Genomic DNA, 57671 nt, shown 5'->3' on the forward strand with positions numbered 1-57671 from the left:
GCAATCCTGCCGCTCGAGCGGGGATTGGGCGGACGGCACGAAGGCCGTGGCACAAGGGGAGTCACCGCGCAAGCCGGTTTCGAATTGAATTGGACTTGGTGACCGCCAACCACCTAACCGTCCGGGGGAGAGGCTTGCCAAGATCTTGCTGCGAACGTGCCCTTCGGGACACGAGTGACTACCCGAAGAGTCACTGAAGCGCGCCTGCCGGCTGGGACGGGGTACGGCCGTGCCGTCGTGGCCGCTCGGACCGGCTGCGGGTGGCCGGCCCGATGCGTGTCCGCAGGACCGACTGCCGCTGGAATCCTTGGCGACGGCCCGGTGAAGACAGCGAAGACAGCGGGCCGGGAAGGACGCCGGACGCGTACGGCAACCGGGCTGCCGAGGCGCTGAACGGCACCTTCGGGGCCGGGCCGATAGGGATGCGGGGACCCCCGACCGGCTTCGGCCGGGTCGGGCGGATGATCCGCGGTGACTCATCGGGTAATCACCGTGTCCGAAAGGGCACGTTCCCAGCAGGATCTTGGCAAGCCTTCGCCCCGGGCGGTTAGGTGGGCGGCAGTCACCCAGTCCAATTCAATTCGAAGCCGGTTGCGCGGTGGCTCCCCTTGTGCCAGGGCCGTCGTGCCTTTCACGCAATCCCCCGCTCCCGGAGCAGGATTGCGCAGCGGACCGGTGGAGAATTTCCGTACCGGACCCCACGGACCCGACGAACTCAATGGAGAACCACCGTGTCGACAGCTGATCTCTCCCCGGATCTTGCCGAATGGCAGTGGCCCGCCGCGGGTCCGGACACCGGTGACCCGCATTGCCGGGTGGTGATCGTCGGAGGTGGGCTCGCCGGCCTCGAAGTGGCCCGGAATCTGGCCGCTCTCGGTGTCGAGGACGTCCTGGTCGTCGAAGCCGGGCCCGCCCGGGATCTGCTGCACATCAACTCCGCGAACGATCCCGACCAAGCGCTGCGCACGTTCCTCGATCCCGCCGGGGATCCGCACTTCCACCGTCCTTGGACCCCGGAATCGGCCCCGCACTACGCCGTCAACTCCGGCCTGCGCAAGCGGCTCGGCGGACGCTCGCTGTACTGGTACGGCGCGTCGCTGCCGGTCGAGGACTGGGCGCTGGCCGACTGGCCGGAGTCGGTCGCGGCGGACCTGCGCGACTCGTGGCAGGGCGGCCGGCCGCTCTACGAACAGGTCGCGGTGGACCTCGGAGTGGACCCGAACCGGCTCGACCGGCAGCAGACGGTGCTGAAGCTCGGCGGATTCCACCTCGTCCGCACCCCGCAGGCCGAAACCCGGTTCGGCGAGGACGGCCGCTGGTACGCCTACTCGCCGCTGGACCACTGGCGGGACCCGGTGACGGGCGCCGCGTTGGACAGCCCGCGCGGCATCCGGTTCCTGTGCGACACCGAAGTCCTCTCGGTCGACATCGAGGACGGGCGGGCCCGCGGCGTCCTGGTCCGGGAAGCCGGCCCGAACGGCGAGGCCCGCCGGATCTGCGCGGACTCGGTGGTCCTGGCCGCCGGAACCATCGAGAGCAGCCGGCTGGCCATCCAGGCGCTGTCCGCGGCCGACCCCGGCCGCCCGCCCCGGCTGGACGGGCTCACCGATCACATCGTCCAGGGCTTCTTCCTGCGGGTCCGCGACACCGGCGACGACGGGGCATCGCACGGCCTGTCGTCCCCCGGCCTGTCGTCCCCCGGCCTGTCGGACGTCGCACCCGGTTCGTACGTGACCGCGTGCGACGACGCCGTCCGGTCGAACCTGTTCGTCACGGTCGAGCAGCCCGAACCCGGCGTCCTTCTTTTCGACGTGCGGCTCACCGGGGAGCAATTGCCCGGGACGCAGAGCCACGTGACGTGCCGGGCGGTCGGCGACTACCCCTGGCGTACGACCGTCACGGCGGAACTGGCCCCGGCCGACCGGGACGTCGTCGCCCGCCAGCGCCAGGTACTGGACACGGTGTGGGCCCAGCTGGTCGCCGAGTTCGGCCTGACCGCCACGCCCCTGGATTTCGACGACTTCGACCACCCGGTGCGCACGAACGCGTTCGTGCTGCCGGAGTCGATCGGCGCGCAGGCGTCCGAAGGGCCCTTCACCTGGTCGAGCCTGCTGGGGACCGAGGACCACGAGGGCTGCACGCTGCCGCTGGGCGACGTACTCGACGACCGCCACGCCTTCGCCGACGTCCCGGGCCTCTACGCCTGCGGGCCGGCGACCTTTCCCCGGATGGGCGCCGCCAACCCCTCCCTCACCACCCTGTCACTGGCGCGGCGACTGGCCCATGTCCTGGCCGCCGCTGATGGCGCGCAGCCGGGCCGAGGGACGTCGGAGGCCGACGCGTGATGTTCGCGGACAAGCGGGTCCTGGTCACCGGGGCGTCGAAGGACATCGGCCGGGGTATCGCGCTCGACCTGGTCAAGCGCGGGGCAACCGTCGTCGGCACGTACAACACCGGCGTGGCCGACGCTGAGGAACTCCTCGCCCTCGGCGTCGCGGAGATGGTCCACCTCGACCTCCGCGACCGCGGGGGATCAGCGGCCACGCTCTCCCGGCTGGCCGCCACCGGTCCCTTCCACGGGCTCGTGAACAACGCCGCGGTCATCGAGTTCACGTCCTGGGAGTCCAGTCTGGACTCCTGGGACACGGTGATGGACGTCAACCTGCGCGGCCCACTGGCCACCACGATCGCGTTCGCCCCCGCGATGCCGCCCGGCAGTTCCGTCGTCAACATCTCCAGCACGGCGGGGGCCGTCGGCTCGTTCGATTCACTCGCCTACGCGGCGAGCAAGGCCGCGCTCACCAACCTGACGAAGAGCCTGGCCAACGTGCTCGGCCCGGCCGGGATCCGGGTCAACACCGTCTCGCCCTGCATCATCGACGCCGACGCACCCGCGGCATCAGCCGCGTTGACCCCGTTGGGGCGCAACGGGTTCCCGGAGGACATCGCCTCGGTCGTGGCCTTCCTGCTCACCGACGACGCCCGCTTCGTCACGGGCACGGAAATCACCGTGGACGGTGGGTACACGGCCGCGGACGCCCTCGCGAAGCCCGCGTACGACGCGGGCTGACCGTCTTCGGCCCGGCGGCGCGGACCAACCCGCGCCGCCGGCGCCCCGGGCCCACGTTTGTCATTCCCCTGCGCGCGCTCCCGCCTCCGCCACAGAGCCGTGCGGCTGAACCTCGAGGCGTGCCAAGTCCGCCCCGATCGCGAGCAACCCCCCTCGATTACTGGGCAGTTGGGGTGCCGCAGTTCTCCGCTCACCAACTGCCGCAGCGGCGTGTCGAGGGCCCGGAGACAGCCCCCTCTGCCAGCATGGATCAGCGACGTGGGAAAGATCCACAAGGGGCGATCGGTGTGATGCCATGCGCTCGGAACGCAGGCAGGGGCCCTGCGAAGGGAACGCGGCCCGCCCGCGGGCGAGTCGTGATGCCGGTCCTGCCGGTGCCGCGGTCCCTCGGCGGCACCTGAGCCGGACCGCCTGCCGGGTGCCGGAAAGAGCAGCGCCGAGCACCCGGAGTCGACGTGTTGTAAAACCGTCCGCAGCGAGAAGACTCCCATTCCGACTGCCGTGCGACTCGTGCGGCTGCTGTGAGGAGAGTCCCCCGGTGAGACGTTTGTTTCAATTCAAACCAGCAGGTACTATCGTCCCGCCCAGACGGGAAGTTTGAATTTAAACAAGCTAGGGATGTGCGACCAAGGGCGAGTTGGCCCATGCAATTGCTCCGGCAAGCTCTGGTCTCTCTCTTGCCGGTCTCCTGGCGTCGGGCGGTTGCGCCTGCGCCTCCCTGAGCGCGGAACTGCGGCGAGCACGCCATTCGGCAAGGAAACCTGTCATGTCACTGGAAGAAATAACGGTAGCGATCCATGGCGGCGACCCGCTGTCCCGAGCGGGCCTCATCGGCTACCTGGAGCAGCAGAGAACGGCTGTCCTGACGAAGACCGACCTCGGGCAGGAGGACGAGCCCGAGGACGTGGCTGTTGTCCTCGCGGACCACATCGACGCCTCGGCCGTGGCCTGCCTGCACGATCTGGTCACCCGGCGCACGCCACGCGTCGTCCTGGTGATCGGCGAACTCAACGACGCACAGACGGAGTTGGTCATCGACGCCGGCGTGCACAGCATCGTCTGGCGGCACCAGGCCACCGAGGAACGGTTGGTGAAGGCGATTCAAGCGGCCTGCCGGGACGAGGGCGAGATTCCCGGCGACCTGTTGCGCCGGCTGCTGGACCAACTGGGCCGAATGCGCCGTGGTGTCACCGCGCCGTCGATCCCCAGCGGCCAGCCCACCCAGCGCGAGCGCAACGTTCTGAAGCTGGTGGCCGAAGGACTGGACACCAAGGAGATCGCGGGGCAACTCCACTACTCGGAGCGCACCGTGAAAGGCATCCTGCACAACCTGATGGCGCGATTCGAGTTAAGGAACCGGGCCCACGCGGTCGCCTTCGCCATTCGCGAGGGGCACATTTGACCCGAAGTTCGCGACCGGGCAGGCGGTCCCCGGCGTTTGCGTACCGACGGTTTCCGTAATGGGAACGACGGGGATAACGCGAATAAACCCGGACCGGACAATGAACACCGAGGGGCACTGTGAGAGGCACGAGTTGGCCGGACGAGCGTGAGCTGGCCACGTGGAAGGCCCTTCTGGCGGTCAGCACGATCCTCGACCACCGGATCGACCAGCAACTCAGGCACGACGGAGGACTCTCCCGCCAGCAGTACGACGTGCTCAGCCGACTCGCCGACTCCACCGACGGCGAACTGCGCATGGCCGTCCTGGCCGACGTCGCCCACACCTCGAAGAGCGGCCTCACCTACCAGGTCACCCAACTGGAGAAGGCCGGCCTGGTCCACCGCTGCACAGCGGTCGACGACGACCGCGGCGTCGTGGCCCGCATCACCGAAGCCGGCCTCGCAAAGCTGCGAGCCGTCGCCCCCGGCCACGCCGACCTCGTCCGCCACCTCCTCCTCGACAGCCTGACCGACGCGGAATTCGACGGCCTCCACACCGGCCTCGACATCCTGGCCCGCCGCCTGGGCGCCCCCGCCCTCTGACCGCGCGCGGCGCTACCGGCTCAGCACTCGATGACGTTCACCGCGAGGCCGCCGCGGGCGGTTTCCTTGTATTTGACCTTCATGTCGGCGCCGGTCTCCTTCATGGTCTTGATGACCTTGTCGAGGGAGACGTGGTGGCGGCCGTCGCCGCGCATGGCCATGCGGGCGGCGGTGACGGCTTTGACCGCGGCCATGCCGTTGCGCTCGATGCAGGGGATCTGGACCAGGCCGCCGACGGGGTCGCAGGTGAGGCCGAGGTTGTGTTCCATGCCGATCTCGGCCGCGTTCTCGACCTGGGCGGGGGTGCCGCCGAGGACTTCGGCGAGGCCGGCGGCGGCCATGGAGCAGGCCGAGCCGACCTCGCCCTGGCAGCCCACCTCGGCGCCGGAGATGGAGGCGTTCTCCTTGAAGAGCATGCCGATGGCGCCCGCCGCCAGCAGGAAGCGGACCACCGCCTCGTCCTGCTCGGCGGCCGAGGGGCCGGCCACGAAGGTCAGGTAGTAGTGCAGGACCGCCGGGATGATGCCGGCCGCGCCGTTCGTCGGGGCCGTGACCACCCGGCCGCCCGCCGCGTTCTCCTCGTTCACCGCCATCGCGTACAGCGTCACCCACTCCATGGCGTGCGCCGCCGGATCACCGGACGCCCGGAGCTGCCGGGCGGACTGCGCGGCCCGCCGCCGCACCTTCAGCCCGCCCGGCAGGATGCCCTCCCGGGACATGCCGCGCTCCACGCACGCCCGCATCACCTGCCAGATCTCCAGCAGCCCGGCCCGGATCTCCGCCTCCGACCGCCACGCCTTCTCGTTCTCCAGCATCAGCGCGGAGATCGACAGCCCCGTCTCCCCGGCCAGCCGCAGCAGCTCGTCCCCGGTCCGGAACGGGTGCCGCAGCACCGTGTCGTCCAGCTTGATCCGGTCCGCGCCCACCGCGTCCTCGTCCACCACGAAGCCGCCGCCCACCGAGTAGTACGTCTTGCGCAGCAGCACCGTGCCGTCGTCGCCGCACGCCTCCAGCGTCATGCCGTTCGCGTGGTACGGCAGGGACCTGCGGCGGTGCAGCACGATCCCGGTCGCCGGGTCGAACGGGATCTCGTGCGCGCCCAGCAGGCTCAGGCGGCCCGCCGCGGTGATCCGGGCCACTTCCTCGTCCGCCGTGTCCACGTCCACCGTGCGGGGGGAGTGGCCGGCCAGGCCCAGCAGTACGGCTTTCGGGGTGCCGTGGCCGTGGCCGGTCGCGCCCAGCGAGCCGAACAGTTCGGCTTTCACCGTGGTGGTGTGGGCGAGCAGGCCCTCGTTCTTCAGGCGGTGGGCGAAGATCGAGGCTGCCCGCATGGGGCCGACCGTGTGTGAGCTGCTGGGGCCTATTCCGATCGAGAACAGGTCGAAGACCGAGATGGCCACGGGGTACTCCGTAGGGGCTGGGCTGGTGGAGGTGCGGTGCCTTTTGGGCTGTGCGGTTGTGCGTGTGCGGTTGTTGGGCGGCTGCGGGCCGGTGGGCGGGTTGTGCCCACCCGTCCCGCTGGGGGCACCCCTGGACGAAGTCTGGGGGAGGGACGATTGCCCACAACCTGGGTACGACATCGGCACGCCCTCCTCCTGCCCGGGGAGTTGCCGTACGGCGACGGCGCCCTGAAGAGCGGCTCCTACTCGTACAAGGGGTACTTCGCGGCCAGCTTGGAGACGCGGGGGCGGAGGAGGGTGGGGTCGAAGGAGGGCTTGAGGGTGGCGGCGATGATGTCGGCGACCTCGGCGAAGTCCGTGGGGGTGAAGCCGCGGGTGGCGAGGGCGGGGGTGCCGATACGCAGACCCGAAGTGGTCATGGGGGGACGGGGGTCGTTGGGGACTGCGTTGCGGTTGACGGTGATGCCGACCTCGTGGAGGCGGTCCTCGGCCTGGCGGCCGTCGAGGGAGGAGGCGCGCAGGTCGACCAGGACCAGGTGGACGTCGGTGCCGCCCGAGAGGACGGAGACGCCGATCTCCGAGAGGTCGGCCGCGCCCAGCCGGTCGGCCAGGATGGCGGCGCCCTCCAGCGTACGGGCCTGCCGCTCGCGGAACTCGTCGGTCGCCGCGGCCTTGAACGCCACCGCCTTCGCCGCGATCACGTGCTCCAGCGGGCCGCCCTGCTGACCGGGGAAGACCGCGGAGTCGATCTTCTTGGCGTACTCCTGGCGGGAGAGGATCACCCCGCCGCGCGGGCCGCCGAGCGTCTTGTGGGTGGTGGTGGTCACCACATCGGCGTACGGGACGGGCGAGGGGTGCAGCCCGGCCGCGACCAGCCCGGCGAAGTGCGCCATGTCGACCATCAGGTACGCGCCGACCTCGTCGGCGATCCGGCGGAACTCCGGGAAGTCGAGCTGCCGGGGGTACGCCGACCAGCCCGCGATGATCAGCTTCGGCCGGTGCTCGTGGGCCAGCTTCTCCACCTCGGCCATGTCCACCCGGCCGGTGTGCTCGTCCACGTGGTAGGCGGCGACGTCGTACAGCTTGCCGGAGAAGTTGATCCGCATCCCGTGGGTCAGGTGCCCGCCGTGCGCCAGGTCCAGGCCCAGGATGGTGTCGCCCGGCTTGAGCAGGGCGAACATCGCGGCGGCGTTGGCCTGGGCACCGGAGTGCGGCTGCACATTGGCGGCCTCGGCCCCGAACAGCGCCTTCACCCGGTCGATGGCCAGCTGCTCGACCACGTCGACGTGCTCGCAGCCGCCGTAGTAGCGGCGCCCGGGGTAGCCCTCGGCGTACTTGTTGGTGAGCACCGAGCCCTGGGCCTCGAGGACGGCCGGCGGAGCGAAGTTCTCCGAGGCGATCATCTCCAGGGTGGACTGCTGGCGGTGCAGCTCGGCGTCGATCGCGGCGGCGACGTCCGGGTCGAACTCGTGCAGCGACTGATTCATCAGCGACATGATCGTTCCCGTCCGTTCACTCGGCGATGAACGCGTCGTACTCGGCCGCGGACAGCAGCTCCGCGTCGCCGTCGGCCACCCGCACCCGGAACAGCCAGCCGCCCTCGAAGGGCGCCGAGTTCACCAGCGACGGGTCGTCCACCACGTCCTGGTTGACCTCGGTGACCTCGCCCGACACCGGCGAGTACAGCTCGCTGACCGACTTGGTGGACTCCAGCTCGCCGCACGCCTCACCCGCGGTGACGGCCGCGCCGACCTCGGGAAGCTGGACGAAGACGACGTCACCGAGCGCGTCGGCGGCGTGCGAGGTGATGCCCACGGTGGCGACCCCGGCCTCGGGGGCGGACAGCCACTCGTGTTCCTTGCTGTAGCGCAGCGTCTCAGGGTTGATGCTCATGACGGAATTCTCCCGGATGGAGCGGGGCACCCGCGCAAAGGCGGCGGCCGTATGGACGTAAAGCGGGAAAAATCAGAAGGACGGCCTGGTCAGCGGCTGGTCTCACGACCGGCCCGACGGAAGGCCCGGCAGCCGGCCCGACCGGAGCCCCGAAGGACCCGAGGCGACCGGCCCGAAGGACTCAGCGGGCCCGCGTGTAGAACGGCAGCGCCACCACCCGGTGCGGCTCCAGCGAGCCGCGGATGTCCACCGCGACCCCCGCCGTGCCGGGCTCGGCGTGCGACGCGTCCACGTACGCCATCGCGATCGGCACCCCCAGGGTGGGGGAGGGGGCGCCCGAGGTGACCTCGCCGATCGCCGTGCCCGAGCCGTCGGTGACCCGGAAGCCGGCCCGCGGCACCCGGCGCCCCTCGGCGATCAGCCCGACCAGTCGGCGCGGCGGAGTGGCGGCCGCCTTCTCCGCGGCGATCGCCAGCGCGTCACGGCCCACGAAGTCACCCGGCTTGTCGAACTTCACCACCCGGCCGAGCCCCGCGTCGAAGGGCGTGACCTCGGCGGTCAGCTCGTGCCCGTACAGCGGCATGCCCGCCTCCAGGCGCAGCGTGTCCCGGCAGGACAGCCCGCACGGCACGAGCCCGGACGACTCACCCGCCTCGGTGAGCGCCTGCCACAGCGGCTCGGCGTGCTCCGGTGCCACGAACAGCTCGAAGCCGTCCTCGCCGGTGTAGCCGGTACGGGCGATCAGCGCGGGCACCCCGGCGACCGTGCCGGGCAGGCCCGCGTAGTACTTCAGGCCGACCAGGTCGGCGTCGGTGAGCGAGGCGAGGATCGCCGGGGCCTGCGGGCCCTGGACGGCCAGCAGCGCGTACGCGTCCCGGTCGTCGCGTACGGCGGCGTCGAAGCCCTGCGCCCGCTCGGTGAGCGCGTCCAGCACGGTCTGCGCGTTGGACGCGTTGGCCACCACCAGGTACTCCCGCTCGGCCAGCCGGTAGACGATCAGGTCGTCCAGGATGCCGCCGTCGGGGGCGCAGATCATGGTGTAACGGGCGCGGCCCACGGCGAGCGCGGACAGGTGGCCGACCAGGGCGTGGTCGAGCGCCTCGCCGGCCTGCGGGCCGGTCAGGGTGATCTCGCCCATGTGCGACAGGTCGAACAGCCCGGCCCGGGTGCGGACGGCCTGGTGCTCCTCGCGCTCACTGGTGTAGCGCAGCGGCATGTCCCAGCCCGCGAAGTCGGTCATGGTGGCGCCCAGGGCGCGGTGCAGCGCGTCCAGAGCGGTACGGCGCGGCTCACTCGTGGACGGAGACGGGCTCGGGGACTGGCTCATCGGCGATCGGCTCCCAGCAGGACGGGTTCACGGAGATACGGATGCAAGGCCGGTAGGACACGGCCTCCCCATCTGTCATCGGAACCTGAGAGGTTCACCGTGACCCCTGGGGGGCACGGCTTGCACCTTGGGTGAGAGGAGCCGGAGCCCCTCCGCTTTCCAGATCTGCCTCGTCCGCGCGGTATCGGTGCCTGAGAGATTCAAGGGAGGACTTGCTCCTTCGGCGCCCGTCCCCGCCTGGGGACGGAACTCTCCCGCGCGGCCTCCAACGGCCGTTATGTGGGTTGTGCCGCCCATCATTGCATGGCCGGGCACGTCACCCGCGCCCGGCCGCCGTCAACCGCTACAGTTTGTCCGCACATGGCGGACAAGGGTGGACGTGACTCCGCTCCCCCAGCACAAGGTGGGGGGCTTCCAACCAAATGGCTGCGGTCCAGCCCGAACCGGCCCTTTGCGGGCGACGAAAAGGTACCACGATGGAGAATCCGGCACCGTACATGCCTTACATATGGCCGGCCAACGAGCTGGAAGAGGTGCTCAGCGCGAGCGTGGGCAATCCCTCGGCCACCCCCCGGCTGCTGGAGGTGCTCGGCCGGTCCGAGGTGTGGGTGCCGCTGCCCAACGGCGGCACGCCGGACGCGACCGACCTCGATCTGCCCACCGTGGAGCTCGGCGGCGCGCCGTACGTGCCGGTGTTCAGCTCCGAGCAGCAGTTCCGGCAGGCCGCCGAGGGCATGTCGTGCACGGTCGCGCCGGTGACGGAGTTCGCCCGCGGCCTGCCGCCCATGGTGGGGATCGCGGTGAACCCGGGCGGGGCGGTCGGGGTGCCGCTGCCGCCGGCCGCGGTGGCCGAGCTGTGCCGTCCGGTACGTGGCCGGGACATGCCCTCCGGCGCCCGGGTGCGGCTGTGGCAGCCGGACCACGCGGACGAGCCGGTGGACTTCCTGGCCGCCGCCGCGGCCGAGTTCGCCGTGACTCCGGTGGTGCTCAGCGCCCGCCGCGCGCTGGCCGCGGTGGAGGAGGAACCGCCCGCGCTGTTCGTCGGGGTGGAGCTGGACCGCTGGCAGGATGAGGACCGGGCCGCCGCCATGGACGCCCTCGGCCGGGCCCTGGGCGCGGTGCCGCTGCCCTGGCAGGTGCACCTGATCCTGCTCGACGTCGCCCAGGACCCGGTGGGGGACTGGATGCTGGAGGCCGTGCGGCCGTTCTACGGCCGGGACTGAGCCGGGCCTGAGCCGGAACCGGGCCGCCCGCGCGCGGCGGCCCGGCGCCGGACCGCGGACCGTACCGCCGCAGGTCCGGGAGGGGTCCGGGCGCCGCCGGCGTATACGGGTTGTATAGGGCTCATTTAGACGCGACGGCTTGAGTCGATCAGCGTTCCGTCGGGAACACTCGACCTGATTTGATGGCCGACGAGAAACGACGAGACACGACAAGACGACCCGACGAGGGGAAGGGGCGGTCCCACGTGATCGCGGGCGCGCAAGGCGGCGCGGCGGCCGGGCATGTGGAGCAGATGCTGCTCCAGGTGGCACCCGGCCGCTTCGACGCGTACGAGAACCTGCTCGCGTCACTGGCCGGGGGACAGGTGTGGATGCTGCTGTGGCACGGCGCCCCGGGCTCGCCGGACGCGCAGTACGGCAGCATGGAGGTCGACGGCCACGGATACGCGCCCTGCTTCACCTCGCCGCGGGAGCTGGCCGCCAGCGGCTGGACCCGGGAGCACGAGGTGGTCTCCGGCCGGGACGTCGCGCTGACCCTCTACCCGGATCGGTGCGGCCTGTGGCTGAATCCGCACGCGGCCGGCGGCGGGGTCGGCATCCCGTGGCTGGATCTGCGGCGTATCGCGGTCGGCCTGGACCTGCTGCCGGCCGGACCGCTGCGGATCGCCGAACCGACCCTGCAGATCCCGCAGTTCTACGCGCTGCTGGCGCAGGCTGCCGGGCGCACTCCGGCGGTACGGTCGCTGCGCCGCGCCTGGGTGCAGCCGGCGCTGGGCGAGCCGTATCTGGCGGTCGGCGTCGAGGTGTACGACGGGACGCCGCGGGCGGTGGAGTCGGTGCGGCGGATGATGCAGCAGGCCGTCGGGGGCGTCCCGGACGGTGTCGCGGTCTCCACGGTGGCGATGGCCGATCCGTACGACCCGGTGGCGATGTGGATGCGGGCCGCGGGGCCGCCGTTCTTCGACCGTGAGGCGTACGGCGGCGGGCCGGCGTGGGGGCCGGCGCGCGGCTACTGACCGGCTGCTCACTCGCTGCCGACCTGCTGCCGGCTGCGTGACTCCGGCCGGGCCGGGGGCACCTCCCGTGCCGAAGGCCATGGGGGAAGGCCGATCCGGGCACCACGGTCCGTCAATCGCCGTGCCGCTTGTGTTCCTTGTGCTCCTTGTGTTCCTTGCGCTTCGGGCCGTTCCCCGAAGGTCCATCGGGTGCCGCCTCCAGGGCCGCGGCCATCAGGCCGAGCGGCGGGCTGCCCAGCCCGAGCAGCGCGGCGTGGAAGCGCGGCAGCGAGAAGTCCCGGCCCCAGGCCTTGCGGGCCTTCTTCCGCAGCCGCATGATCTCCAGCTTGCCCCAGGTGTAGCGGCCGTAGCCGGCGTCGAAGGTGCCCCGGCGGGTCTCGGAGGCGGCCGCGGAGGGGGCCAGGTGGGCGTCGCGGACGAACAGCGCGGTGGCCTCGGCGGGCGAGAGCGTCCCGGAGTGCAGCCCGATGGCCACCGTGAGCCGGGTGACCCGGACCAGCGCCTCCAGGGCCACGCCGACCGCGAAGCGCGGGTCGCGGGCCCGGAAGCCCTCCTCCAGGCAGACCTCCTCGACGTAGTGCGCCCAGCCCTCGGTGAAGGCCAGGCTGTGCAGGGAGCGGCGCACCGTGCCCGGCACCCGGCGCAGCGCCCTGCCGTGCGCGAAGTGGCCGGGGGCAACTTCGTGGACGGTGATCGACGGCAGGCTGGTGCGGGAGAAGACGCTGAGCCACTCCTCGCGCTCCTCGGCCGGCCAGTCCGGCTCGGGCGGGGTCACGTGGTACCAGGACGGCGCCTCGCGCTCGCCGGGGGCGGCCCAGGTCATCATCGCCATCGCCCAGCGGCGGGAGGCCGGGGCCGGGCCGACCAGGCACTCCCCGTCCAGGTAGGGCGCCAGCGCGTGGTCGCGGGCGAAGTCGATGACCTCGTCGGTGAGCCGGGCGGCCTCGCTGATCACGTGGTCGGCGTCCGGGTGGTCGGCCAGCAGCGCCGGGACCAGCTCGTCCACGCCGCGGTGCGGGTCCAGCGCCCGGCAGGACTCGGTGAGCAGCTCGGTCAGCCGCTCCCGCTCCCGCTCGGCGGCCCGGGCCAGCGCGTCCAGGTCCACCGGCAGCCCCTCGGCGGCGCCCATCATCGCGGCCAGGGCCGGGCCGCCCAGCCGCGGGTCGGGGTCGCCGTGCCGCGCGGCGCGCTCCAGGTGCGCCACCAGCCGGGCGTGGGCGCGCAGGGCCGCGGCCTCCTCGGGGCCGTCCGACGGGTCCAGGCCGACCGCCAGGCCGCGGGCCGCGCCCAGCAGCGCCTCGGCGACCGGCGCGCTCACCTGATCCAGTGATGCCAGTGATCCGCTGATGGCGTCCGGCCACTGCGAAAGGTGCGCCCGGCGGGCCTTCCTGCGCTCCTTGCGGCGGGCGTACTCCCGGTCGTAGCAGGCGAGTTCGAGGTTGGACAGGTGCGGGTACGGGTCGCGGCGGTGCAGCTCCAGCGCGCCGTACTGGACCCTCAGGGACTCCTCGAAGACCGCCAGGTGGGCCTCCTCGCGCGGGTCCTCCAGCGGGCCGCCGCGGCCGGCCGCGGCGAGGGCGAGCAGGCCCGCCCGCACCCCGTCGGGGGACAGGTCCTGCACCCGCCCGTCGTACTCGTGCAGGCCCGCCATTTCCCGGGAAACCGGCATCATCAGGTCGCATACCGCGCGCAGGCGATCGTTCACCACCAGACCGTACCCCGCTGGGCGTCGCCTAGGCCGTCAGGCCCAGTGGGGGTCCCCCGGACCGCCCGGCGCAGGAGGTACGCGTCGGTAACGGACGAAGAATCACCACATCACAGTTGCGCATCCCTTCCCTGCCAGGTCTGGCGGGTGATCGCCAACCCGCACAAGAATCCACCGGCAGAGGGCACGTGTCGTAACCCGTACCCTGTGCACGGTCGGCAGAAACGCACACCTTCCGACACAACTGCACGTCCAGCAAGGCCAGTTACACCCTGCAGTTCAACCACGTTGGTACCACCCGCAGCATCGAGCAGTACCGCACGACTGATTGAATGAAGCCGCTACAGCGGCGGGCGCGCGCCGGTAACCCGCCGGCGAGAGGGGTCAGCTTCACCATGACCGCACCGATAGAGACCACCCCTGGGCAGGCCGGGGCTCAGCCCGAGGCCATCCTTGAAGGGGCGGGCCGGAAGACGATCGAAGGGCGGTCCCTCGGTCGTATCGCCTGGACGCGCTTCAAGCGCGACAAGGTGGCGATGGCCGGCGGGGTCGTGGTCATCCTGCTCATCCTGATGGCGATCCTCGCCAAGCCGACCGAGGCGATCTTCAACCTCGATCCCAACGCCTTCCACCAGGATCTGCTCGACCCCTCCACCACCGTTCCCAAGGGCGGTTTCGGCGGGATGAGTCTGGCGCACCCGTTGGGCGTCGACCCGCAGTTCGGCCGCGACCTGCTGGCCCGCATCATCGAGGGCTCCTGGGTGTCGATGGTGGTGGCGACCGGGGCGACCCTGCTGTCGGTGGTCATCGGCGCCGTGCTCGGGGTGATCGCCGGCTACTACGGCGGCTGGGTGGACAGCGTGATCAGCCGGGCCATGGACACCTTCCTGGCGTTCCCGCTGCTGCTGTTCTCCATCTCCATCTCCGCCTCGCTGCAGGACGGCGCGTTCGGCCTCAACGGCCTGAAGCTGCGGATTGCCGTCCTCATCTTCGTCATCGGTTTCTTCAACTGGCCCTACATGGGCCGGATCGTGCGCGGCCAGACGCTCAGCCTGCGGGAGCGGGAGTTCGTCGAGGCCGCCCGCAGCATGGGGGCCCGCGGGCCGTACATCCTGTTCAAGGAACTGATGCCGAACCTGGTCGCGCCGATCCTCGTCTACTCGACGCTGCTGATCCCGACCAACATCCTCTTCGAGGCGGCGCTGAGCTTCCTCGGCGTCGGTATCGCGCCTCCCCAGGCATCGTGGGGCGGCATGCTCAATTCGGCCGTCGACGTGTTCTACGCGGACCCGGAGTTCATGATCGTCCCCGGTTTGGCGATCTTCATCACGGTGCTCGCGTTCAACTTGCTGGGCGACGGACTGCGGGACGCACTGGACCCGCGCAGCAAGTGAGCGACGACGGCACCGGCCTCGTCGACACCATGGACCACCGAGAACGATCTGACTGGCCTGGCCCGGACGTCCCGCGGCAGGCACCGAGAACACCGATCTGGAGGCTTTCCTCGGCATGAACAGCAGAAAAGCGACAGCGGCGCTGGCGCTTGCCACGGCACTGGCCCTGGGAGCATCCGCGTGCAGCAGCAGTAGCAATTCCAAGAGCAGCGACAACGGCGGCAAGAAGAGCGGCGGCTCGTCCGCCGCGGCCGCCAAGGACGCCGCTCTCACCGGCATCGTGAACGCCTCCAGCACCAAGGGCGGCACGGTGACCATGGAGAACTCCGACGTGCCGGACTCCCTGGACCCGGGCAACACGTACTACGGCTGGGTGCAGAACTTCTCGCGCCTCTACGCGCGTACTCTGCTCACCTTCAAGCCGGCCGCCGGCAAGGACGGCCTCACGGTCGTTCCCGACCTGGCCACCGGTCTCGGCCAGGCCAGCGCCGACGCCAAGACCTGGACGTACCACATCCGTCCGGGCCTGAAGTACGACGACGGCACGCCGATCACCACCAAGGACATCAAGTACGCGATCGAGCGCAGCAACTTCGCGCCCGAGGCCCTGTCCAACGGCCCGACGTACTTCAAGGCGTACCTGCAGGGCGGTGACAAGTACCAGGGTCCGTACAAGGACAAGAACCCGAACGGGATCGCGTCCATCGCCACCCCGGACGACACCACCATCGTCTTCCACCTGGCGAAGCCCTTCGCGGACTTCGACTACCTGGCGACCTTCTCGCAGACGGCCCCCGTCCCGCAGGCCAAGGACACCGGCGCCGACTACGTCAAGCACATCGTCTCCTCTGGCCCGTACAAGTTCGCCTCCTACGAGGACGGCGTCGGCGCGGACCTGGTGCGCAACCCGCAGTGGCAGCAGTCGAGCGACCCGGTCCGCAAGGCCCTGCCGAACGAGATCAAGATCAAGTTCAAGGTCAACGCGAACACGATCGACAACAACCTGATCGCCGGCAACGACACCGTCGACTCCGGCGGCACGGGTGTGCAGTCCAACACCCAGGCCAAGGTGATCGGTCCCAAGTACGCGAAGAACACCGACGACTCGTACGCCGGCGCCACTTCGTACCTGGCGATCAACCAGAACGTCGCGCCGTTCAACAACATCGACTGCCGCAAGGCCATCGAGTACGCGATCGACAAGACCTCGGTGCAGACCGCGATCGGCGGCCCGGTCAAGGGTGACGTGGCCACCACGCTGCTCCCGCCGACCGTCAGCGGCTACACGAAGTTCGACGAGTACCCGAGCGCGGGCGGCAAGGGCGACGTGGCCAAGGCCAAGGCGTCGCTGACCGCGTGCGGCAAGGCGGGTGGCTTCACCACCAACCTGACCGCCCGTAACGACCGTCCCGCCGAGATGGCCGAGGCGACCGCGATCCAGAACTCGCTCAAGCAGGTCGGCATCACGGTCAACATCAAGAGCTACCCGTCGGGCAAGTACTTCTCGAACTTCGCGGGTGTGCCCTCCTACGTGCACCAGCACCAGCTCGGCCTGATGCTGACCGCGTGGGGCGCCGACTGGCCGACCGGCTACGGCTTCCTGGACCAGATCGTCGACGGCAGCGCCATCAAGCCCTCCGGCGGCAACAACATCCAGGAGCTGAACGACCCGGCCATCAACAAGGCCCTGTCGGACGCCATCGCGAACACCGACGCCACCGCCCGTACCCAGGCGTGGGGTCAGATCGACAAGATGGTCCTGGACACCGCCACCGTGGTGCCGCTGATCTACCGCAAGAACCTGCTGTACCGCCCGGACTCGGCGACCAACGTCACCGTTACCCAGGCGTACCTGGGCATGTACGACTACCTGCTGCTCAGCTCCTCCAAGTAAGCAGAGCACGCACCGAACGAACCCGAACACCGGAAGGCAGGTGAAGGCTTCGGGGTCCGCCGGACCGGACGACATCCGGTCCGGCGGCCCCGGCGCCGACCCGCTGTGACTGCGTACATCATCCGACGCGTGATCGCCGCGATATTCCTGGTGCTGGTCGTCAGCGCGGTCACCTTCTTGATCTTCTTCTGGGTGCCCAAGCTGGGCGGGCAGACCACCACTCAGCTCGCCACCCAGTACGTCGGCAAGGACGCCAACCCGGAGTCCATCGCCGCGGTCAAGAAGAACCTGGGCCTGGACCTGCCCCTGTACGAGCAGTACTGGCACTTCATCAAGGCCATCGTCGCGGGCGCGCACTACAAGTTCGGCCCCGACGCCGCCTACTGCCACCGCCCCTGCTTCGGCTACTCCTTCAAGAACCACATCGAGGTGTGGCCCGAGATCAAGCGGCGCATCCCGATCACCTTCTCGCTGGCCATCGGTGCCGCGGTGATCTGGGTCGTCTCCGGAGTGGCCATCGGCGTGCTGTCCGCCCTCAAGCGCGGCTCCATCATCGACCGGCTGTCCATGGGCGTGGCCCTGGCGGGCGTGTCGCTGCCGATCTTCTTCACCGGTCTGGTGCTGCTGGGACTGTTCTCCTACAAGTGGGTCATCTGGAAGAACGTCCAATACGTCAGCTTCACCTCGAACCCAGCCCAATGGGCCTGGAACCTGGTCCTGCCATGGGTCAGCCTGGCCTTCCTCTATTCGGCGCTCTACGCCCGGCTCACCAGAGCGGGGATGCTGGAGACCATGGGCGAGGACTACATCCGCACCGCCCGTGCCAAGGGCCTGCCCGAGCGGGTGGTGGTCGGCAAGCACGGCCTGCGGGCCGCGCTCTCCCCGATCGTGACCATCTTCGGCATGGACTTCGGCCTGCTGATCGGCGGCGCGGTGCTCACCGAGAGTGTCTTCTCCTTCAAGGGCGTCGGCGCCTACGCCGTGGACGGCATCGTCGGCAACGACCTGCCGATCGTCATGGGCGTGACCATGGTCGCCGCCACCTTCATCGTCATCTGCAACCTCCTGGTGGACCTCCTGTACGCCGCCATCGACCCCCGAGTGAGGTACTCGTGAGCACCGAAGGCAGCGGCGAGCAGAAGGTGTCCACCGCCAAGAAGGAGGACGCGCCGGCCGCGGTCGGCGAACCGGTGGCGGCGTCCGCGCCGCCCGCCGGCGACGCCTTCCTGTCGGTCCGGGACCTGCGTATCCACTTCGACACCGACGACGGCCTGGTCAAGTCCGTCGACGGGATCAGCTTCGACCTGGCGCGCGGCCGCACCCTCGGCATCGTCGGCGAGTCCGGCTCCGGCAAGTCCGTCACGTCGCTGGGCATCATGGGCCTGCACCGCACCAAGCGGGCCCGGATCACCGGCGAGGTCTGGCTGGACGGCGAGGAGCTGGTCGGCGCCGGCCCGGACCACGTCCGCCGGCTGCGCGGCCGCAAGATGGCGATGATCTTCCAGGACCCGCTGTCGGCGATGCACCCCTACTACACGGTGGGCGCGCAGATCGTCGAGGCGTACCGGGTGCACAACAAGGTCTCCAAGAAGGTCGCCACCGAGCGGGCCGTGGAGATGCTGGACCGGGTGGGCATCCCCGAGCCGCGCAAGCGGTTCAAGGACTACCCGCACCAGTTCTCCGGCGGCATGCGGCAGCGCGCGATGATCGCCATGTCGCTGGTCAACAACCCCGAACTGCTCATCGCGGACGAGCCGACCACCGCGCTCGACGTGACCGTGCAGGCGCAGATCCTGGACCTGATCCGGGACCTGCAGAAGGAGTTCGGCTCCGCGGTCGTCATGATCACCCACGACCTGGGCGTGGTCGCCGAGGTCGCCGACGACCTGCTGGTGATGTACGCCGGCCGGGCCGTGGAGCGCGGCACCGCCGCCGAGGTGTTCACCCAGCCGCGGCACCCGTACACCTGGGGTCTGCTCGGCTCGATGCCGCGACTGGACCGGGAGCGCAGCGACCGGCTCAACCCGGTCAAGGGCGCCCCGCCCAGCCTGATCAACGTGCCGTCCGGCTGCGCCTTCCACCCGCGCTGTCCGTACGCCGCACTGACAGGCGGATCCTCCGAGTCGGTCGTCCCCGAGCTGGCCGAGGTGGGCGCCGGTCATCTGGCCGCCTGCCACCTGTCGGTGGACGATCGCGCCCGGATCTGGGCCGAAGAGATAGAGCCGAAGCTGTGAGCGATGTTGTGAAGGGCCAGGAAAGCGCCGTGTCGAAGACCCCGGCGAAGACCCCGCTGGAGAAGAACGCCGCGCCCGAGCAGCCGCAGGGCACCGCGCAGCCGAAGGACGACGCGCAGCCGAAGGACGACGCGCAGCCGAAGGACGACGCGCAGCCGAAGGACGACGCGCAGCCCAAGGCGCCGGAGCCCACCGCCGCGGCCGCCGCCGAGCGCAAGCCGTCGGGGGAGCCGCTGCTGAGGGTGACCGGGCTGGTCAAGCACTTCCCGATCACCAAGGGCCTGCTGCGCCGCCAGGTCGGCGCCGTGCAGGCGGTGGACGGGCTGGACTTCGAGATCAACGCGGGCGAGACGCTCGGTGTCGTCGGCGAGTCCGGCTGCGGCAAGTCGACCATGGGCCGGCTGATCACCCGCCTGCTGGAGCCGACCGGCGGAAAGATCGAGTTCGAGGGCCGGGACATCACGCACCTGTCCGTCGGCGCGATGCGGCCGCTGCGCCGCGACGTGCAGATGATCTTCCAGGACCCGTACTCCTCGCTCAACCCCCGGCACACCATAGGCACCATCGTCGGGGCGCCCTTCCGGCTGCAGAAGGTGGCCACCGAGGGCGGGGTGAAGAAGGAGGTCCAGCAGCTCCTGGAGCTGGTGGGCCTGAGCCCGGAGCACTACAACCGCTACCCGCACGAGTTCTCCGGCGGGCAGCGGCAGCGCATCGGCATCGCCCGGGCGCTGGCGCTCAAGCCCAAGCTGGTGGTGGCCGACGAGCCGGTCTCCGCGCTCGACGTGTCCATCCAGGCGCAGGTGGTCAACCTGCTGGACGACCTCCAGAAGGAACTGGGCCTCACCTACGTGATCATCGCCCACGACCTGTCGGTCATCCGGCACGTATCGGACCGGATCGCGGTGATGTACCTGGGCAAGATCGTGGAGCTGGCCGACCGCGAGTCGCTCTACTCCGCGCCCTACCACCCGTACACCACGGCGCTGCTGTCCGCGGTGCCGGTGCCGGACCCCAAGCGCCGCCAGCAGCGGGTGACCACCGCGACCGAGAGCGACGGGGACGCCCCCGCCGCCAAGAGCGAGGGTTCCCCGGCGAGTGCCGGTGGCCGCATCCTGCTCACGGGTGACGTGCCCTCGCCGATCGCGCCGCCCAAGGGCTGCCGCTTCCACACCCGGTGCTGGAAGGCGACGGAGATCTGCAAGACCATCGAGCCGCCGCTGGCCACGCTGTCCACCGGCCACAAGGTGGCCTGCCACCACCCGGAGAACGCGCCCGACCAGGCGCCGGGCAAGTAGCGGGCGTAGCGGGCGGCTTGGCGCAGGAACGACGAAGGGGCGGCACCGGATCTTCCGGTGCCGCCCCTTTTCGTACGGCTGCGTCTGCCGCTTGGTTATGCGGATTTGTCATGATTTGTCGTGCGGCTACATCTGGCCGGCGGCGCGGGCGCGCTCCACGGCCGGGCCGATGGCCTTGGCGACCGCGGTGATGTCGTCGGCGGTGGTGGTGTGGCCGAGGGTGAACCGCAGGGTGGCGCGGGCCAGTTCGGGCGGCTGGCCCATGGCGAGCAGCACATGGCTGGGCTGGGCCACGCCCGCGGTGCAGGCCGAACCGGTGGAGCAGGCGATGCCCTGTGCGTCGAGCAGGAGCAGGAGCGCGTCGCCGTCGCAACTGGGGAAGCTGAAGTGCGCGTTGGCCGGCAGCCGGCCCTCGGGGGAGGGGTCGCCGTTGAGCACCACGTCGGGCACGGCCGCCCGTACCGCGCGGACCAGCTCGTCGCGCAGCGCGGCCACCTCGCGGGCGAACTCGGACCGGCGCTTGGCGGCGAGCGCGGCCGCGGTCGCGAAGGAGGCGATGGCCGGCACGTCCAGCGTCCCGGACCGGCTGCGCTCCTGGAGGCCGCCGTGCAGCAGCGGTACGGGGGTGTCCTCGCGGCGCAGCAGCAGCGCGCCGACGCCGTACGGGCCGCCGACCTTGTGCGCGGTCACCGTCATGGCGTCCAGCCCGCTGGCGGCGAAGTCCACCTTCGCCTGGCCGAACGCCTGCACCGCGTCGGAGTGCATCGGCACCCCGAACTCCGATGCGACCTCGACCAGTTCGCGGATCGGCAGAATCGTTCCGACCTCGTTGTTCGCCCACATCGCGGTGATCAGGGCGACGTCCTCGGGACAGCGTTCCAGCGCGGCGCGCAGGGTCTCGGGCAGCACCCTGCCGTACGGGTCCACCGGGAGCCACTCCACGACCGCGCCCTCGTGGTCGGCCAGCCAGTACACCGCGTCGAGCACGGCGTGGTGCTCCACCGGGCTGGCCAGCACCCGCACCCGGCGCGGGTCGGCCCCCCGCCGGGCCCAGAACAGGCCCTTGACCGCCAGGTTGTCGGACTCGGTGCCGCCGCCGGTGAACACGATTTCGCTGGGCCGCGCGCCGAGCGCGGCGGCGAGCGATTCTCTGGCCTCCTCGACGGTACGGCGGGCCTGCCGGCCGGCGGCGTGCAGCGACGAGGCGTTCCCTGTCACCGTGAGGTGTGCGGTCATAGCCCGCACCGCCTCCGGGATCATGGGCGTGGTGGCGGCGTGATCGAGGTAGACCATGGTTCTCCGATTCTACGGTCGCCCCCGCCCGGCCGGAGCGGGCCCGGTCGGTGGACCCGTCGCCGGGCCCTGCCGCGGGGCGCTCGACGGGTGCTAGCGCGGCGCCCGGGCGAGCTGCCGTGCCTGGGCCACCAGTCGGTCCGCGCTGTCCCAGATCTCGGTGTCCTCCTCCAGCAGTCCCCCGGCGAGGTTCCGGGTGCGGATGGCCACTCGCAGCGGGCCGGGTGCCGGACGGGACCGTACGTGCACGGTCAGCTCCAGGGTCGGCGTCCAGCCCTTCAGGCCCAGGTCCAGGGCGGTGGGCGGCAGCGCGTCCGCCGCCAGCAGCAGCGAGATCGCGTCGTGGTCGCGCCCGTCGGCCAGCCCCAGCCGGCCGCGCATCTCGCCGGCCCCCGACGGCGAGCCCAGCGCCCAGCCCGCGGTCGCCGGGTCCAGCCGCAGGTCCAGCCGGTCGAGCAGCGCGGTCGAGCCCGGTATCACGCCCGACTCGGGCCCCCCGTGCACGTCCAGGCACTCCTCCCAGGCCGGCATGTCCGGCGGCCGGGCGGCGGTACGGACCTCCGTGGGCATCGCGTCGAGGTCCGCGTACCCCGCGATCACCCGCAGCCGCTCGACCTCCCGCCCCTCCTCGTCCCGCTGGAACAGCGACGCCTGCCCGCTCGACATCGACCGCCCGGTCCGTACGGTCTGTGTCCTGATCACCGCGGGCCCTGGCGCGGACGCCGTCAAATAATGCGCCGTGATCGTGATCGGGTCCGGATGCGGCAGCGCCTCCCGCAGTGCCCGCCCCAGCACCGCCAGCAAATACCCGCCGTTGATCGCCGACACGATCACCCACCCGGGCGACAACTCGATGTCGTACGTCCCCGGCTCCCCCGCCCGGCCCACCGCCTTTGTGTCCCGGTCGAACTCACTGTCCCCGATGGCCGCGCGGGCCGCTGCGTACGTCATGGCTCAAACGCTACCCATCAGTAGTAACCCCTTCTCCAACGTCCACCTCCCCCAACACTAAGCGCCCGCTCACTTCTTCCCCCACCCTTTCTCCCATCGTGCTCCCCCTCTCCGAGGGTTCTTTCGAGGAAGAAAGGTGCAGGTGGGACAGGTGGGCCGAAAGGGGCTGGCGTTGTGACGCGTGGTGGAAAGCGAACCGCATGGGCGGGGGGAACCCCGGAGGAGGGGGCCGTTGGGGGGCGGGGCGCGCCCCCCGAGTCCGCCGCGACGGCGGGACACGGGATGTGGGCTGTTCGGCGGTGCCAAGCTCACCGCATGGGGCCGGGGGAACCCCGGGGGAGGGGGCTGTCAGGGGGCGACGCTCAGCCCCCTTGACTCCGCCGCCGCGGCGGGACGCGGGACGGCGGGGTGCGGCGGTGCCGAACCGGCCGTACGGGGCAGGGGAAACCCCCGGAGGGGGGAGCCGGGAGGAAGAGGGGAAGCCGCTGAGGTCCAAGCCGGGAGGGCGGGAAGCAGAGGGGAAAGGGCGCCCTTCGTACGTAGGGGAAAGGGTTCCCTTCGTACGCAGCACTCTCCCGTACTCTGGACGCGTGAACGACTTCCCTGAGCCCCGGCGGAGCCGAAAGCTGCGCGTGCTGGCAGCCATGAGCGGCGGCGTGGATTCCGCGGTGGCGGCCGCCCGGGCCGCGGAGGCCGGGCACGACGTCACCGGAGTGCACCTGGCCCTCTCGGCGAACCCGCAGAGCTTCCGCACGGGCGCCCGCGGCTGCTGCACGGTCGAGGACTCCCGCGACGCGCGCCGCGCCGCCGACGTCATAGGCATCCCCTTCTACGTGTGGGACCTGGCCGACCGCTTCCGGCAGGACGTCGTCGAGGACTTCGTCGCGGAGTACGCGGCCGGCCGCACCCCCAACCCCTGCCTGCGCTGCAACGAGAAGATCAAGTTCGCCGCGCTCCTGGACAAGGCCCTGGCCCTCGGCTTCGACGCGGTGTGCACCGGCCACTACGCCCGCATCCTCACCCGCGCCGACGGCAGCCGCGAACTGCACCGCTCCGCCGACATGGCCAAGGACCAGTCGTACGTCCTCGGCGTCCTGGACGAGCGCCAGCTCGCCCACGCGATGTTCCCGCTCGGCGACACCGACACCACCAAGGCCGACATCCGCGCCGAGGCCGAGCGCCGCGGCCTGGCGGTGGCGGCCAAGCCCGACAGCCACGACATCTGCTTCATCGCCGACGGCGACACCCAGGGCTTCCTCGCCAAGCGGCTCGGCCAGGCCGAAGGCGCGATCGTGGACGAGACCGGCGCCCGCGTGGGCACCCACACGGGCGCGTACGGCTTCACCATCGGTCAGCGCAAGGGCCTGCGGATCGGCACCCCCGCCCCCGACGGCAAGCCGCGGTACGTCCTGGACATCTCCCCGGTCGACAACACCGTCACGGTCGGCCCCGCCCAGGCCCTGGACGTCACCGAGCTCACCGCGATCCGCCCGCGCTGGTGCGGCGCCGAGCCGGCCGGCCCGGCCACGTACACCGCCCAGACCCGGGCGCACGGCGACGACGTCCCCGTCACCGCCGAACTGCGCGACGGCGAGCTGCGGGTGACGTTCACCGCGCCGGTGCGCGGCATCGCCCCCGGCCAGGCCGTGGTCCTCTACGACGGCACCCGCGTGGTCGGCTCGGCCACCATCGCCGGCACCGACCGCACCGGCCGGCCGGTGACCGTATGAACATCGGCGTGTTCCTGTCCGCCGCGGACCTGGGCGAGCAGTACACCGTCCCCGCCAAGGAGTTCGGCCGGCTGCTCGGCGAGGGCGGCCACACCCTGGTGTGGGGCGGCTCGGACTCCGGGCTGATGCGCATCCTGGCCGACGCGGTGCACGAGAGCGGCGGCCGGCTGGTCGGCGTGTCCGTGTCCTTCCTGCACGCCCTGGCCCGCGAGGACGCCCACGAGATGGTCGTCACCGACGATCTGGCCACCCGCAAGGCCGAGTTGCTGCGCCGTTCCGACGCCCTGGTGATCATGGTGGGCGGCACCGGCACGCTGGACGAGGCCACCGAGATCCTGGAACTGAAGAAGCACGGCCTGCACGCCAAACCCGTGGTGCTGCTCAACACGGCCGGCTTCTACGACGGGCTGGAGCTCCAGTTCCGCCGGATGGAGGCCGAGGGCTTCCTGCCGCTGCCGCTCGCCGACCTGGTGCATTTCGCCACGGACGGCCGCGCGGCCCTGGAGTACCTTCAGGAACGGGTGCGATCCGCGGGCACGCGGTGACCCTTTCGTGCACGACGGCCCGCCGGACAGGCGCGGGCCGATCCGACGTCATGTGATCCACGGTCAGGAGCGGGTGTGAGCGTCCATCTGATCACCGGGGCCGGTTCGGGCATCGGCGCCGCCGTCGCCCGCCGGCTGCTGGCCCGCGGCGACGAGCTGTGGCTGCTGGCCCGCGACGCCGGGCGGGCCCAGCAGCTCGCCGAGCAGTTCCCCGGCGCGTACACCCTGGTCGGGGACCTGGCCGAACCCGCCCGGCTGTCCTGGGCGCTCAGCCACCAGGCGCCGCCGGACCGGCTGGACTCGCTGCTCCACGTGGCCGGCGTGGTCGAACTCGGCCCGGTCGGCGACCTCACCCCCAAGATCTGGAACGAGACCCTGGCCGTCAACCTCGTCGGACCCGCCGAACTCACCCGCCTGCTGCTGCCCCAACTGCGCCTGTCCCGCGGCCACGTGGTCCTCGTCAACTCCGGCGCCGGCCTCTTCGCCCACGCCGAATGGTCCGCCTACGCCGCCAGCAAGCACGGCCTCAAAGCCCTCGCCGACTCCCTCCGCGCCGAGGAACGCCCCAACGGCGTACGCGTCACCTCCGTCTACCCCGGCCGCACCGCCACCCCCATGCAGGAAAAGGTCCACCGCCAAGAGGGCAAGTCCTACGACGCCGACCGCTGGATCGACCCCGAATCCGTGGCCACCGCCGTCCTGACCGCCCTCGACCTCCCCCGCGACGCCGAACTGACCGACCTAACGGTCCGCCCGGGCGCCTAGCCCGGACTGGCCTGACGGTCGGCCTTGCGGAAGCCGCAGGACCACAGGTCCAAGCACCGCCGACACCCCGACCGCAGCGCCGGACCGGGAAGCGGGACCATGGCATCCGCAACTGTCGCCACCGGCTCTGACCACGACGGCTGAGGCGAGAAGAGGGGGCCGTTGGGGGGCGGCCCCGCCCCCGACTCCGCCGCCGCGGCGGGACGCGGGACGGCGCTGTCCGGCGGTGCCGAGCACACCGCGCCCCAGGACGGGCGAGCCCGGAAGAAGGGGGGCCGTCGGGGGGCGGCCCCGCCCTCCAAGTCCGCCGCCGCGGCGGGACGCGGGACGGCGCTGTCCGGCGGTGCCGAGCACACCGCACCCCAGGACGCCAAAGCCCGGAAGCAGCACCCCGGCAAGGACGGACGCCCCGCCCCCCGAGGCAAAAGGCCCGCCCCCGGAAAGAGGGCGCCCGAGCGGGCAAAGGACACACCCCCGAGCCGGGGCCCGGAGCAGCCAAGGGACACGGAAGAAGCGAACCGCCCGCCGTGATCTAACCTGCCGACGTGACCGAGATGAAGGATGTACTGGCCGCCGGCACGGCAACCGGCATCGGCTCGATGCCCGGCGGGGACGCGCGGGAAGCGGCGAAAGTGGCGGCGGAAGCCGTGCCGGCCCTCCCGTTCCTCGCGGAACTGCCCGCGCGCGGCCCGGGCGCGGACATGGTGGGCCGCACCCTGGGACTGCTGGTCGAGCTGTACGCGCGGGTCGAGCCGAGCGGCTGGCGGTTCGGCGACCGGCCCGGCCGCGACACGCGCCGGGCCAAGGCGTGGCTGGGCGAGGACCTGGACGCGCTGGAGGAGTTCGCCCAAGGCTACGAGGGTCCGCTGAAGGTGCAGGCCATGGGCCCGTGGAGCCTCGCGGCGAGCGTCGAGTTGCGCAACGGCGAGGCCGCCCTGCGCGACCCGGGCGCCTGCCGCGACCTGGCCGTGTCCCTGGCCGAGGGCCTGCGCGCGCACCTGGCGGACGTACGCCGCCGCGTACCCGGCGCCACCGTCCTGCTCCAGCTCGACGAGCCGTCCCTGACCGCGGTGCTGCGCGGCCAGGTCGGCACGGCAAGCGGCTACCAGACGTACCGCGCGGTCGACCGCGGCACCGTGGAAGGGCTCCTGCGCGACGTGATCGACGCGGCCGGCGCCCCGGTCCTCGTCCACTCCTGCGCCCCGGCCGTCCCGTTCGCCCTGCTGCGCCGGGCCGGCGTCTCCGCCGTGTCGTTCGACTTCTCCCTGCTCACGGAGAGTGAGTGGGACGCGTTCGGGGAGGCCGTCGAGAACGGCACCGTCCTGTTCACCGGTGTCGTCCCGGGCACGGATGCCCCGTTGTCGGACCCTGCCGGTAGCGTCGGGGGTGTTCGGGCGCTGTGGCGCAGGCTGGGCCTGGCACCGGAGGCTTTGGCGACCTCCGTTGCGGTGACCCCGTCCTGCGGCCTGGCGGGGGCCTCACCGGCCTATGCCCGCGCGGCTCTCACGCACTGCGTGAAGGCGGCGCGGTCGCTCGTCGACAACCCGGAGTGACGCGTGAGAGAGGAAGCAGACGTGGCATCCCTTGAGCAGGCCGGCCCGGCGGACATCCCCGCCGAGGCCCGGGAGCGGCACGCCCGCCTGGCCGAGCAGGTCGAGGAGCACCGCTTCCGGTACTACGTGAAGGACGCCCCGCTCGTCAGCGACGCCGAGTTCGACCGGCTGCTGCGCTCCCTGGAGGCCCTGGAGGAGCAGCACCCGGGCCTGCGCACCCCCGACTCGCCCACCCAGAAGGTCGCCGGGGCGTACGAGACGGAGTTCACCTCGGTCGAGCACCGCGAGCGCATGCTCTCGCTGGACAACGCCTTCGCCGAGGACGAGCTGACCACCTGGGCCGACCGGATCGCCGCCGAGCTGGGCCCGCCGGACAACGAGCGGAGCCCGTACCACTTCCTGTGCGAACTCAAGGTCGACGGCCTGGCGGTCAACCTCACGTACGAGGACGGCCGCCTCACCCGCGCCGCCACCCGCGGCGACGGCCGCACCGGCGAGGACATCACGCAGAACGTGCGGACCATCGCCGACATCCCGGACCGGCTGGCCGGCGACCGGGTGCCGGAACTGGTGGAGATCCGCGGCGAGGTCTACTTCCCCGGCGAGAAGTTCGAGGAGCTCAACGAGCGCCTGGTGGCGGCCGGCGAGAAGCCGTTCGCCAACCCGCGCAACGCGGCGGCCGGCTCGCTGCGGCAGAAGGACCCGCGGATCACCGCGACCCGGCCGCTGCGCATGGTCGTGCACGGCGTCGGGGCCCGCCGCGGCTTCGACATCGACCGCCAGTCGCACGGCTACGAGCTGCTGCACGAATGGGGCCTGCCCACCTCCAGCCACGTCAAGGTGGTCGGCTCGCTCGCCGAGGTGCGCGACTTCATCGCGTACTACGGCGAGCACCGCCACGACGTGGAGCACGAGATCGACGGCGTGGTCGTCAAGATCGACGAGATCCCGCTCCAGGGCCGCCTCGGCTCCACCTCGCGCGCCCCGCGCTGGGCGATCGCCTGGAAGTACGCACCCGAGGAGGTCAACACCAAGCTGGTGGACATCCGGGTGGGGGTCGGCCGCACCGGCCGGGTCACGCCGTACGCGGTGGTGGAGCCGGTCACCGTGGCCGGCTCGGAGGTCGAGTTCGCCACCCTGCACAACCAGGAGGTGGTGAAGAAGAAGGGCGTGCTGATCGGCGACACCGTGGTGCTGCGCAAGGCCGGCGACGTGATCCCGGAGATCCTCGGCCCGGTCGCCGACCTGCGCGACGGCACCGAGCGGGAGTTCGTGATGCCCGAGCGGTGCCCGGACTGCGACACCCCCCTCCAGCCGATGAAGGAGGGCGACATCGACCTGCGCTGCCCCAACGCCCGCTACTGCCCCGCCCAGTTGCGCGAGCGGGTGTTCTACCTCGCCGGCCGCCGCTGCCTGGACATCGAGGCGCTGGGCTATGTCGCGGCGGTCGCCCTGACCCAGCCGCTGGACGCCGAGGCGCCGATGCGGGACGAGGGCGACCTGTTCTCGCTGGACGTCGAGAGCCTGCTGCCGATCCGCTCGTACGTGCTGGACCAGGACACCGGCCTGCCCAAGCGCGACCCGGAGACCGGCGAGGAGAAGATCGTCACCTTCTTCGCCAACCAGAAGGGCGAGCCGAAGAAGAACACCCTGGCGATGCTCGACAACATCGCCGCCGCCCGGCAGCGCCCGCTCGCCCGGATCATCACCGGCCTGTCCATCCGGCACGTCGGCCCGGTCGCCGCCGAGGCGCTGGCCCGCGAGTTCCGCGACCTGGACCGGATCAGGGACGCCGCCGAGGAGGAGCTGGCCGCGGTGGACGGCGTCGGCCCCACCATCGCCGCCTCCGTCAAGCAGTGGTTCGCCGAGGACTGGCACCTGGAGATCATCGAGAAGTGGCGCGCGGCCGGCGTGAAGTTCACCGAGGAGGGCTCCGACGAGGGACCGAGGCCGTTGGAGGGACTGACCGTCGTGGTGACCGGGACGCTGGACGCGTACACCCGGGACGGTGCCAAGGAGGCGCTGGGCAGCCGCGGCGCGAAAGTCACCGGCTCGGTCTCCAAGAAAACCTCGTTCGTCGTCGTCGGTGACAACCCCGGATCGAAGTACGACAAAGCCGTGTCGTTGAAGGTGCCGGTTCTGGACGAAGAAGGCTTCGGAGTACTCCTCGAACAAGGAGCCGACGCGGCGCGGGAAGTGGCGGTCAATCCGGTGGAAACGGACGGTGAATCCGGCTGAATGGACCCCAGTTGTCACTCGATCGGACTATTTGGGAATACGGAGATCGTGCTGGTCGCATTCGGGCAACCGCAGCGGATCGGTGCCCGAGGCGGGGCTGTGCGGCCTACTGTTGAGGGGCGCCGTCGCCGGGCATGACCATCCCGCCGCCCAGCGGGACCCTCAGCGGACAACGGCGCGGCGCGGAGCCGGGTTTCCGGCTCCGCCGCACCACCTGGCCGCACCGGGCTGTGAGAGGGACGGGCATGGAACCGACGGAGAGCGCCGGAGTGGCGCGGCTGCCCAGCGGCCCGGCCGTGCCCGTACTCCCCGCCCCGCCCGGGCCCGTCGTGGGCATCGCGGTGCCCGTCGCGGCCGGCGCCGCGCTCGCCGCGGGCGTGGTGCGGCTGACCGACCGCGGCCACTCCCTGTTCCCCGGCGGCACCGTCGGCTGGGCCTTCGCGATCCTGACCGGCATCATCGTCGGCCACCTGGTCGCCATGGGCCGCGACCGCTGGTGGGGCGGCACCGGTTCCGGCGCCGCCCTCACCCTGGCCATGCTGCTGCTGTACGGCTGGGTGCCCGCGGTACTGGTCAGCCTCGCCGTGGTGGCGCTGGTCGGCGCCGCCCGCCGGCACCGCTGGCGGCAGGCCGGGCTGCACGGGGCCATCGACATCCTCGGCATCGGCGCCGGCGCCGTCGTCCTGGAGATCCTCGGCCGCCACCCCTCCGTGGAGCGCCCCTGGCGGCCCGAGGACTGGTCCCTGTCGGCCGCGCCCGTGGTCGCCGTGGCCGCGCTGGCCTACCTGGCCGCCACCCGCACCCTGCTGTGGTGGGCCTTCGCGCCCCGCAGCGGCGAACTGCCCACCGTGGCCCGTACCGCGCTGGTCCGGCAGGGCATGGTGGGCCTGGCACTGCTCGGCATCTCCCCGCTGATACTGGTCGTCGCCAGCGACATGCCGGTCGTGCTGCCGCTGTTCGCGGTGCCGCTGATCGCGCTGGACTCCACCGTGTGGATCGCCCACGCCCGCGCCGAGGAGCAGCTGCGCGACCCGCTCACCGGGCTGCCCAACCGGCAGTGGCTGCTGGAGCGCACCTGGTCCGCGCTGGACAGCGCACAGGACGCCGACGAGCGGGTGGCGCTGATCCTGATCGACCTCGACAAGTTCCGTTCGGTCAACGACACCCTCGGTCATCTGGCCGGCGACCGGCTGCTGCTGCAGATCGCCGACCGGCTGCGGCTGGCGCTGCCGCGCGGCGCGGAGGCGGCCCGGCTCGGCGGCGACGAGTTCGCGGTGCTGCTGCCCTCCTGCCCCTCACCGACCCGGGCCCAGCGCATCGCCCGGACCCTGGTGGCGGCGCTGGGCTCACCGATCGGCCTGGACGGCCTGACCCTGGTGCTGGAGGCCAGCGCCGGGGTCGCCGTCCATCCGGACCACGCCATGGACGCCGAGGGACTGCTGCGCCGCGCGGACGTGGCGATGTACCAGGCCAAGCGGGACCGCAGCGGCGTCGAGGTCTACGAGGTCACCCGCGACGCCAACACCCCGGACCGGCTCGGCCTGCTCGGCGACCTGCGCCGGGCCCTGGACAGCGGCGACGTGGAACTGCACTACCAGCCCAAGGTCCGCTTCGACGGGCAGGTCGCCGGGCTGGAGGCGCTGGTGCGCTGGGTGCACCCCGAGCGCGGCCGGGTCAGCCCCGAGGAGTTCATCACCATCGCCGAGACCTCCGGGCTGATGCCGCAGCTCACCGAGTACGTGCTCGACACCGCGCTGGCGCAGATCGCCCGCTGGCGGCGGATGGGCCTGGACGTGCCGGTGGCCGTCAACGTCTCCCCGCGCGACGTCCACAGCCCCGGGTTCGCCGGCGCGGTCGCCGCCCGGCTGGCCCGCCACCAGGTGCCGCCCGGCTCGCTGCAACTGGAGATCACCGAGCACGTACTGCTGGAGGACCCGCAGCGGGCCGCCGACACCCTCAACGGGCTGACCGGCCACGGCGTCAAGATGTCGCTGGACGACTTCGGCACCGGCTACTCCTCGCTGGTCCACCTGCGACGGCTGCCGGTCAGCGAGCTGAAGATCGACCGCTCGTTCGTGGCCCGCCTGGTGGTGGACTCCGAGGACGCCGAGATCGTGCGCTGCACCATAGACCTGGCCCACTCGCTCGGGCTGCTGGTGGTCGCCGAGGGCGTCGAGGACGACGAGACCTGGGAGCGGCTGCGCGACCTGCACTGCGACGCGGTCCAGGGCTGGCTGGTGGCGGCCGCGATGCCGGCCGAGGAGACGACCCGCTGGCTGCGCGCCCGCGGCGAGCGCGGCTGGCAGCGGCCGGCCAAGACCCCGGCGCCGGCCCGTACCCTCACCGCCGCGCCGGCCGCCGAGCCGGAGCCCGAGCACGCCCCGGTGTCCGACGCCCCGCAGGCCTCCGGCCGCGCGACCGCGCCCTGACCAGCGGCTGACGGCGGCCGGCGACGATCGGCGGCGGTTGTCCACAGGGCCACCGGAACCGTTTCGCGGGCACCCGGCCCGGGCCCATAGGATTGGGGCACAATCGTCATCTCAACCCCCAGAGGACCGCTGCATGGCTGGCATCACGCGCGAGGAGGTCGCCCACCTCGGAAAGCTCGCCCGCATCGAGCTCTCCGCAGAGGAGCTGGACCACTTCGCCGGACAGCTCGACGACATCATCGGCGCCGTGGCACGGGTGTCCGAGGTGGCCGGCGAGGACGTACCGCCGACCTCCCACCCCCTGCCGCTGACGAATGTGATGCGCCCGGACACCGTTCGGCCGTCACTGACGCCGCAGGAGGCGCTCTCGGGGGCGCCGGCACAGGAGCAGCAGCGGTTCAAGGTGCCGCAGATCCTGGGGGAGGACTGATCACGGTGACCGACGTCATCAAGCTGACCGCGGCCGAGACCGCCGCGCGGATCACGAACGGCGACCTGACCGCCGAGGCCGTCACCGAGGCCCACCTGGCCCGGATCGACGCGGTGGACGAGAAGGTGCACGCCTTCCTGCACGTGGACCGGGAGGGCGCGCTCGCCCAGGCCAGGGCGGTGGACGCCCAGCGCGCCGCCGGCGAGCCGCTCGGCCCGCTGGCCGGGGTGCCGCTGGCGCTCAAGGACATCTTCACCACCAAGGGCATCCCCACCACCTGCGGCTCGAAGATCCTCGAGGGCTGGATCCCGCCGTACGACGCCACGGTCACCCGTAAGCTCAAGGAAGCCGGCGTGGTGATCCTCGGCAAGACCAACATGGACGAGTTCGCCATGGGGTCCTCGACCGAGAACAGCGCCTACGGCCCGACCGGCAACCCGTGGGACCTCACCCGCATCCCCGGCGGTTCCGGCGGCGGCAGCGCCGCGGCCCTGGCCTCGTACCAGGCGCCGCTGGCCATCGGCACCGACACCGGCGGCTCCATCCGCCAGCCGGCCGCCGTCACCGCCACGGTCGGCGTCAAGCCCACCTATGGCGGCGTGTCGCGGTACGGCATGATCGCGTTCTCCTCCTCGCTCGACCAGGGCGGCCCGTGCGCCCGTACGGTGCTGGACGCCGCCCTGCTGCACGAGGTGATGGCCGGCCACGACCCGATGGACTCCACATCCATCGACGCCCCCGTGCCCGCTGTGGTGGAAGCCGCCAGAAGCGGGAACGTGAAGGGCATGCGGATCGGCGTGATCAAGGAGTTCGCCGGCGAGGGCTACCAGGCCGGGGTCGTGCAGCGGTTCACCGAGGCGGTGGAGCTGCTGCGCGAGCTGGGCGCACAGGTCGTGGAACTGTCCTGTCCCTCGTTCAGCTACGCCCTGCCGGCGTACTACCTGATCGCCCCCTCGGAGTGCTCCAGCAACCTGGCCCGCTTCGACGCCATGCGGTACGGCCTGCGGGCCGGCGACGACGGCACCCGGTCCGCCGAAGAGGTCACCGCCCTGACCCGCGAGGCCGGCTTCGGCCCCGAGGTCAAGCGCCGGATCATCCTGGGCACCTACGCCCTCAGCTCCGGCTACTACGACGCGTACTACGGCTCCGCCCAGAAGGTCCGCACGCTGATCACCCGCGACTTCCAGCGGGCGTTCGAACAGGTGGACGTGATCGTTTCGCCGACCACGCCGACCACCGCCTTCCCGATCGGCGAGCGGACCGACGACCCGATGGCGATGTACCTCGCCGACCTGTGCACCATCCCGGCCAACCTCGCGGGAAACGCGGCCATGTCACTGCCCTGCGGACTCGCACCGGAGGATGGTCTTCCGGTGGGTCTGCAGATCGTCGCGCCCGCGCTCAAGGACGACCGGCTCTACCGGGTCGGCGCCGCCGTCGAGGCCGCCTTCGTCACGAAGTGGGGCCATCCGCTGCTCGAGGAGGCACCGCAGCTATGACCGCCGACAAGAAGACCGCCGTACAGGGGTCCGCCGCACCGAAGGCCAAGGGCAAGAGCAAGCCGGCCACCTACCTGGCCATCGGCAGCACCCTGTTCGCCGCCTTCAGCAACATCAAGAAGGTGCGCTCCGCCCGCGGCGAGGGCGACACCCTGCAGTTCGTCGACGCCGCCATCCGGGTGGCCGCGGTGGTCACCGGTGTGGCCCTGCTCGTCCGCGAACTGCGCCACAACGACGACGACATCCTGACGGGCTGACGACCGGACGCGTCGAGAAGACCGAGGAAGGCCGCGCCCACCGGAGCGGGTCGGAGCCGGCCGAGAAGGTATTCGAGAAGGTAGAGGAAACTGTGACCGTCACGGATCTGCTGTCCTACGACGAGGCGCTGGCGGCCTACGACCCGGTGATGGGCCTGGAGGTCCACGTCGAGCTGGGCACGAAGACCAAGATGTTCTGCGGCTGCTCCACCGAGCTCGGTGCCGAGCCCAACTCGCAGGTGTGCCCCACCTGCCTGGGCATGCCCGGCTCGCTGCCGGTGGTCAACGCCACGGCCGTGGCGTCGGCCGTCACCATCGGCCTGGCACTGAACTGCGAGATCGCGCAGTGGTGCCGGTTCGCCCGGAAGAACTACTTCTACCCGGACATGCCGAAGAACTTCCAGACCTCGCAGTACGACGAGCCGATCGCCTACAACGGCTATCTGGACGTCCAGTTGGAGGACGGCGAGATCTTCCGGGTGCACATCGAGCGCGCCCACATGGAGGAGGACACCGGCAAGTCCACCCACGTCGGGGGCGCCACCGGACGCATCCACGGCGCGACGTACTCGCTGCTGGACTACAACCGGGCCGGCATCCCGCTGATCGAGATCGTCACCAAGCCCATCGAGGGCGCCGGCGAGCGGGCTCCGGAGGTCGCACGCGCGTACGTGGCCGAGCTGCGCGAGCTGATCCGTGCCCTCGGCGTCTCCGAGGCGCGGATGGAGATGGGCCAGATGCGCTGCGACGTCAACCTGTCGCTGCGGCCCAACGGCGAGCAGAAGTTCGGCACCCGCAGCGAGACCAAGAACGTCAACTCGCTGCGCAGCGTCGAGCGGGCGGCCCGGTTCGAGATCCAGCGGCACGCCGCGGTCCTCAGCGGCGGCGGCACCATCGTGCAGGAGACCCGGCACTTCCACGAGGAGGACGGCACCACCACCTCCGGCCGGATCAAGGAGGAGGCCGAGGACTACCGGTACTTCCCCGAGCCCGACCTGGTGCCGGTCGCCCCGGACCCGGCGTGGGTCGAGGAACTGCGGGCCGCCCTGCCCGAACTCCCCCTGGTGCGGCGGCAGCGGCTGCGGGAGGAATGGGGCATCTCCGACCACGAGATGCAGTCGGTGCTCAACGCCGGCGCTCTCGACCTCATCGTCGCCACCATCAACGAGGGCGCGGACGCGGCCGCGGCCCGCAAGTGGTGGATGGGCGAGCTGGCCCGGCATGCCAACGAGTCGGGCACCGAACTGGCCGACCTGCCCATCACCCCGGTCCAGGTGGCCCGGGTCGCGGCCCTGGTCGCCGCCGGGGACCTCAACGACAAGCTGGCCCGCCAGGTCATCGAGGGCGTGCTGGCCGGCGAGGGCGGCCCGGACCAGGTGGTCGAGCGGCGCGGCCTGAAGGTCGTCTCCGACGACAGCGCGCTGGGCGCGGCCGTGGACCAGGCCATCGCGGACAACGCCGCGGTCGCCGACAAGATCCGCGGCGGCAACCTGGCGGCGGCCGGCGCCCTCATCGGCGCGGTCATGAAACTCACCCGCGGTCAGGCGGACGCCCGCCGGGTCCGCGAACTCGTCCTGGAAAAGCTCGGCGTCCAGGGTTGACGCGCCAGGACTGACACTCATGGGCCGATGAACTGGCGTTCATAAGGCGGCGGTAAGGGCGGTACCCCGACTCGGGGTACCGCCCTTATGCATGTCTTATGTGTACCGACCATCAGATAGTTCCCCCTTGTGAGTAACCGCACGAAACCCCCAAAGGATCATTTTCTCCTGGCACAGTTGGGCGGTCGTCTCGATTCAGGGGAATAAATGGCCGCGCTCGCCCGATGGTGTCTCCGCCACCGCATCGTCGTTGTTCTCCTGTGGTCCGCACTTCTGGCCGGACTGTGCGCGGCGGCAGCCGTGGCGGGTTCCGCGTACTCGAAGCACTACGACGCCCCGGGCACCGAATCCGGCCGCGCCGCCGCCCTGCTGAGCCAGGCGCTGCCGGGCCAGGCCGGTGACGCAGACACCGTCGTCTGGCACACCGACCACGGCACCGTCCGGGCCGCCGCCGTCGAACAGACCATGACCCAGGTGCTGGACAAAGTCCGTACCCTGCCCGGCATCACCGGCGTCACCAGTCCGTACGGCAGCGACGGCGCCACGCAGATCAGCGCGGACGGCCGTACCGCCTACGCGGTGGCGAACTTCGCGCAGAACGCCGAGAACATCAGCGCCGGACAGGCCCGGGCCCTGGTCGACACCGCCAAGTCCGCGCAGGCGCCGGGCCTCGAAGTGGCCCTCGGCGGGCAGGCGGTCGGCGTCACCGTGACCACCGGCGGCGCCCACCTCAGCGAGATCATCGGCGTCGCGGTGGCCGCCGTGGTACTGCTGCTCGCCTTCGGCTCACTGGCCGCGATGACGCTGCCGCTGGCCACCGCCGTCATGGGGGTCGGCACCGCGTACATGGGCGTGGAACTGCTCGGCCACGCCATGACCGTCGCCGACTTCGCGCCCATGCTCGGCATGCTCATCGGCCTCGGGGTCGGCATCGACTACGCCCTGTTCATCGTCACCCGGCACCGGCGCGGCCTGAAGAACGGACTGACCGTCACCGAGGCCGCCGAGCAGGCGCTGGCCACCACCGGCCGCGCGGTGATCTTCGCCGGCGGCACGGTCTGCGTCGCGCTGCTCGGCATGTTCGTGCTGCGGCTCGGCTTCCTGAACGGCGTCGCCGTCGCCTCCTCGCTCACCGTCCTGTGCACGGTCGCCGCCTCGATCACCCTGCTGCCCGCGCTGCTCGGCTTCATCGGCCCGCGCGCCCTCAGCCGCCGCGAGCGCCGCCGGCTGGCCGCAGGCGCCGGCATCGGCGCCAGTACAGACGCACGTACCGACGTGAGCACCGACGGCGCCCTCCCGCCCGGCTTGCCGACCGGCGCCCCCCAGCCGGAAGTGCCCACCGGTCTCGCCGTGCGCTGGTCCGCTTTCGTCGAGCAGCGGCCCCGGCTGCTCGCCGCGGTGGCCGCCGTCGTGATGCTGGTGCTCGCCCTGCCCACCTTCTCCCTGCACCTGGGCAGCTCCGACCAGGGCAACGACCCGCGCACCGCGACCACCCGGCAGGCGTACGACATGCTCGCCGACGGCTTCGGCCCCGGCACCAACGGCCCGCTCACCCTGGTCGCCACCGCCGACGGCGGCTCGGCCCGGCTCGCCCTGGACCGGCTGCCCGGCGTTCTGCGCGACACCCCCGGCGTCGCCTCGGTCGACGCGCCCGGCACCGACCGCGCCGGCTCGACCGCCGTCCTCACCGTCGTACCCACCACCGCTCCGCAGTCCGCCGCCACCTCCGCGCTGGTCACCCGGCTGCGTCACCAGGTGCTGCCCGCCGTCGAGCAGGGCACCGGCCTGAAGGTCCTGGTCGGCGGCCAGACCGCGAGCTACGACGACTTCGCGGCCGTCGTCGTCGGCCGGCTGCCACTGCTCGTCGGCTGCGTGGTGGGGCTCGGCTGCGTCCTGCTGCTCCTCGCCTTCCGCTCGATCGGAGTACCCGTCAAGGCCGCGGTGATGAATGTCGCCGCGGTCGCGTCGTCCTTCGGCGTGGTCACCGCGATCTTCCAGTGGGGCTGGGGCAGCGACTGGCTGGGCCTGGGCCGGGCCGGGCCCATCGAGCCCTTCCTGCCGGTCATCATGATCTCGGTGCTGTTCGGGCTCTCCATGGACTACCAGGTGTTCCTGGTCAGCCGGATGTACGAGGAGTGGCGCGAGACCCGCGACAACCGCGTCGCGGTCCGGGTCGGGCTCGCCGAGACCAGCCGCGTGATCAACTCCGCGGCCGTCATCATGATCGCCGTCTTCCTCGCCTTCGTGCTCAGCGGCGACCGGCTGATCGCCATGTTCGGCATCGGCCTGGCCTCCGCCGTCGCCCTGGACGCCTTCGTCCTGCGCACCCTGCTGGTGCCCGCGCTGATGCACCTGCTCGGTGCGGCCAACTGGTGGCTGCCGGGCTGGCTGGACCGGCGGCTGCCCCGGATCAGTATCGAGCCGGTGGCCGCCGCCCCTGTCCTGACGGTGTGCGAGGTGTGCGCGGCCGCCTGCGGCGGTCAGTGCACCAGCGTGGGGTCCCCGAGCACTCCCGTGGCGCAGCCGTCGCCGTTGTCGTTGACAGCCCACTCCACCCGCAGCCGCAGCGCCCCGGACACGTCGAAGGTCTTCTGAACCGGGTTGCCGAGCGTGACCTGCTGGTGGAAGAGCTGGTTGCCGTCGGCCAGGATGGTGAACTCCACCGGCAGGTTCTTGCCGCTGTCGTCCACCCCGGCGGTGACCGAGAAGGTGCTCCACTGGCGGCCGAGGTTGTACTCGGCGTACCCGCCGTAGCAGTCCTCCGTCACCAGCGCGTCGTAGTACTGCTTGCCGTTGACCTCGGCGTTCTGCGTGGTCAACGAGCTGTTGTCGTCCGCCGGGGTCTCGGAACCGAGCATTTCCCGCTGCCCCGCGCTCATGGTGGGCGTGGCCCCCGGCGACTGCGAGTCGGTGGCCGTGGCGGTGTCGTCGGGCGTCAGCGGGGCGGCCGGGGTCGTGGAGGTGACGGCCGACGGTCCGGAGGCCGGGGCGGAGGGGTGCGAGCCGCCCGCCGTGTCGTGGCCGTCGCCGTTCCCGGACAGCGCCACACCGGCGGCCACGCCGCCGGCCACCAGCAGCACCGCCACCACGAGCGCGCCGATCACCTGCGGCTTGCGGCTGCGCCGCCGGGGCGTGCCGTCCCCGCTCCCGCCGCCTCCGGGAGAACCCGCGGCCGGCGGCAGCCCGCCGGAGCCGAGCGGCAGGGTCGGCTTGGTACGGTCCGGCAGCGGGGCGCTGGGGGGTTCGTGCGCGGCGGGAGCGGATTCCGGGTCGTGGTCCGCGGCTTCTTCCCGGTCGGGGGCCGGTGCCGGGGCCGGGGTGGGCGTCGGCGTCGCCGTGGGTGCCGGTGCCGGGGCCGACGCCTGGGCGGCGGGCGGCTCGGCGACTGCCTTGGCCTCGGTCCGGGGGCGCGGTACGGGCGGCGGTTCGGGTACGGGGACGGGTTCGGCGGCCGGTTCCGCCGCGGGCGCGGCCGCTTCGGCGGGTACGGGCCGGGCGGCCGGTACGCGCGCGGGCGGCGCGGGGGCGTAGGCGGGCGGCGGGGTGTGCACGGGGGCGTGCACGGGGGCCGGGGGAGTGGCCGGCGGCAGGGCGGGCGTGGGCGGTGCGGACGGCACGGCGGGTACGACGGGGTCGGCGGTGGTGGGTGCGACGGCGCCGGGCGCGTGCGCGGGCGGCGGCGGGGTCAGCGGGGCCGGGGGCGTCGACGGCGGCGCAGGCGTCGGCTTGCCGATCGGCAGCGGCGGCCGGGTGGTGGTGGAGATGACCGCGGGCCGCAACTCCTTGACCCAGGCGGCCAACGAATCCGGCCGGTTCGCCGGGTCGGTGGCCACGATGGCGGCGATCCGCGCGGCCTTGTCCGGGTCCAGCGGGGCGAGTTCGGGCAGGTCCAGCAGGGCCGCCCGCAGCGTCTCCGGCATGGTCGCCGGGGACGCGCCGCTCAGCAGGAAGTAGGCGATGGCGCCGAACGCGTACCGGTCGCTGGCCGGGGTCCGCTTGCCCTCGAACACCTCGGGCGCGGCGAATCCCGGGGTGAACCACACCTCGGCGGTCTGGTGGTCGGCGGTCAGCTTGCTCAGCCCGAAGTCGACCAGGGTGGCCTGGCCGTTGGCGTCGATCATCACATTGCCGGGGGACAGGTCGCCGTGCACCACCGTCCGGCCGGACGGCGTGCCCGCGCCGCTGTGCAGCCAGTCCAGCACGTCCGCGAGCTGCTCCAGGCAGCGCACCGCCTCCCGCCGCTCGGCCGGCGTGTCCAGCGTCCGCTCGGCCCGCCAGTCCCGCAGGTCCAGCCCCTCGACGTGGTTCATCACCAGATACAGCGCCCGGCCGGGCCCGGTGTCCACGCCGTGCGGCGCGCCCCCGGCCGGATGCGCCGAGGGCCCCTCGAAGTGCTCGCGCATGCCCACCACGCCCAGCCGGTGCACGAAGCGCAGCAGTTCGGCCTGCTCCCGCCACTTCTCGCTGATCCTGGTGAACATCTCCTGCGAGAGCGTCTGCCGCGCGTCGAGCATCTTCACCACGACCGGCTCGGTCGCCCCGCTCAGCTCCAGCTCCGCCAGATACAGCACCGCCTCGCCGCCGCGGCCGATCGACCGCAGCAGCCGGTAGCGGTCGGGTGCGTTGTCCGGGCCGATGTAGAGACCGGTGTCCGCCACGAGTGATCGATTCCCTCCCTGCGCCCTGGGCGGTGACCCCAATCCACCGGCGTCCAGGGGGAGTTCAGGGTCCCGTGCGGTTCATGAACGGGTCAAGCGGAGTTGCCCGCCTGTGACCTGCGGATGACGGCCCTGTGCCGGTCCCGTCTCGGCGCCGCCTAAGGACCCTCAGGCGTCGAGGCGCCCGAACGGGGGACACCTAAGGACCCCCGGGGCCGGATCTGAGGTGGACTGGGGACGCAGGCGGGGGTGGGCGGGGTCGTCTGAGGCCCGGGCGGGCGGCGAAGTTCGGGAAGGTGCCCGATGCGGGGCACCCCCCTTGGAGACGAAGCTGAATGCATCGAAAAGACGACGGAAACGAAGGGCCTGACGATGTTCGCCTACGAGATCTACCAGGAACGCCGCAACGAGTTCGAGCACCGTGCCGACCAGTGGCGGCTGGCCCGCGACGCACGCGCGGCGCGCGCCGCCGAGCGCCGGGAGCGGCGTACCGGAACGGGGCGCGCGGTGCGCACCGACACCCGCACCGATACCGAGGGAGCCTCTTCCCCCCGCCGCTCCCCGGGCCGGGTGCACCGCGTGCTCCACCCCCGCTCCGCGTCATGACCGCCGCCCCCGTGGCACCGGCCGCCGCCCCGGCGGCCGGTGCCGCACCGCCCGATCAAGAGCGGAACGGGCCCGGTACGGAAGCGGCCCCCGGAACACCGGGCGGCGCGACCGGAAGCGGAATCGGGGGCGGGGCCGGCCGGGGGGTAATCGGTGTCCCCGGCCAGGTCGGGCATGCCATCCTCGGGGCTGTGCAGACGCAAGTGCTCAGCCCCGTGTTCATCGGCCGGGACACCGAATTGACCCGGCTCGGCGCCGCCCTGACCGCGGCGGATCGAGGCGAGCCGCAGGCGGTGCTCATCGGCGGCGAGGCGGGCGTGGGCAAGACCCGGCTCACCGAGGAGTTCCTGACCGCCGCGCGCGACGCGGGCGCGGTCACCGCGCTGGGCGCCTGCGTCGAGATCGGCGCCGACGGGCTGCCCTTCGCCCCGGTCTCCACCGCGCTGCGCGCCCTGTACCGGACCCTGGGCGCCGAGCTGATCACCGCCGCGGCCGGACAGGAGGCCGAACTCGCCCGGCTGCTGCCCGAACTGGGCGAGAAGGGCGGCCTGCCGCGCGACGCGCACGACGAGGAGGGCAGGGTCCGGCTCTTCGAACTGACCGCCCGGCTGCTGGAACGCCTCGGCACCGCCCGCACCCTGGTCCTGGTCGTGGAGGACCTGCACTGGGCCGACCGCTCCACCCGCGAACTGCTGGCGTACCTCTTCCGCTCGCTCCAGCGCTCCCGGGTGGTGGTGGCCGCCACCTACCGCGCCGACGACATCCACCGCCGCCACCCGCTGCGGCCCTTCCTCGCCGAGACCGACCGGCTGCGCACCGTCGACCGGATCGAGCTGCCCCGGTTCAGCCACGACGAGGTCCGCCGCCAGCTCGCCGCCATCCTGGGCACCGAACCGGACGCCGCCGTGGTGGACCAGGTCTTCACCCGCTCCGACGGCAACCCCTTCTTCGTCGAGGAGTTGGCCTGCTCGCTCGGCCGCGGCTGCGCCACCGGCATCAGCGACTCCCTGCGCGACCTGCTGCTGGTGCGGGTCGAGGCGCTGTCCGACGACGCCCAGCGGGTGGTCAAGTTCGTCGCGGAGGGTGGCGACACCGTCGAGTACCGGCTGCTGGAGGCGATCTGCGGGCTGGACGAGGACCGCCTGCTCGACGCGCTGCGCACCGCGGTCGGCGCCAACATCCTGCTCCCCACCGACAGCGGCGACGGCTACCGGTTCCGCCACTCCCTGGTCCGCGAGGCGGTCGGCGACGACCTGCTGCCCGGCGAGCGCAGCCGGATCAACCGCCGTTACGCCGAGGCCGTCGAGGCCGACCCCGCGCTCGTCCGCGCCGACGAGCGCGCCGCCCGGCTGGCCAGCTACTGGTACGCCGCGCACGACCCGGCCCGCGCCCTGCCCGCGGTGCTGCACGCCTCCGCCGAGGCCAGTTGCCGGCACGCCTACGCCGAGCAGTACCGGCTGCTGGAACGCGCGCTGGAGCTGTGGGACGACGCGCCCGAGGAGGTACGGAACCGGCTGCGGCCGGTGGACCACGCCGAGTCGTACCCGCCGCGCGAGCCGGGCGCCCCGCTCGACTTCCTCGACCTGCTCGCCGAGGTCACCGTCGCCGCGCGGATGGGCGGCGAGCGGGAACGGGCCTGGTCGGTGGCCAAGCGCGGGCTCAAGCTCATGGAGCGGGCCGACGCCCCCGACCCGCTGCGCGCCGCCTGGTTCTGGGCCCAGCGCTCGCGGCTGACCGAGGACCTGGGCCGCGGCGACGGCTGGGAGGAGCTGTCCCGGGCCCGCGAACTCGTCCGCGACCTGCCGCCGTCCGCCGCGCACGCCGATGTGCTGGCCCGGATAGCGGGCTGGATCATGGTCCACAAGTCCGGTACGGAAGGGATCGCCATCGCCCGCCGGGCCGTCGAGTTCGCCCGGGCCAGCGGCGCCCACGACACCGAACTCCAGGCCCGGGTCACCCTCGGCATGCTCCAGGCGGACGGCGGTGACGTCGAGGGCGGCCTGGTCCAGGTCGAGGACGTCCGCCGGGTGGTCGCCGTACAGCCCACGCCGCCCGGCATGATCTCCCGCACCTACGGCAACCTCGCCTCCGCGCTGGAGGGCGCCGGGCGCTCCACCGAGGCGGTGCGGGTGGTCCGCGAAGGCAAGGACCTGGTCGGCGACACCGTCTCGCACATCACCCGGTCCTGGCTGCTCACCAACGAGGGCGAGTCGCTGCTGGCCCTCGGCCGGTACGAGGAGGCCGCCGCGCCGCTGGACGAGGCGGTCCGCCTGGTCGAGAGCGTCTACCTGCGGGCCTGTATCGAGATCCAGCGGGGCTTTCGCGCGCTCGCCACCGGTGACACCGAGGCGGCGGCCCGGCACCTCGCCGCCGCGGCGGAGGGGCTCGTCCACGACACCCAGCCGCAGCACGCGATTCCACTGCGGACCCTGACGCTTTCGGTGGCCGCCGCGCAGGGGCGGTACGCCGACGTCCGCCGCGAACTGCTGGCCGCGCTCGCCGCGGGCTTCCCCATCGGGACCTCCCGCTACACCTGGCCCCTGCTGCTGGCCGGCGCCACCGCCGAGGCCGACAGCGGGCAGGCCGATCCCGCCGTGCTCGACCGGATCCGCTCCGCCGCCCGCGAACTGCCCCGCCCCGTCCCGCTGTGCGAGGCCTACGCTCTCCTCCTCGACGCCGAACTCGCCCGCGCCGAAGGCCGGTTCGACCCCGCGCCCTGGGCCGCCGCCGAGCAGGCCCTCACCGGCCAGGAACGCCCCGTCGAACTCGCCGCCGTCCGCCACCGCCACGCCGAGGCCCTCCTCGCCACGGGCGCCCCCGACGGCCGCGACACCGCCGGCTGCCTCCTCGCCGACGCCCACGCCGCCGCCTCCCGCGCGGGCGCGCGCCCCCTCACCGACCACATCACCCGCCTCGCCCAGCGCGCCCGCCTCCCCCTCGTCCACCCCACCACCGCCCCCGCCCCCGCCTTCGGCCTCACCGCCCGCGAACGCGACGTCCTCCGCCTCGTCGCCGACGGCCGCACCAACCGGCAAATCGCCGAAACCCTCTTCATCTCCCCCAAAACCGCCAGCGTCCACGTCTCCAACATCCTCGCCAAACTCCACGTCTCCACCCGCACCGAAGCCGCCACTACCGCCCACCGCCTAGGCCTCTTCCCTCCCCCCGCCTGACGCCCGACGCCGGCGCCCCCTCATTTCCGCGGCGCCGGCGAGAAGCAAACAGGGCAGAGGGCCCCCGAGCCGGGGCCCGGCCAACCGTACGGACGAGGAGACGGGTCAGCTCACGGAGACGCGGAGCAAACGATCGTCACCGGGCTTGGGCGTCCCGCGCCCGTCCGTATTGCTCGTGGTCAAGAGCAACGTGTGATCGTCGAGGGCTACCACGGTCCGGAGCCGGCCGTAGGTGTGGGTGAAAAAGGCCTGCGGGGGCGCCGCGGTGTGCGTGCCGTTGAGGGGGATGCGCCAGAGGCGTTCGCCCTTGAGGGCGGCCATCCAGATGGAGCCGGCGGCGTAGGCGATGCCGCTGGGGGAGGCCTGGTCGGTGGGCCACTGGGCGACCGGGTCGACGTAGGCGGGGTTGTGGGCGATGCCCTCGACGACGGGCCAACCGTAATTCTTCCCGGGCTCGATGAGATTGAGCTCGTCCCACTTGTCCTGGCCGAATTCGGAGGCCCACAGGTGGCCCGCGGGGTCCCAGGCGAGCCCCTGGACGTTGCGGTGACCGAGGGAGTAGACGAGCGATCCGGGGAACGGATTGTCCTGCGGCGGCTGCCCGTCCGGCGTCATCCGCAGGATCTTCCCGCCGAGCGAGGACATGTTCTGCGCGAGCGAGCGGTTGCCGGTCTCCCCGGTCCCGGCATAGAGCATCCCGTCCGGCCCGAACGCGATCCGCCCGCCGTTGTGCAGGGTCCCGCTGGGAATGTCCCGCACAATCGTGTCGGGCGCCCCGAGCTGCTCCCCGGCCGGCCGCGACGGATCGTAGATCATCCGCGCGATGCGATTGTCGGACTCAGTGGTGAAGTACGCATAGACCATCTGGTCCGACCCGAAGTCGGGCGAGACCGCGAGCCCGAGCAGCCCGCCCTCCCCGCCCTGCGGGTGGCTCACGCCCGGCACCGAACCGACCTCGGCGACCGTCCCCTTGTCCGGGTCGACCCGCGAGATGCGGCCGCTGTCCCGGGATGCCACCAGCAGCGCGCCGTCGGGCAGTTGGGCCACGCCCCACGGGGTGGACAGGTGCGTGGCCACGGTCCCGGTCACCGTGGCCGTACCCCTGGCGGGCGCGGCCGAGGGAGTCGCGCCGGACGGTGAGGCGGCGGAAGCCGAAGGCGCGGGCGCGGCGGCCGAGGTGCGCGCGGGCCGGCCGGTCGGCGAGAGCAGCGGAGAGGTCGTACCGCCCCCGCCGTCGCACCCGGCGAGCAGGACGACGGCGACAGCGGCCACGACACCGGCCCGTACCCCCACCACCGGACCCCGCACCCCCGCAGCGCCCCGGCGACGTACGACCCCGCCGGGGACACGGACAGTACGTACACGGGCACGGGCGGCGGCGGTACGGCTCACTGCTGGTCCTCGCAACGTCACTGGCTCCCTCGGTCCAGGCAAGCACACCACACCGCGGCCCGCCGACGCGGCGGTTCCGGTATGTGGGCGGACGCGATTCGATCACGAAGCGGCGGCCGCCCGTGGCGGTGCGGCCGGCTCAGTCCCAGGACCCGAGGGCCGGCGGCAGCGCCGCGATCTCCGCCAGGTCGGCCCGGTCGAGCACCAGGTCGGCGGCGCCCGCGTTCTCCGCGGTCCAGCGGGCGGACTTGGCGCCGGGCACGGGCACGACACCGGGCGCCTGGGTGAGGGTCCAGGCGAGGGCGACCTGCGCGGGCGTGGCGCCGTGGCGGGCGGCCACCCGGCGCAGTCCGGCCACGATCGGCTGGTTCGCGGCCATCATCTCGGCGGTGAACCGCGGGTGCCGGGCCCGCAGGTCGCCCGGCTCGAAGCCCTGGCCGGGCGTGAGGGTGCCGGTGAGGAAGCCATTGCCCAGCGGCATCGCGGCCAGGAAGCCGATGCCGCGCGCGGCGCACCAGGGCAGCAGCTCGGCCAGCGCCTCGCGCGCCCACACCGACAGCTCGGCCTGCACACTGCTCACCGGGAACACCTGCTGGACCCGGGCCAGTTGGCGGAGGGTCCCGTCGTACAGCTTTCCGCCACCGCGCCGTTCGGCCCGCGCGCCCACGGCGCACAGCCCGAGCGCGCGCACCTTCCCGGCGGACACCAGTTCAGCCATCGCGCCCCAGGTCTCCTCCACGGGCACCTCGGGATCCGCGCGGTGCAACTGGTAGAGGTCGATGACGTCGGTCTGCAGCCGGCGCAGCGACGCGTCGCACGCCCTGCGCACGTATCCGGGGCGGCCGTTGGCCACGATGTGCTGGTCGCCGACCAGCAGGCCGCACTTGGTGGCGACGAACGCCTCGCTCCGCCGCTCCTTGAGCACCCGCCCCAGCAGCAACTCATTGGTGAACGGCCCGTACATGTCGGCGGTGTCCAGCAAAGTGGTGCCGTGGTCCAGCGCGGTGTGCACCGCCCGCAGCGACGCCTCGCCGCCGTGCCGTGACGGGGTGTACGCCCAGCTCATCGGCATGCACCCCAGCCCGACGGCGCCCACCGCCAACGCCGACGCCCCGACCGTCCTGCGCTCCACCCGCCCGACCTCCCTCAAGCGCCCCCACTGTGTCATAGCCTCCTGACCATGACCGACACACCCACCACCGGCCCCTTGCCCCCCGGCACCACCGTTTCCGCCGCCCCCGGCCGCCGCCCGCAGGTGTGGCTGTCCCTCCCGCCCGCCGACATCGACGGGCTGCCCGACGCCTTCGACTACGTGTACTGGGACGGCACCACCCCCGACTTCCCGGCCGACCCGGGCGAGGCGGTCTTCTACGTCGTCCCGTACATGCAGGGCCCGACCGCCGGAGCGCTGCCGCTGCCGCACATGCGCAGCGTGCGGGTGGTGCAGACACTGAGCGCCGGCGTGGACAACATCGCGCCGCACCTCGGGCAGCTCCCGCCCGGCGTCAGCCTGTGCAACGCCCGCGGGGTGCACGAGGCCAGCACCGCCGAACTCGCGCTGACCCTGACCCTGGCCTCGCTGCGCGGCATCCCCCGCTTCGTGCGCGGCCAGGACAACGAGAAGTGGTACGCGGGGTTCTACCCGGCGCTGGCCGACCGCAGGGTGCTCATCGTCGGCTACGGCTCGATCGGCGCCGCGGTCGAGGACCGGTTGGTGCCCTTCGAGTGCGAGGTGGTCCGGGTCGCCCGGGGGGCGCGTTCGACGGCCCGCGGCCCGGTGCACGCGCTCGACGAACTCCCCGCGCTCCTCCCGCACGCCGATGTCGTGATCCTCACCACGCCGCTGACCGAGCAGACCCGCGGTCTGGTCAACGCGCCCTTCCTGGCGGCGATGAAGGACGGCGCGCTGCTGGTCAACATGGCCCGCGGACCCGTGGTCGACACCAAGGCGCTGCTCGCCGAGACCGAGTCCGGCCGGCTCACGGCGGCACTGGATGTCACCGACCCCGAGCCGCTGCCCGCCGGCCACCCGCTGTGGCACGCGCCGGGCGTGCTGATCAGCCCGCATGTCGGCGGCTCCACCTCGGCCTTCCTGCCCCGCGCCGAGCGGCTGGTACGCGGCCAGCTCGAACGGTTCGCGGCCGGCCTGCCACTGGAGAACGTCGTCGCGGTGAGCTGATCCGCCTCTCCCGATCCGCCTCCGCGCGCCGCCCGCGCCCGGCCGGCACCGGGGCCGCCGCACGGCCGCCCGCCTATGCGGCCGGCATGAGCCCGGCACCGAGTGACTGCGCGCGGTGTTCAGTGACCCCCGATCTGATTACGCTCAGTAGAAAACCCCTGTCCCTGAGTGACGAATCTGGTGTATCGTCCGAATCCGGGGGCACGTAGCAACCGTGACAGTGCGGACGCGACGTTGAGAACGACGAGCAAGTAAAGGGGGGCGACGGGCAATGCACGGCGCACACCTGACCACCACAGCGCGGACCGCCACACCGCGCCGACGCCACCAGGCCGCGCGGTGAGCGCCACCCAGGCGGTGATCATGGCGCCGCAGGCCCGCGAGAGCCGTACCGGACTCCTGCCGCAGCTTCTGGTCGCGCTGCTGTGCGGCGGCTACACCACGGGCGCGGCCCTCGGCTGGGGCACCGGTGAACTCGCCCTGATCATGGGCGACTTCGGGCTCGCCGCCGCCTCGGCCACGGCGTGCGTGTCCGCGCTGCTGTACGGGCGGCGGGTGGCCGGCCCGGCCCGGCCGGCCTGGCTGCTGTTCGCCTTCTCCTCGGCGATGAGCGGCCTCGGCAACTCCATCTGGGGCTGGTACGAGGTGGTGCTGCGCGAGCCGGTGCCGCAGCCCTCGGTCGCCGACTTCTGCTTCCTGATGTTCGCGCCGCCCGCCATCATCGGCCTGCTCGTGCTGGCCAAGCGCCCGGTCACCCGGGCCGGCTGGGTGTGCCTGACCCTGGACACCTGGCTGATCGGCGGCTCGCTGCTCACCTTGTCCTGGAGCCTGGCGCTGGCCCGCACCGCCTCCGCCGACGGCCCGAGCACCGCCCGCACCGCGCTGTCGCTGGCCTACCCGCTGCTGGACATCGTGCTGGTCAGCATGGTGCTGGCACTGCACTTCCGGCGCTCGGCGGTCAACCGCGCGGCCGTCAACACCGCCATCGCCGCGCTGGCCGTGACCGTGCTGTGCGACGCGCTGTTCACCTCGCCGCTGCTGCGCGCCCACTACCGCTCCGGCCAGATCCTGGACGCGGGCTGGTTCGCCGGCAGCATGCTGATGGCGTACGCGCCCTGGGTCGGCACCCGCCAGCCGCAGCCTCCCCGCCGCACCGCCGGCCACCGGGGCACCGGCTCGCTCAGCGCCCTGACCCCGTACCTGGCCGCCGCCGTATGCACCCTGGGCATCCTCTACAACGTCATCACCGGGCACACCGGCGACCGCGTCGTGCTCTTCACCGGCTGCACCGTGGTGCTGGCCCTGGTGGTCCGGCAGGGCATCATGCTGCTGGACAACATCGCCCTCACCCAGGAACTCGCCCAGCAGGAGAACCACTTCCGCTCCCTGGTGCAGGGCTCCAGCGACGTCATCATGATCGCCGCCCCCACCGGTGTGCTGCGGTACGTCAGCCCCGCCGCGCAGGGCGTCTACGGCCGGGACCCGGAGGAGCTGGTCGGCACCGAGTTGGCCGCCCACATCCATCCCGACGACCTGGGCCGGGTGGTGCACGAGGTGCGCCGCTTCCTGGCCGCGCCACCCGGGGAGGAGGCCGCCACCCGGATCGAGTGCCGGATCCGCTCGGGCCGCGCCAAGGGCGCAGTGAAGGACCCGGCCGCCGGAGACCCGGCCCTGGTGCCGGCGCAGGACACCCGCGGGGACGCCGCGACCGGGCCGGGCGCTCCCGCCCGCGCCGACACCGCCGCAGACGCCGACCTCGACGCGGCCACCGGGCAGGACATCACCGACGGCGCCGCGGCGGGCGGCGACGACCCCGGCTGGCTGTACGTGGAGTCCAGCGTCAAGCGCTACCAGGGCGGCCTGATCTTCAACAGCCGCGACGTCACCGAGCGGGTGCGGCTCCAGGCCCAGCTCCAGCACAGTGCCTCCCACGACCCGCTCACCGACCTGCCCAACCGGGCCCTGTTCACCGAGCGGGTCGGCCAGGCGCTGTCCGGCCGCCGCACCGGCGAGGGCCGGCCCGCGGTGCTCTACGTCGACCTGGACGGCTTCAAAGCGGTCAACGACACCGCCGGCCACCAGACCGGCGACGAACTGCTGGTGCAGGCCGCACGCCGGCTGCGCGAGGCCCTGCGGGCCGGCGACACCCCCGCGCGCCTGGGCGGCGACGAGTTCGCGGCCCTGATCACCGGCCCCGAGGACGACCGCGGGCTGCGCGAGCAGCAGGTCCGGGAGATCGCCGACCGGCTGCGGGCCGTGCTCTCCGAGCCGTACCCGATCGCCGGCCACGAGGGCGGCGAGGTGCGGGTCGGCGCCAGCGTCGGCATCGCCTTCGCCGAGCCCGGCGTCAGCCCCGGCGAGCTGATGCGCCAGGCCGACCTGGCGATGTACCGGGCCAAGCAGGGCGGCAAGGGCCGGGTCGAGGTGTACGTCCCGCAACTGCGCGCCGACATGGTGCGCCGCACCGAGCTGGCCGGACGCGTCTGGCGGGCACTGGACGACGGAGAGTTCACCCTGCTGCACCAGCCGGTGGTCGACCTGTCCGGCGGCCGCATCACCGGAGTGGAGGCCCAGGCCCGCTGGCGCTCCGCACAGGGCATCCTGTTCACCCCCGCGGAGTTCCTGCACGCCGCCGAGGACACCGACCGCAGCTTAAAGCTGGGGCGGTGGCTGCTGGAGCAGGCCGTCGCCCAAGCCGCGCTGCGGTACGCGGCCGGCCACTGCGTCCCGGTGACCGTACGGCTGTCCGCCGGCCGGCTGCTGCACCGCGACCTGCCCCCCGACACCATCGAGACCCTGCTCGGCCGGCACGCCCTTCCCCCCGGCGCCCTGCTGCTGGAGCTGACCGGCGGCGACCCGGGCATTCCGCACGCCGAGCTGGAACGCCGGCTGGCCGCCCTGCGCGCCCTCGGCGTCGGCATCTGTCTCGGCGGCTTCAGCGGCGGCCACGGGGCGCTGGCCGCCCTGCACAGCCTCCCGGTGGACGCCGTCAAGCTGGACCGCTCCTTCGTGGACGGCCTGGTCGAGTCCACCCGGCTGCACAAGATCACCCGCGGGCTGCTGCGGATCGCCGCCGACCTGGGCGTGCGCACCGTCGCCGACGGCGTGGACCGCCCCGAGCAGGTGCAGGCCCTGCGCGAGATGGGCTGCACCCAAGGCGTGGGCATGGCCTTCTCCGGCCCCCTGGACGAGCATCGGCTGCGCGGCTCGCTCACCCGCGGCCGCTTCCCCGTACCCCGGGAAACACCCCGTGAACAGGTCACCTCCACCACCCTGCCACCCGCCCCGAGACGTTCGAATGCTGAGACGCCCGTCCCACCGGCTTGACACCCCCCGGGCCACCGGAGGAAGGTCAAGGCCATGCGCACCCGAATTCTCGTACTTGGAAAGCGCGTCGGCTGACCGAGGCCCCAGGCCTCACCCCCACCGGCGCGCTCCCCTCGCTTGCCTCACGGCACGAGGGGTTTTTTGTTGTCCGGCGTTGCGCCGGCGACACCCCGGCCCCCCAATGGTCCGGCCCTTGCCGTCCGGACCCGAGCAAACCCTCATCTTCGAGAGAAGAGAACGCAGATGACCGAGCAGGCCACCGGGTCCCACCACCCACAGCCGCGGAACCGCACCGCGGCGCCCACCGCCCCCGCCGAGCGCATGACGGGTGCGCAGGCGCTCGTCCGCTCCCTCGAGGCCGTCGGCGCCGACACGGTATTCGGCATCCCCGGTGGCGCGATCCTGCCGGCGTACGACCCCCTGATGGACTCCTCCAAGGTCCGCCACGTGCTGGTCCGGCACGAGCAGGGCGCCGGGCACGCCGCGACCGGCTACGCGCAGGCCACCGGCAAGGTCGGGGTGTGCATGGCCACCTCGGGCCCGGGCGCGACCAACCTGGTGACGCCGATCGCCGACGCCCACATGGACTCGGTGCCGATCGTCGCCATCACCGGCCAGGTGGCGTCGAAGTCCATCGGCACCGACGCCTTCCAGGAGGCGGACATCTGCGGCATCACCATGCCGATCACCAAGCACAACTTCCTGGTCACCGAGGCCGCCGACATCCCGCGCACGATCGCCGAGGCGTTCCACATCGCCGCCACCGGCCGCCCCGGCCCGGTGTTGGTCGACATCACCAAGGACGCGCTGCAGAACCAGACGCTGTTCTCCTGGCCGCCGCAGCAGGACCTGCCCGGCTACCGCCCGGTGACCAAGCCGCACGCCAAGCAGATCCGCGAGGCCGCCCGGCTGATCAACGAGTCCCGGCGCCCGGTGCTCTACGTCGGCGGCGGCGTCCTGAAGGCGCGGGCCACCGCCGAGCTGCGGATCCTGGCCGAGCTGACCGGCGCCCCGGTGACCACCACCTTGATGGGCCTGGGCGCCTTCCCCGACAGCCACCCGCAGCACGTCGGCATGCCCGGCATGCACGGCAGCGTCACCGCGGTCACCGCCCTGCAGCGGGCCGACCTGGTCGTGGCGCTCGGCGCGCGGTTCGACGACCGGGTCACCGGCAAGCTGGAGACGTTCGCGCCGTACGCGAAGGTGGTGCACGCCGACATCGACCCGGCGGAGATCTCCAAGAACCGGGTCGCGGACGTGCCGATCGTCGGCGACGCCCGCGAGGTGCTGGCCGACCTGATCGTGGCGGTCCAGGCCGAGCACGAGACCGGCCACCGCGGCGACTACACGGAGTGGTGGGAGCAGCTCAACTTCTGGCGCAACACCTACCCGCTGGGCTACGACCTGCCGGCCGACGGCAGCCTGTCCCCGCAGCAGGTCATCCAGCGGATCGGCGAGCTGGCCCCGGAGGAGACGCTGTACGCGGCGGGCGTCGGCCAGCACCAGATGTGGGCCGCGCAGTTCATCAACCACGAGAAGCCCTGCACCTGGTTCAACTCCGGCGGCGCAGGGACCATGGGCTACGCGGTGCCCGCCGCCATGGGCGCCAAGGCCGGCCGCCCGGACGCCACCGTGTGGGCCATCGACGGCGACGGCTGCTTCCAGATGACCAACCAGGAACTGACCACCTGCGCGCTGAACAACATCCCGATCAAGGTCGCCATCATCAACAACGGTGTCCTGGGCATGGTCCACCAGTGGCAGAACCTCTTCTACGGCGAGCGGTTCTCCAATACGGTGCTGCACGACGGCGCGACCGAGGCGCCCGGCTCGACCCGGGGCGTCGGCGCCGGCCCCAGCCGCGGCACCCGGGTGCCGGACTTCGTCAAGCTGGCCGAGGCGATGGGCTGCGTGGGCCTGCGCTGCGAGTCGCCGGCGGACCTGGACAAGGTCATCGCCGAGGCCAACGCGATCAACGACCGCCCGGTGGTCGTGGACTTCATCGTCCACGAGGACGCGATGGTGTGGCCGATGGTGGCCGCCGGCACCTCCAACGACGAGATCATGGCCGCGCGTGACGTGCGTCCCGACTTCGGCGACGTGCTGGAGGACTGACCGGGCGCCCCGCACCGAGACGTCACCCAGTCACCCCGACACCGAGACCACCGACCGCGCGCCGACGAGCCGGCCCGAGCCGACAGGGAAACCCGCACATGTCCAAGCACACCCTCTCCGTCCTGGTGGAGAACAAGCCCGGCGTCCTGGCCAGGATCACCGCCCTGTTCTCCCGCCGCGGCTTCAACATCGACTCCCTTGCCGTCGGCACCACCGAGCACCCGGAGATCTCCCGGATCACCATCGTCGTCAACGTCATCGACGAGCTGCCGCTGGAACAGGTGACCAAACAGCTCAACAAGCTCGTCAATGTGCTGAAGATCGTGGAGCTGGACCCGGCGGCGGCCGTCCACCGGGAACTGGTCCTGGCCAAGGTCCGGGCCGACAACGAGACGCGCTCCCAGATCGTGGAGATCGTCCAGCTCTTCCGGGCCAAGACCGTGGACGTCTCCCCGGAGGCGGTCACCATCGAGGCCACCGGCAGCGCCGACAAGCTGGAGGCCATGCTCAAGATGCTGGAGCCGTTCGGCATCAAGGAGCTGGTCCAGTCCGGCACCATCGCCATCGGGCGCGGAGCCCGTTCCATCACCGACCGCTCGCTGCGGGCCCTCGACCGGTCCGCGTGAGCCCTCCCGCACCCACCGGTCGTACGGTGGGCGGTACAACCCCGATCAAGGAGAAACCAGAAGTGGCCGAGCTGTTCTACGACGACGACGCCGACCTGTCCATCATCCAGGGCCGCAAGGTCGCGGTCATCGGCTACGGCAGCCAGGGCCACGCCCACGCGCTGTCGCTGCGCGACTCGGGCGCCGACGTCCGGGTCGGGCTGCACGAGGGTTCGAAGTCCAAGGTCCAGGCCGAGGAGCAGGGCCTGCGGGTGGTCAGCGTGGCCGAGGCCGCCGAGGAAGCCGACGTCATCATGATCCTGGTGCCGGACCCGATCCAGGCCCGGGTCTACGAGGAGTCCATCAAGGACCACCTCAAGGACGGCGACGCGCTGTTCTTCGGCCACGGCCTCAACATCCGGTACGGCTTCATCAAGCCGCCCGCCGGGGTGGACGTGTGCATGGTCGCCCCCAAGGGCCCCGGCCACCTGGTGCGCCGCCAGTACGAGGAGGGCCGCGGCGTGCCGTGCATCGCCGCGGTGGAGCAGGACGCCACCGGCAAGGCGTTCGCGCTGGCGCTGTCGTACGCCAAGGGCATCGGCGGCACCCGGGCCGGCGTCATCAAGACCACCTTCACCGAGGAGACCGAGACCGACCTCTTCGGCGAGCAGGCGGTGCTGTGCGGCGGCACCTCCGCGCTGGTCAAGGCCGGCTTCGAGACCCTGGTCGAGGCCGGCTACCAGCCGGAGATCGCCTACTTCGAGTGCCTGCACGAGCTCAAGCTCATCGTCGACCTGATGTACGAGGGCGGCCTGGAGAAGATGCGCTGGTCGGTCTCGGAGACCGCCGAGTGGGGCGACTACGTCACCGGCCCGCGGATCATCACCGACGCCACCAAGGCCGAGATGAAGAAGGTGCTGGCCGAGATCCAGGACGGCTCCTTCGCCAACAACTGGATCGCCGAGTACAACGCGGGTCTGCCGCGGTACAACGAATACAAGAAGGCGGACGAGAACCACCTGCTGGAGACCACCGGCAAGAAGCTGCGCAAGCTGATGAGCTGGGTGGACGAGGAGGCGTAAGCCCCTCGCCGAGGCCGCGCCCGGGCGAGTGACCGGGCCCGATCGGGCCTCACCCGTACGGGCCCCCGGCTGCCTGCGGCCGGGGGCTTTGTACGAAGCGAAGCAACCCCTCCGGGTGATCCTGCCAATTCGGCGCAGGGCCTGATTCAGGTCGCCGATACACTCCCTTAACAAGCGCGTCAGGCTCACAGCGTCGTGCGTCTTCCACGCGGCTAGCCATCCCCGCCTCCTGGAGCGGTCGCACGGGACCGGCCGCCCACGAAGGACCAAGTGAGGACCACGTGAGCCAGAAGCCTGTCGTACTCATCGCAGAAGAGCTGTCGCCCGCCACGGTGGACGCGCTCGGTCCGGACTTCGACATCCGGCACTGCAACGGCGCGGACCGAGCCGATCTGCTGTCCGCGATCCCCGAGGCCGACGCCATCCTCATCCGCAGCGCCACCAAGGTGGACGCCGAGGCCATCGCCGCCGCCCGCAAGCTGCGCGTGGTCGCCCGGGCCGGCGTCGGCCTGGACAACGTGGACGTCTCCGCCGCCACCAAGGCCGGCGTGATGGTCGTCAACGCGCCGACCTCCAACATCGTCACCGCCGCCGAGCTGGCCTGCGGGCTGATCATCGCCACGGCCCGCAACATCGCCTCGGCCAATACCGCGCTCAAGGGCGGCGAGTGGAAGCGGAACAAGTACACCGGCGTCGAGCTGAGCGAGAAGACCCTCGGCGTGGTGGGCCTGGGCCGGATCGGCGTCCTGGTCGCCCAGCGGATGAGCGCCTTCGGCATGAAGGTCGTCGCCTACGACCCGTACGTGCAGCCCGCCCGCGCCGCCCAGATGGGCGTCAAGCTGCTGACCCTGGACGAGCTGCTGGAGAGCTCCGACTTCATCACCGTCCACCTGCCCAAGACGCCCGAGACGATCGGCCTGATCGGCGACGAGGCGCTGCACAAGGTCAAGCCGTCGGTGCGGATCGTCAACGCGGCCCGCGGCGGCATCGTGGACGAGGAGGCGCTGGCCTCCGCGCTCAAGGAGGGCCGGGTGGCCGGCGCGGGCCTGGACGTGTACTCCAAGGAGCCGTGCACTGACTCGCCGCTGTTCCAGTTCGACAACGTGGTGGCCACCCCGCACCTGGGCGCCTCCACCGACGAGGCCCAGGAGAAGGCGGGCATCGCGGTCGCCAGGTCGGTACGGCTGGCGCTGGCCGGCGAGCTGGTGCCGGACGCGGTCAACGTGCAGGGCGGCGTCATCGCCGAGGACGTCAAGCCCGGCCTGCCGCTGGCCGAGAAGCTGGGCCGGATCTTCACCGCGCTGGCCGGCGAGGTCGCCGCCCGGCTCGACGTCGAGGTGTGCGGCGAGATCACCCAGCACGACGTGAAGATCCTCGAACTGAGCGCGCTCAAGGGCGTGTTCGAGGACGTGGTGGCCGAGACGGTCTCCTACGTCAACGCGCCGCTGTTCGCCCAGGAGCGCGGCGTCGAGGTGCGGCTGACCACCAGCTCCGAGTCGCCCAACCACCGCAACCTCGTCACCGTCCGCGGCACCCTCGCCGACGGCGCCGAGGTCGCGATCTCCGGCACCCTGTCCGGCGTCAAGAACCTCCAGAAGATCGTCGCCGTCGGCGACCACGACGTCGACCTCGCCCTGGCCGAGCACATGGTCTTCCTCACCTACACCGACCGCCCCGGCGTCGTCGGCACGATCGGCCGCATCCTCGGCGAGGTCGGCGTCAACATCGCCGGCATGCAGGTCGCCCGTGCGGCGGCCGGCGGCGATGCCCTCGTCGCTCTCACGGTCGACTCCACGATTCCCGCGGGCGTGCTCGCGGACATCGCCTCCGAGATCGGGGCGACCTCCGCGCGCGCGGTGAACCTGGAGGACTGAGGCGCAGGGTTCGCTTTTCGTCAACGTCGGTGCCGCTGCTCACTCATTTGGGTGGCGGCACTGACGTTTCCCGGCGCTAGTCTGATCAGCGCGGACAGAATCGCGTCCATGGGAGGAATGATGATCGCTGAACCGCTTCCGGCCTGGGCATTTCCACCGCCGGGCGGCTTCACCGAGGAGGACTTGGACCGCATCCCCGATCTCCCGCCGCACACGGAATTGATCGACGGAAGCCTCGTCTTCGTGAGTCCGCAGAAGAGTTTTCACGCGCTGGCCATTGAGCTGCTGGTCTACGCACTGCGAAGCCATGCTCCGGCCGACCTGCGGGTGCGCCGGGAGATGACCATCGTCCTGAACAAGCGCAACAGGCCGGAGCCCGACCTCACGATCGTGCGGGCCGAGGCAGTGTCCGCTTCAGGCGATGAGACGAAATACCAGGCGGAAGACGTTGTGCTGGCCGTGGAGGTCATGTCGCCCGAGTCCGAGGAGCGCGACCGCGACCGCAAACCGCAGCTGTACGCCCGGGCCGGCATCCCGCACTTCTGGCGGATTGAGCAGGGCCAAGGCCGTCGCCCCGTGATCTATGTCTACGAGCTCGACAAGGCGACGGCCACCTATGTGCCGACCGGCATCTTTCACGACCGGCTCAAGCTGACCGTGCCGTTCGACCTGGACATCGACCTGACCGAGATCGACAACCTGTAAGCCACTCCTAGAGCCGCGCCGCCTTGAGCGCCATGTGCAGCAGCAGCCGCGCTTCCCCGTCGGAGAGGTCGAGGCCGGTGAGTTGTTCGATGCGGGAGAGGCGGTAGTAGAGGGTCTGGCGGTGGATGGCCAGGGCGGTGGCCGTGCGGCCGGCCTGGCCGGCGTGGTCGAGGAAGACCTCGGCGGTGTGGGCGAGTTCGTGGTGGGCCGGGGCGAGCAGGGGGGCG

The 57671-nt window shown here is 71.9% G+C and carries 42 protein-coding genes and 1 riboswitch (1 of these 43 only partly in view); of the genes, 31 read left to right on the plus strand and 11 right to left on the minus strand.

What is annotated here, in order from left to right; genetic code table 11:
* The first annotated feature begins 731 nt into the window (after positions 1 to 731).
* The 4 genes from ITX44_RS04550 to ITX44_RS04565 all read left to right on the plus strand — a co-directional run bounded on the left by ITX44_RS04550 (position 732) and on the right by ITX44_RS04565 (position 5056).
* The gene (locus ITX44_RS04550; protein WP_307795092.1) at positions 732 to 2345 is read left to right on the plus strand and encodes a GMC oxidoreductase; all 1614 of its coding nucleotides are present in this window, start codon (positions 732 to 734) and stop codon (positions 2343 to 2345) included.
* Positions 2345 to 3070, plus strand: a complete 726-nt coding sequence (locus ITX44_RS04555; protein ID WP_236060092.1) for an SDR family NAD(P)-dependent oxidoreductase — start codon at positions 2345 to 2347, stop codon at positions 3068 to 3070. The genes ITX44_RS04550 and ITX44_RS04555 overlap by 1 nt, the downstream gene beginning before the upstream one ends.
* A 766-nt stretch (positions 3071 to 3836) precedes the next feature.
* Positions 3837 to 4472: a response regulator transcription factor gene (locus tag ITX44_RS04560; protein ID WP_205355671.1), complete on the plus strand. Its 636-nt coding sequence runs from the start codon at positions 3837 to 3839 to the stop codon at positions 4470 to 4472.
* A 119-nt stretch (positions 4473 to 4591) separates the two neighbouring features.
* Positions 4592 to 5056, plus strand: a complete 465-nt coding sequence (locus ITX44_RS04565) for a MarR family winged helix-turn-helix transcriptional regulator (protein ID WP_205355672.1) — start codon at positions 4592 to 4594, stop codon at positions 5054 to 5056.
* Between the two features lie 20 nt (positions 5057 to 5076).
* On the opposite strand, the gene ITX44_RS04570 is transcribed toward ITX44_RS04565, so the two are convergent.
* The 4 genes from ITX44_RS04570 to gcvT all read right to left on the minus strand — a co-directional run bounded on the left by ITX44_RS04570 (position 5077) and on the right by gcvT (position 9676).
* Positions 5077 to 6456 (minus strand): L-serine ammonia-lyase, encoded by a 1380-nt coding sequence (locus ITX44_RS04570; protein WP_205355673.1) that lies wholly within the window; start codon positions 6454 to 6456, stop codon positions 5077 to 5079.
* A gap of 242 nt (positions 6457 to 6698) precedes the next feature.
* The gene (gene glyA, locus ITX44_RS04575) at positions 6699 to 7952 is read right to left on the minus strand and encodes a serine hydroxymethyltransferase (RefSeq protein WP_307795093.1); all 1254 of its coding nucleotides are present in this window, start codon (positions 7950 to 7952) and stop codon (positions 6699 to 6701) included.
* 16 nt (positions 7953 to 7968) lie between these two features.
* Positions 7969 to 8349 carry a glycine cleavage system protein GcvH gene (gene gcvH / locus ITX44_RS04580; RefSeq protein WP_205355674.1) on the minus strand — a complete coding sequence of 127 codons (381 nt, stop codon included), beginning with the start codon at positions 8347 to 8349 and terminating at the stop codon, positions 7969 to 7971.
* 181 nt (positions 8350 to 8530) lie between these two features.
* Positions 8531 to 9676, minus strand: a complete 1146-nt coding sequence (gene gcvT, locus ITX44_RS04585; protein WP_205355675.1) for a glycine cleavage system aminomethyltransferase GcvT — start codon at positions 9674 to 9676, stop codon at positions 8531 to 8533.
* 169 nt (positions 9677 to 9845) lie between these two features.
* Positions 9846 to 9943: riboswitch (glycine riboswitch) on the minus strand.
* A 209-nt stretch (positions 9944 to 10152) separates the two neighbouring features.
* On the opposite strand from gcvT, the gene ITX44_RS04590 reads away from it, so the two are divergent.
* A complete protein-coding gene (locus tag ITX44_RS04590) occupies positions 10153 to 10899 on the plus strand; it encodes an enhanced serine sensitivity protein SseB (protein ID WP_236060019.1) in 747 nt (248 codons plus the stop codon).
* 245 nt (positions 10900 to 11144) lie between these two features.
* Positions 11145 to 11915, plus strand: coding sequence for an enhanced serine sensitivity protein SseB C-terminal domain-containing protein (locus tag ITX44_RS04595; protein WP_372440829.1), 771 nt, complete (start codon positions 11145 to 11147; stop codon positions 11913 to 11915).
* A gap of 112 nt (positions 11916 to 12027) precedes the next feature.
* Here the strand turns inward: ITX44_RS04595 and ITX44_RS04600 are convergent, their stop codons facing one another.
* Complete coding sequence (locus tag ITX44_RS04600; protein WP_205355677.1) at positions 12028 to 13620, minus strand: DUF885 family protein; 1593 nt, start codon at positions 13618 to 13620, stop codon at positions 12028 to 12030.
* 395 nt (positions 13621 to 14015) lie between these two features.
* Here ITX44_RS04600 and ITX44_RS04605 point away from each other — a divergent pair, with 395 nt between their 5' ends.
* The 5 genes from ITX44_RS04605 to ITX44_RS04625 all read left to right on the plus strand — a co-directional run bounded on the left by ITX44_RS04605 (position 14016) and on the right by ITX44_RS04625 (position 20437).
* Positions 14016 to 15014, plus strand: coding sequence for an ABC transporter permease (locus tag ITX44_RS04605; RefSeq protein ID WP_205355678.1), 999 nt, complete (start codon positions 14016 to 14018; stop codon positions 15012 to 15014).
* A 115-nt stretch (positions 15015 to 15129) separates the two neighbouring features.
* Complete coding sequence (locus tag ITX44_RS04610) at positions 15130 to 16908, plus strand: ABC transporter substrate-binding protein (RefSeq protein WP_205355679.1); 1779 nt, start codon at positions 15130 to 15132, stop codon at positions 16906 to 16908.
* A 105-nt stretch (positions 16909 to 17013) separates the two neighbouring features.
* On the plus strand, positions 17014 to 18024 hold the full coding sequence (locus ITX44_RS04615) for an ABC transporter permease (protein WP_205355680.1): 1011 nt from the start codon (positions 17014 to 17016) through the stop codon (positions 18022 to 18024).
* A gap of 26 nt (positions 18025 to 18050) precedes the next feature.
* Complete coding sequence (locus ITX44_RS04620) at positions 18051 to 19142, plus strand: ABC transporter ATP-binding protein (RefSeq protein WP_205355880.1); 1092 nt, start codon at positions 18051 to 18053, stop codon at positions 19140 to 19142.
* 233 nt (positions 19143 to 19375) lie between these two features.
* The gene (locus tag ITX44_RS04625) at positions 19376 to 20437 is read left to right on the plus strand and encodes an ABC transporter ATP-binding protein (RefSeq protein WP_205355881.1); all 1062 of its coding nucleotides are present in this window, start codon (positions 19376 to 19378) and stop codon (positions 20435 to 20437) included.
* 126 nt (positions 20438 to 20563) lie between these two features.
* On the opposite strand, the gene ITX44_RS04630 is transcribed toward ITX44_RS04625, so the two are convergent.
* Both ITX44_RS04630 and ITX44_RS04635 read right to left on the minus strand, forming a co-directional pair.
* A complete protein-coding gene (locus tag ITX44_RS04630; RefSeq protein ID WP_205355681.1) occupies positions 20564 to 21730 on the minus strand; it encodes a cysteine desulfurase family protein in 1167 nt (388 codons plus the stop codon).
* A gap of 93 nt (positions 21731 to 21823) precedes the next feature.
* The gene (locus ITX44_RS04635) at positions 21824 to 22681 is read right to left on the minus strand and encodes a thioesterase family protein (RefSeq protein ID WP_205355682.1); all 858 of its coding nucleotides are present in this window, start codon (positions 22679 to 22681) and stop codon (positions 21824 to 21826) included.
* 590 nt (positions 22682 to 23271) lie between these two features.
* Here ITX44_RS04635 and mnmA point away from each other — a divergent pair.
* The 11 genes from mnmA (at position 23272) to ITX44_RS04690 (ending at position 38323) form a co-directional block, all read left to right on the plus strand.
* Positions 23272 to 24411, plus strand: a complete 1140-nt coding sequence (gene mnmA, locus ITX44_RS04640; protein WP_307795095.1) for a tRNA 2-thiouridine(34) synthase MnmA — start codon at positions 23272 to 23274, stop codon at positions 24409 to 24411.
* The gene (locus tag ITX44_RS04645) at positions 24408 to 24956 is read left to right on the plus strand and encodes an LOG family protein (protein ID WP_205355683.1); all 549 of its coding nucleotides are present in this window, start codon (positions 24408 to 24410) and stop codon (positions 24954 to 24956) included. The genes mnmA and ITX44_RS04645 overlap by 4 nt, the downstream gene beginning before the upstream one ends.
* A gap of 75 nt (positions 24957 to 25031) precedes the next feature.
* Positions 25032 to 25721: an SDR family oxidoreductase gene (locus ITX44_RS04650; RefSeq protein WP_205355684.1), complete on the plus strand. Its 690-nt coding sequence runs from the start codon at positions 25032 to 25034 to the stop codon at positions 25719 to 25721.
* Positions 25722 to 26275: 554 nt separating this feature from the next.
* Positions 26276 to 27274, plus strand: coding sequence for a methionine synthase (locus ITX44_RS04655; RefSeq protein WP_205355883.1), 999 nt, complete (start codon positions 26276 to 26278; stop codon positions 27272 to 27274).
* 21 nt (positions 27275 to 27295) lie between these two features.
* Positions 27296 to 29512 carry an NAD-dependent DNA ligase LigA gene (gene ligA / locus ITX44_RS04660; RefSeq protein ID WP_205355685.1) on the plus strand — a complete coding sequence of 739 codons (2217 nt, stop codon included), beginning with the start codon at positions 27296 to 27298 and terminating at the stop codon, positions 29510 to 29512.
* 245 nt (positions 29513 to 29757) lie between these two features.
* Positions 29758 to 31941: a putative bifunctional diguanylate cyclase/phosphodiesterase gene (locus ITX44_RS04665; RefSeq protein ID WP_205355686.1), complete on the plus strand. Its 2184-nt coding sequence runs from the start codon at positions 29758 to 29760 to the stop codon at positions 31939 to 31941.
* Positions 31942 to 32074: 133 nt separating this feature from the next.
* Positions 32075 to 32371: an Asp-tRNA(Asn)/Glu-tRNA(Gln) amidotransferase subunit GatC gene (gene gatC, locus ITX44_RS04670; RefSeq protein ID WP_205355687.1), complete on the plus strand. Its 297-nt coding sequence runs from the start codon at positions 32075 to 32077 to the stop codon at positions 32369 to 32371.
* A gap of 5 nt (positions 32372 to 32376) precedes the next feature.
* Positions 32377 to 33870, plus strand: coding sequence for an Asp-tRNA(Asn)/Glu-tRNA(Gln) amidotransferase subunit GatA (gene gatA, locus ITX44_RS04675; protein WP_205355688.1), 1494 nt, complete (start codon positions 32377 to 32379; stop codon positions 33868 to 33870).
* Positions 33867 to 34127, plus strand: a complete 261-nt coding sequence (locus ITX44_RS04680; RefSeq protein WP_205355689.1) for a hypothetical protein — start codon at positions 33867 to 33869, stop codon at positions 34125 to 34127. The genes gatA and ITX44_RS04680 overlap by 4 nt, the downstream gene beginning before the upstream one ends.
* 92 nt (positions 34128 to 34219) lie before the next feature.
* A complete protein-coding gene (gene gatB / locus ITX44_RS04685; RefSeq protein ID WP_205355690.1) occupies positions 34220 to 35728 on the plus strand; it encodes an Asp-tRNA(Asn)/Glu-tRNA(Gln) amidotransferase subunit GatB in 1509 nt (502 codons plus the stop codon).
* Positions 35729 to 35935: 207 nt separating this feature from the next.
* Positions 35936 to 38323 carry an MMPL family transporter gene (locus ITX44_RS04690; RefSeq protein WP_205355691.1) on the plus strand — a complete coding sequence of 796 codons (2388 nt, stop codon included), beginning with the start codon at positions 35936 to 35938 and terminating at the stop codon, positions 38321 to 38323.
* Here ITX44_RS04690 and ITX44_RS42050 read toward each other — a convergent pair.
* Positions 38209 to 40386: a protein kinase domain-containing protein gene (locus tag ITX44_RS42050; protein ID WP_205355692.1), complete on the minus strand. Its 2178-nt coding sequence runs from the start codon at positions 40384 to 40386 to the stop codon at positions 38209 to 38211. The two genes, ITX44_RS04690 and ITX44_RS42050, sit on opposite strands and share 115 nt — an antisense overlap.
* A 372-nt stretch (positions 40387 to 40758) precedes the next feature.
* On the opposite strand from ITX44_RS42050, the gene ITX44_RS04700 reads away from it, so the two are divergent.
* On the plus strand, positions 40759 to 40992 hold the full coding sequence (locus ITX44_RS04700) for a hypothetical protein (RefSeq protein WP_205355693.1): 234 nt from the start codon (positions 40759 to 40761) through the stop codon (positions 40990 to 40992).
* 191 nt (positions 40993 to 41183) lie between these two features.
* Complete coding sequence (locus ITX44_RS04705; protein ID WP_307795096.1) at positions 41184 to 44165, plus strand: helix-turn-helix transcriptional regulator; 2982 nt, start codon at positions 41184 to 41186, stop codon at positions 44163 to 44165.
* A 105-nt stretch (positions 44166 to 44270) separates the two neighbouring features.
* On the opposite strand, the gene ITX44_RS04710 is transcribed toward ITX44_RS04705, so the two are convergent.
* Both ITX44_RS04710 and ITX44_RS04715 read right to left on the minus strand, forming a co-directional pair.
* Entirely contained in the window at positions 44271 to 45437 is a 1167-nt protein-coding gene (locus ITX44_RS04710) for a PQQ-dependent sugar dehydrogenase (protein ID WP_307795097.1), read from the minus strand.
* A gap of 259 nt (positions 45438 to 45696) precedes the next feature.
* Entirely contained in the window at positions 45697 to 46689 is a 993-nt protein-coding gene (locus ITX44_RS04715; RefSeq protein WP_205355695.1) for an aldo/keto reductase, read from the minus strand.
* A 48-nt stretch (positions 46690 to 46737) separates the two neighbouring features.
* Between ITX44_RS04715 and ITX44_RS04720 the strand changes: the two genes are divergently transcribed.
* The 7 genes from ITX44_RS04720 to ITX44_RS04750 all read left to right on the plus strand — a co-directional run bounded on the left by ITX44_RS04720 (position 46738) and on the right by ITX44_RS04750 (position 57444).
* Positions 46738 to 47736, plus strand: a complete 999-nt coding sequence (locus ITX44_RS04720) for a 2-hydroxyacid dehydrogenase (RefSeq protein WP_205355696.1) — start codon at positions 46738 to 46740, stop codon at positions 47734 to 47736.
* Positions 47737 to 48099: 363 nt separating this feature from the next.
* Positions 48100 to 51063: a putative bifunctional diguanylate cyclase/phosphodiesterase gene (locus tag ITX44_RS40775; protein WP_236060105.1), complete on the plus strand. Its 2964-nt coding sequence runs from the start codon at positions 48100 to 48102 to the stop codon at positions 51061 to 51063.
* A 243-nt stretch (positions 51064 to 51306) separates the two neighbouring features.
* Positions 51307 to 53178, plus strand: a complete 1872-nt coding sequence (locus ITX44_RS04730) for an acetolactate synthase large subunit (protein ID WP_205355697.1) — start codon at positions 51307 to 51309, stop codon at positions 53176 to 53178.
* Positions 53179 to 53276: 98 nt separating this feature from the next.
* Positions 53277 to 53804, plus strand: a complete 528-nt coding sequence (ilvN, locus tag ITX44_RS04735) for an acetolactate synthase small subunit (protein ID WP_205355698.1) — start codon at positions 53277 to 53279, stop codon at positions 53802 to 53804.
* 62 nt (positions 53805 to 53866) lie between these two features.
* Complete coding sequence (gene ilvC / locus ITX44_RS04740; protein WP_205355699.1) at positions 53867 to 54865, plus strand: ketol-acid reductoisomerase; 999 nt, start codon at positions 53867 to 53869, stop codon at positions 54863 to 54865.
* A gap of 281 nt (positions 54866 to 55146) precedes the next feature.
* A complete protein-coding gene (serA, locus tag ITX44_RS04745; RefSeq protein WP_205355700.1) occupies positions 55147 to 56739 on the plus strand; it encodes a phosphoglycerate dehydrogenase in 1593 nt (530 codons plus the stop codon).
* 120 nt (positions 56740 to 56859) lie between these two features.
* Entirely contained in the window at positions 56860 to 57444 is a 585-nt protein-coding gene (locus tag ITX44_RS04750; RefSeq protein WP_205355886.1) for a Uma2 family endonuclease, read from the plus strand.
* A 7-nt stretch (positions 57445 to 57451) separates the two neighbouring features.
* On the opposite strand, the gene ITX44_RS04755 is transcribed toward ITX44_RS04750, so the two are convergent.
* On the minus strand, positions 57452 to 57671 hold the final stretch of the coding sequence (locus tag ITX44_RS04755; RefSeq protein WP_205355701.1) for a PucR family transcriptional regulator. It continues 1007 nt past the right edge of the window; 220 of the gene's 1227 nt are visible here — the last part of the coding sequence; its start codon lies beyond the right edge, outside the window; its stop codon occupies positions 57452 to 57454.

The sequence above is a fragment of the Actinacidiphila acididurans genome (assembly GCF_016918855.1).
GTDB lineage: Bacteria > Actinomycetota > Actinomycetes > Streptomycetales > Streptomycetaceae > Actinacidiphila > Actinacidiphila acididurans.

What these genes read in the sequence shown, in the direction of transcription:
- ITX44_RS04555 (WP_236060092.1), top strand. Translation starts at nt 2,345, where the DNA reads ATGTTCGCGGACAAGCGGGTCCTGGTCACCGGGGCGTCGAAGGACATC.
- ITX44_RS04560 (WP_205355671.1), top strand. Translation starts at nt 3,837, where the DNA reads ATGTCACTGGAAGAAATAACGGTAGCGATCCATGGCGGCGACCCGCTG.
- glyA (WP_307795093.1), bottom strand. Translation starts at nt 7,952, where the DNA reads ATGTCGCTGATGAATCAGTCGCTGCACGAGTTCGACCCGGACGTCGCC.
- gcvH (WP_205355674.1), bottom strand. Translation starts at nt 8,349, where the DNA reads ATGAGCATCAACCCTGAGACGCTGCGCTACAGCAAGGAACACGAGTGG.
- gcvT (WP_205355675.1), bottom strand. Translation starts at nt 9,676, where the DNA reads ATGAGCCAGTCCCCGAGCCCGTCTCCGTCCACGAGTGAGCCGCGCCGT.
- ITX44_RS04590 (WP_236060019.1), top strand. Translation starts at nt 10,153, where the DNA reads ATGGAGAATCCGGCACCGTACATGCCTTACATATGGCCGGCCAACGAG.
- ITX44_RS04605 (WP_205355678.1), top strand. Translation starts at nt 14,016, where the DNA reads ATGACCGCACCGATAGAGACCACCCCTGGGCAGGCCGGGGCTCAGCCC.
- ITX44_RS04610 (WP_205355679.1), top strand. Translation starts at nt 15,130, where the DNA reads ATGAACAGCAGAAAAGCGACAGCGGCGCTGGCGCTTGCCACGGCACTG.
- ITX44_RS04630 (WP_205355681.1), bottom strand. Translation starts at nt 21,730, where the DNA reads ATGGTCTACCTCGATCACGCCGCCACCACGCCCATGATCCCGGAGGCG.
- ITX44_RS04635 (WP_205355682.1), bottom strand. Translation starts at nt 22,681, where the DNA reads ATGACGTACGCAGCGGCCCGCGCGGCCATCGGGGACAGTGAGTTCGAC.
- ITX44_RS04645 (WP_205355683.1), top strand. Translation starts at nt 24,408, where the DNA reads ATGAACATCGGCGTGTTCCTGTCCGCCGCGGACCTGGGCGAGCAGTAC.
- ITX44_RS04655 (WP_205355883.1), top strand. Translation starts at nt 26,276, where the DNA reads ATGAAGGATGTACTGGCCGCCGGCACGGCAACCGGCATCGGCTCGATG.
- ITX44_RS04665 (WP_205355686.1), top strand. Translation starts at nt 29,758, where the DNA reads ATGGAACCGACGGAGAGCGCCGGAGTGGCGCGGCTGCCCAGCGGCCCG.
- gatC (WP_205355687.1), top strand. Translation starts at nt 32,075, where the DNA reads ATGGCTGGCATCACGCGCGAGGAGGTCGCCCACCTCGGAAAGCTCGCC.
- ITX44_RS04680 (WP_205355689.1), top strand. Translation starts at nt 33,867, where the DNA reads ATGACCGCCGACAAGAAGACCGCCGTACAGGGGTCCGCCGCACCGAAG.
- ITX44_RS04690 (WP_205355691.1), top strand. Translation starts at nt 35,936, where the DNA reads ATGGCCGCGCTCGCCCGATGGTGTCTCCGCCACCGCATCGTCGTTGTT.
- ITX44_RS04700 (WP_205355693.1), top strand. Translation starts at nt 40,759, where the DNA reads ATGTTCGCCTACGAGATCTACCAGGAACGCCGCAACGAGTTCGAGCAC.
- ITX44_RS04720 (WP_205355696.1), top strand. Translation starts at nt 46,738, where the DNA reads ATGACCGACACACCCACCACCGGCCCCTTGCCCCCCGGCACCACCGTT.
- ITX44_RS40775 (WP_236060105.1), top strand. Translation starts at nt 48,100, where the DNA reads ATGGCGCCGCAGGCCCGCGAGAGCCGTACCGGACTCCTGCCGCAGCTT.
- ITX44_RS04730 (WP_205355697.1), top strand. Translation starts at nt 51,307, where the DNA reads ATGACCGAGCAGGCCACCGGGTCCCACCACCCACAGCCGCGGAACCGC.
- ilvN (WP_205355698.1), top strand. Translation starts at nt 53,277, where the DNA reads ATGTCCAAGCACACCCTCTCCGTCCTGGTGGAGAACAAGCCCGGCGTC.
- ITX44_RS04750 (WP_205355886.1), top strand. Translation starts at nt 56,860, where the DNA reads ATGATCGCTGAACCGCTTCCGGCCTGGGCATTTCCACCGCCGGGCGGC.